This window comes from Thermoflavifilum thermophilum (assembly GCF_900116565.1).
GTDB classification, from domain to species: domain Bacteria; phylum Bacteroidota; class Bacteroidia; order Chitinophagales; family Chitinophagaceae; genus Thermoflavifilum; species Thermoflavifilum thermophilum.
Genome location: NZ_FPCJ01000001.1, coordinates 230,687 through 288,357, shown reverse-complemented (window position 1 = coordinate 288,357; position 57,671 = coordinate 230,687). Strand labels below are relative to the sequence as shown.

The 57,671-nt window shown below is 44.2% G+C and carries 52 protein-coding genes (2 of these 52 running past the window's edge); 30 read left to right on the top strand and 22 right to left on the bottom strand.

The annotated features are described in order from the left end of the window. Positions 1-310: the 3' portion of a TlpA disulfide reductase family protein gene (locus BM367_RS01180; protein ID WP_177224060.1), read on the top strand. It extends 173 nt beyond the left edge of the window; the window shows 310 of its 483 coding nt (coding positions 174-483); its start codon lies beyond the left edge, outside the window; its stop codon occupies positions 308-310. Between the two features lie 2 nt (positions 311-312). On the opposite strand, the gene BM367_RS01175 is transcribed toward BM367_RS01180, so the two are convergent. The 7 genes from BM367_RS01175 to miaB all read right to left on the bottom strand — a co-directional run bounded on the left by BM367_RS01175 (position 313) and on the right by miaB (position 7,003). Then, positions 313-1,272 carry a YihY/virulence factor BrkB family protein gene (locus BM367_RS01175; RefSeq protein WP_092456561.1) on the bottom strand — a complete coding sequence of 320 codons (960 nt, stop codon included), beginning with the start codon at positions 1,270-1,272 and terminating at the stop codon, positions 313-315. Between the two features lie 67 nt (positions 1,273-1,339). Beyond that, entirely contained in the window at positions 1,340-2,407 is a 1,068-nt protein-coding gene (gene mltG / locus BM367_RS01170; RefSeq protein WP_092456558.1) for an endolytic transglycosylase MltG, read from the bottom strand. Between the two features lie 44 nt (positions 2,408-2,451). Further along, positions 2,452-2,814, bottom strand: coding sequence for a preprotein translocase subunit SecG (gene secG, locus BM367_RS01165; protein WP_092460853.1), 363 nt, complete (start codon positions 2,812-2,814; stop codon positions 2,452-2,454). Positions 2,815-2,821: 7 nt separating this feature from the next. Then, positions 2,822-3,679, bottom strand: coding sequence for a hypothetical protein (locus tag BM367_RS01160; protein ID WP_092456555.1), 858 nt, complete (start codon positions 3,677-3,679; stop codon positions 2,822-2,824). A gap of 27 nt (positions 3,680-3,706) precedes the next feature. Continuing rightward, positions 3,707-4,216, bottom strand: a complete 510-nt coding sequence (locus BM367_RS01155) for an LptE family protein (RefSeq protein ID WP_092456552.1) — start codon at positions 4,214-4,216, stop codon at positions 3,707-3,709. Beyond that, positions 4,209-5,477 (bottom strand): sigma-54 interaction domain-containing protein, encoded by a 1,269-nt coding sequence (locus tag BM367_RS01150; protein ID WP_092460852.1) that lies wholly within the window; start codon positions 5,475-5,477, stop codon positions 4,209-4,211. Before BM367_RS01150 ends, BM367_RS01155 begins: the two co-directional genes overlap by 8 nt. A gap of 89 nt (positions 5,478-5,566) precedes the next feature. Then, positions 5,567-7,003 carry a tRNA (N6-isopentenyl adenosine(37)-C2)-methylthiotransferase MiaB gene (gene miaB / locus BM367_RS01145; RefSeq protein WP_092456549.1) on the bottom strand — a complete coding sequence of 479 codons (1,437 nt, stop codon included), beginning with the start codon at positions 7,001-7,003 and terminating at the stop codon, positions 5,567-5,569. Between the two features lie 146 nt (positions 7,004-7,149). Here miaB and BM367_RS01140 point away from each other — a divergent pair, with 146 nt between their 5' ends. Together BM367_RS01140 and BM367_RS01135 are read left to right on the top strand one after the other, a co-directional pair. Then, entirely contained in the window at positions 7,150-8,436 is a 1,287-nt protein-coding gene (locus BM367_RS01140) for an NfeD family protein (RefSeq protein WP_092456547.1), read from the top strand. Positions 8,437-8,447: 11 nt separating this feature from the next. Next, entirely contained in the window at positions 8,448-9,218 is a 771-nt protein-coding gene (locus tag BM367_RS01135; protein ID WP_092456545.1) for a slipin family protein, read from the top strand. A gap of 83 nt (positions 9,219-9,301) precedes the next feature. Here BM367_RS01135 and BM367_RS01130 read toward each other — a convergent pair whose 3' ends face one another. Then, the gene (locus tag BM367_RS01130; protein ID WP_177224059.1) at positions 9,302-10,015 is read right to left on the bottom strand and encodes an outer membrane beta-barrel protein; all 714 of its coding nucleotides are present in this window, start codon (positions 10,013-10,015) and stop codon (positions 9,302-9,304) included. Positions 10,016-10,049: 34 nt separating this feature from the next. After that, positions 10,050-10,706, bottom strand: a complete 657-nt coding sequence (locus BM367_RS01125; protein ID WP_177224058.1) for a DUF4136 domain-containing protein — start codon at positions 10,704-10,706, stop codon at positions 10,050-10,052. A gap of 239 nt (positions 10,707-10,945) precedes the next feature. Here BM367_RS01125 and BM367_RS01120 point away from each other — a divergent pair, with 239 nt between their 5' ends. Then, a complete protein-coding gene (locus BM367_RS01120) occupies positions 10,946-11,344 on the top strand; it encodes a hypothetical protein (RefSeq protein WP_092456537.1) in 399 nt (132 codons plus the stop codon). Positions 11,345-11,348: 4 nt separating this feature from the next. On the opposite strand, the gene BM367_RS01115 is transcribed toward BM367_RS01120, so the two are convergent. The 4 genes from BM367_RS01115 to BM367_RS01100 all read right to left on the bottom strand — a co-directional run bounded on the left by BM367_RS01115 (position 11,349) and on the right by BM367_RS01100 (position 15,468). Next, on the bottom strand, positions 11,349-12,002 hold the full coding sequence (locus tag BM367_RS01115; RefSeq protein ID WP_177224057.1) for a hypothetical protein: 654 nt from the start codon (positions 12,000-12,002) through the stop codon (positions 11,349-11,351). 6 nt (positions 12,003-12,008) lie between these two features. Further along, positions 12,009-13,259 carry an ornithine--oxo-acid transaminase gene (gene rocD, locus BM367_RS01110; RefSeq protein ID WP_092456531.1) on the bottom strand — a complete coding sequence of 417 codons (1,251 nt, stop codon included), beginning with the start codon at positions 13,257-13,259 and terminating at the stop codon, positions 12,009-12,011. A 119-nt stretch (positions 13,260-13,378) separates the two neighbouring features. Beyond that, positions 13,379-14,293 carry an FKBP-type peptidyl-prolyl cis-trans isomerase gene (locus BM367_RS01105; protein WP_177224056.1) on the bottom strand — a complete coding sequence of 305 codons (915 nt, stop codon included), beginning with the start codon at positions 14,291-14,293 and terminating at the stop codon, positions 13,379-13,381. A 152-nt stretch (positions 14,294-14,445) separates the two neighbouring features. Beyond that, positions 14,446-15,468 carry a DHH family phosphoesterase gene (locus tag BM367_RS01100; RefSeq protein ID WP_092456525.1) on the bottom strand — a complete coding sequence of 341 codons (1,023 nt, stop codon included), beginning with the start codon at positions 15,466-15,468 and terminating at the stop codon, positions 14,446-14,448. 100 nt (positions 15,469-15,568) lie between these two features. Here BM367_RS01100 and BM367_RS01095 point away from each other — a divergent pair, with 100 nt between their 5' ends. Further along, entirely contained in the window at positions 15,569-15,985 is a 417-nt protein-coding gene (locus tag BM367_RS01095; RefSeq protein ID WP_092456522.1) for a nucleoside-diphosphate kinase, read from the top strand. Positions 15,986-16,010: 25 nt separating this feature from the next. Here the strand turns inward: BM367_RS01095 and BM367_RS01090 are convergent, their stop codons facing one another. The 3 genes from BM367_RS01090 to folP are packed head-to-tail and all read right to left on the bottom strand — an operon-like array spanning position 16,011 to position 18,171. Beyond that, entirely contained in the window at positions 16,011-16,460 is a 450-nt protein-coding gene (locus tag BM367_RS01090) for a thiol-disulfide oxidoreductase DCC family protein (protein ID WP_092456519.1), read from the bottom strand. A gap of 3 nt (positions 16,461-16,463) precedes the next feature. After that, complete coding sequence (gene cdaA / locus BM367_RS01085; RefSeq protein ID WP_177224055.1) at positions 16,464-17,279, bottom strand: diadenylate cyclase CdaA; 816 nt, start codon at positions 17,277-17,279, stop codon at positions 16,464-16,466. A gap of 34 nt (positions 17,280-17,313) precedes the next feature. Beyond that, positions 17,314-18,171 (bottom strand): dihydropteroate synthase, encoded by an 858-nt coding sequence (folP, locus tag BM367_RS01080; protein WP_092456514.1) that lies wholly within the window; start codon positions 18,169-18,171, stop codon positions 17,314-17,316. A gap of 57 nt (positions 18,172-18,228) precedes the next feature. On the opposite strand from folP, the gene BM367_RS01075 reads away from it, so the two are divergent. Both BM367_RS01075 and BM367_RS01070 read left to right on the top strand, forming a co-directional pair. After that, positions 18,229-18,783, top strand: a complete 555-nt coding sequence (locus BM367_RS01075; protein ID WP_092456511.1) for a DUF1599 domain-containing protein — start codon at positions 18,229-18,231, stop codon at positions 18,781-18,783. Continuing rightward, positions 18,773-19,888, top strand: a complete 1,116-nt coding sequence (locus BM367_RS01070) for a BT_3928 family protein (protein WP_092456508.1) — start codon at positions 18,773-18,775, stop codon at positions 19,886-19,888. Before BM367_RS01075 ends, BM367_RS01070 begins: the two co-directional genes overlap by 11 nt. On the opposite strand, the gene BM367_RS01065 is transcribed toward BM367_RS01070, so the two are convergent. From BM367_RS01065 to recF, 4 genes are all read right to left on the bottom strand, one after another. After that, positions 19,878-20,165, bottom strand: coding sequence for a DciA family protein (locus BM367_RS01065; protein WP_092460851.1), 288 nt, complete (start codon positions 20,163-20,165; stop codon positions 19,878-19,880). The two genes, BM367_RS01070 and BM367_RS01065, sit on opposite strands and share 11 nt — an antisense overlap. Before the next feature lie 91 nt (positions 20,166-20,256). Further along, positions 20,257-22,749, bottom strand: coding sequence for a multicopper oxidase domain-containing protein (locus BM367_RS01060; protein ID WP_092456505.1), 2,493 nt, complete (start codon positions 22,747-22,749; stop codon positions 20,257-20,259). Positions 22,750-22,798: 49 nt separating this feature from the next. Beyond that, positions 22,799-23,008 carry a hypothetical protein gene (locus BM367_RS01055; protein ID WP_092456502.1) on the bottom strand — a complete coding sequence of 70 codons (210 nt, stop codon included), beginning with the start codon at positions 23,006-23,008 and terminating at the stop codon, positions 22,799-22,801. Between the two features lie 594 nt (positions 23,009-23,602). Beyond that, a complete protein-coding gene (gene recF / locus BM367_RS01045; protein WP_092456497.1) occupies positions 23,603-24,724 on the bottom strand; it encodes a DNA replication/repair protein RecF in 1,122 nt (373 codons plus the stop codon). Between the two features lie 116 nt (positions 24,725-24,840). On the opposite strand from recF, the gene pdhA reads away from it, so the two are divergent. The 6 genes from pdhA to BM367_RS01015 all read left to right on the top strand — a co-directional run bounded on the left by pdhA (position 24,841) and on the right by BM367_RS01015 (position 29,143). Then, positions 24,841-25,878, top strand: coding sequence for a pyruvate dehydrogenase (acetyl-transferring) E1 component subunit alpha (gene pdhA, locus BM367_RS01040; protein ID WP_245759862.1), 1,038 nt, complete (start codon positions 24,841-24,843; stop codon positions 25,876-25,878). 136 nt (positions 25,879-26,014) lie between these two features. Then, positions 26,015-26,596, top strand: coding sequence for a tetratricopeptide repeat protein (locus BM367_RS01035; protein WP_177224054.1), 582 nt, complete (start codon positions 26,015-26,017; stop codon positions 26,594-26,596). A 120-nt stretch (positions 26,597-26,716) separates the two neighbouring features. Further along, entirely contained in the window at positions 26,717-27,202 is a 486-nt protein-coding gene (gene ribH / locus BM367_RS01030) for a 6,7-dimethyl-8-ribityllumazine synthase (RefSeq protein ID WP_092456488.1), read from the top strand. A gap of 34 nt (positions 27,203-27,236) precedes the next feature. Then, positions 27,237-27,959 (top strand): (Fe-S)-binding protein, encoded by a 723-nt coding sequence (locus BM367_RS01025; protein WP_092456485.1) that lies wholly within the window; start codon positions 27,237-27,239, stop codon positions 27,957-27,959. A gap of 25 nt (positions 27,960-27,984) precedes the next feature. Further along, the gene (locus BM367_RS01020; RefSeq protein ID WP_245759860.1) at positions 27,985-28,392 is read left to right on the top strand and encodes an EVE domain-containing protein; all 408 of its coding nucleotides are present in this window, start codon (positions 27,985-27,987) and stop codon (positions 28,390-28,392) included. Positions 28,393-28,438: 46 nt separating this feature from the next. Next, positions 28,439-29,143: an SIR2 family NAD-dependent protein deacylase gene (locus tag BM367_RS01015; RefSeq protein WP_092456483.1), complete on the top strand. Its 705-nt coding sequence runs from the start codon at positions 28,439-28,441 to the stop codon at positions 29,141-29,143. On the opposite strand, the gene BM367_RS01010 is transcribed toward BM367_RS01015, so the two are convergent. Beyond that, positions 29,134-30,486: a saccharopine dehydrogenase C-terminal domain-containing protein gene (locus BM367_RS01010; protein ID WP_092456480.1), complete on the bottom strand. Its 1,353-nt coding sequence runs from the start codon at positions 30,484-30,486 to the stop codon at positions 29,134-29,136. The two genes, BM367_RS01015 and BM367_RS01010, sit on opposite strands and share 10 nt — an antisense overlap. A 407-nt stretch (positions 30,487-30,893) precedes the next feature. On the opposite strand from BM367_RS01010, the gene gyrA reads away from it, so the two are divergent. The 13 genes from gyrA to BM367_RS00945 all read left to right on the top strand — a co-directional run bounded on the left by gyrA (position 30,894) and on the right by BM367_RS00945 (position 49,357). Beyond that, a complete protein-coding gene (gene gyrA / locus BM367_RS01005) occupies positions 30,894-33,392 on the top strand; it encodes a DNA gyrase subunit A (protein ID WP_092456478.1) in 2,499 nt (832 codons plus the stop codon). A gap of 76 nt (positions 33,393-33,468) precedes the next feature. After that, positions 33,469-34,728, top strand: coding sequence for a tetratricopeptide repeat protein (locus tag BM367_RS01000; protein WP_092456475.1), 1,260 nt, complete (start codon positions 33,469-33,471; stop codon positions 34,726-34,728). A gap of 183 nt (positions 34,729-34,911) precedes the next feature. Further along, positions 34,912-36,417, top strand: coding sequence for a TolB family protein (locus BM367_RS00995; RefSeq protein WP_092456472.1), 1,506 nt, complete (start codon positions 34,912-34,914; stop codon positions 36,415-36,417). 115 nt (positions 36,418-36,532) lie between these two features. Then, positions 36,533-37,639, top strand: a complete 1,107-nt coding sequence (locus BM367_RS00990) for an SGNH/GDSL hydrolase family protein (RefSeq protein ID WP_092456469.1) — start codon at positions 36,533-36,535, stop codon at positions 37,637-37,639. Positions 37,640-37,829: 190 nt separating this feature from the next. Continuing rightward, entirely contained in the window at positions 37,830-38,243 is a 414-nt protein-coding gene (locus tag BM367_RS00985) for a BrxA/BrxB family bacilliredoxin (RefSeq protein WP_092456466.1), read from the top strand. Positions 38,244-38,376: 133 nt separating this feature from the next. Next, positions 38,377-39,684 carry a prolipoprotein diacylglyceryl transferase gene (locus BM367_RS00980; RefSeq protein ID WP_092456463.1) on the top strand — a complete coding sequence of 436 codons (1,308 nt, stop codon included), beginning with the start codon at positions 38,377-38,379 and terminating at the stop codon, positions 39,682-39,684. A 282-nt stretch (positions 39,685-39,966) separates the two neighbouring features. Continuing rightward, positions 39,967-42,420 carry a TonB-dependent receptor gene (locus BM367_RS00975; protein WP_092456460.1) on the top strand — a complete coding sequence of 818 codons (2,454 nt, stop codon included), beginning with the start codon at positions 39,967-39,969 and terminating at the stop codon, positions 42,418-42,420. Positions 42,421-42,572: 152 nt separating this feature from the next. Beyond that, positions 42,573-43,310: a head GIN domain-containing protein gene (locus BM367_RS00970; protein ID WP_092456457.1), complete on the top strand. Its 738-nt coding sequence runs from the start codon at positions 42,573-42,575 to the stop codon at positions 43,308-43,310. Positions 43,311-43,757: 447 nt separating this feature from the next. Continuing rightward, positions 43,758-44,927 carry a COG1470 family protein gene (locus BM367_RS00965; RefSeq protein WP_092456454.1) on the top strand — a complete coding sequence of 390 codons (1,170 nt, stop codon included), beginning with the start codon at positions 43,758-43,760 and terminating at the stop codon, positions 44,925-44,927. Continuing rightward, the gene (locus BM367_RS00960) at positions 44,924-45,901 is read left to right on the top strand and encodes an ABC transporter ATP-binding protein (RefSeq protein ID WP_092456449.1); all 978 of its coding nucleotides are present in this window, start codon (positions 44,924-44,926) and stop codon (positions 45,899-45,901) included. The genes BM367_RS00965 and BM367_RS00960 overlap by 4 nt, the downstream gene beginning before the upstream one ends. 86 nt (positions 45,902-45,987) lie before the next feature. Next, the gene (locus BM367_RS00955; RefSeq protein ID WP_092456446.1) at positions 45,988-47,025 is read left to right on the top strand and encodes an ABC transporter permease; all 1,038 of its coding nucleotides are present in this window, start codon (positions 45,988-45,990) and stop codon (positions 47,023-47,025) included. Between the two features lie 76 nt (positions 47,026-47,101). Further along, entirely contained in the window at positions 47,102-48,589 is a 1,488-nt protein-coding gene (gene glpK / locus BM367_RS00950; RefSeq protein ID WP_092460850.1) for a glycerol kinase GlpK, read from the top strand. A gap of 57 nt (positions 48,590-48,646) precedes the next feature. Continuing rightward, positions 48,647-49,357, top strand: a complete 711-nt coding sequence (locus BM367_RS00945) for an MIP/aquaporin family protein (protein ID WP_092456443.1) — start codon at positions 48,647-48,649, stop codon at positions 49,355-49,357. 1 nt (position 49,358) lies between these two features. Here BM367_RS00945 and BM367_RS00940 read toward each other — a convergent pair whose 3' ends face one another. Next, entirely contained in the window at positions 49,359-50,123 is a 765-nt protein-coding gene (locus BM367_RS00940) for a DeoR/GlpR family DNA-binding transcription regulator (RefSeq protein ID WP_092456440.1), read from the bottom strand. A 221-nt stretch (positions 50,124-50,344) separates the two neighbouring features. Here BM367_RS00940 and BM367_RS00930 point away from each other — a divergent pair, with 221 nt between their 5' ends. The 4 genes from BM367_RS00930 to BM367_RS00915 all read left to right on the top strand — a co-directional run. Continuing rightward, the gene (locus BM367_RS00930) at positions 50,345-51,952 is read left to right on the top strand and encodes a glycerol-3-phosphate dehydrogenase/oxidase (RefSeq protein WP_092456434.1); all 1,608 of its coding nucleotides are present in this window, start codon (positions 50,345-50,347) and stop codon (positions 51,950-51,952) included. A 79-nt stretch (positions 51,953-52,031) separates the two neighbouring features. Continuing rightward, entirely contained in the window at positions 52,032-52,964 is a 933-nt protein-coding gene (locus BM367_RS00925) for a glycerophosphodiester phosphodiesterase family protein (RefSeq protein ID WP_177224053.1), read from the top strand. A gap of 27 nt (positions 52,965-52,991) precedes the next feature. Then, entirely contained in the window at positions 52,992-56,087 is a 3,096-nt protein-coding gene (locus tag BM367_RS00920; RefSeq protein WP_092456429.1) for a SusC/RagA family TonB-linked outer membrane protein, read from the top strand. Between the two features lie 28 nt (positions 56,088-56,115). Continuing rightward, positions 56,116-57,671, top strand: the 5' portion of a protein-coding gene (locus tag BM367_RS00915; RefSeq protein ID WP_092456426.1) for a RagB/SusD family nutrient uptake outer membrane protein. 34 nt of this gene lie beyond the right edge of the window; 1,556 of the gene's 1,590 nt are visible here — the first part of the coding sequence; its start codon is at positions 56,116-56,118; its stop codon lies off the right edge, out of view.

The following is a 57,671-nucleotide window of genomic DNA, read 5'->3' as shown; positions in this document are numbered from 1 at the left end:
GCCGGATATCGAAAAAATAGCTGCATCATTACGCGATAAGCCTGTGCATGTCATGCTGGTGAGCCTGGATTATGCAGAGGCCTATCCCAGAACCATTCAGCGTTTTGTAACGCAACATCATTTGCAATCACCTGTTTACTGGCTGAATGAAACAAATCCGAATACAATAAACGAAATTTTAGGTGGACAATGGATGGGTGTGGTGCCAACTACTTTGGTTGTAAACGCCAAAACCGGCTACCGTCGCCTATTTCAGGGGAAAATAACTTCTGACGAATTAACGCGAGCCATTTATCAGGCTATGAAATGAACTTATGTTTTTTCATCTTCTTTTTTCTCTTTTTTATCAAACAATCCCGCCAATCGGATACTCGTATTTAACTCAAAACCCAGTAACAAAATAATGGAATTTAAATATACCCAGATCATCAATACCAGCACGGTACCGATAGAACCATAAATGCGGTTGTAATTATTGAAATGATTGACATAATAAGAAAAGCCCAATGTGGTAACAATCGTTAAAACAGTACTCAGCCAGGAGCCAGGTGTGATAAATTTCCATCGTTGTTCTGTATAAGGACCATATTTGTATATCAAGGAATAAATTGTAAAAAACAAAGCAATAATCAGCAACCATCGCATCACGTTTATGGCCAACCGTACGATTTGGCTATGAATACCGATTATTTCAAAAATATAATTAAGCACGGTCCGTTGTGCAAGAATCAGAATCAGGCATATTAATACCATCAGGATCAGGAGCATTGTAATTTTAATTGCCGTAATCCTGCTTTGCAGAAAACTTCTTTTTTTAAATCCCGGATATGCTTTGTCGAACGACCGCATGATACTCAACACGCCTGTGGAAGAGCTGATAACGCTAAACAGGAAGGAAAAAGAAAGCAATCCTGTTCGCGGTGTGTGCAGAAAATCGTAAATCACGTTTTTTACCAGATGAAAAACCCGTTGATTGGGTGCTATATCCCGCAATAGGTTGTAGATGGTATTTTCAAGTCCCTGTAGTGGGATGTAAGGAAGCAAAGTACAAAGAAAAATAAATGCCGGCGGAATGGCCAGAATAAAGAAAAAGGCTACGGCTGCTGCCCGGTCAAATAATTTGTCACGTATGATTTCGCGAAAGAGAAATTTTAAAACAACATACAAGGAAGTATGGTGTTCATCTGCGAAATAAATTTTTTTTGTCAGACGAACAGCAAGAGGAATTCCGGATGCTTCTGCGATGTGTTGCAGCCAGCTTTTATTTTTCATACACAGAATTTAATATCATGGGCCTTTCACAATGAGGATTGAATTTAGGTATAACCAGTTTATAACCTTACTGGATATGCAAACTATCGAGAGCCTCCTGATATTTTCGGGCATTTTTCAGATGTTCTGCATAGGTACTTGCAAATACATGCGATCCGGAAAAATCGGCTTTGGCGCAAAAATACAGGTAATCTGTTTGTGGTGCATTCAACACAGCATCGATGGTTGCGGGCGAGGGCGTGCAGATGGGGCCTGGGGGCAGCCCTTTGTTTAGATAGGTGTTATATGGAGACCTGACAAGGGTGTATTTGCTATAGATACGTCGGATGGAAAAATCACCCAGTGCAAATTTCACAGTTGGATCGGCCGCCAGTCGCATGCCTTTGCGGAGTCGGTTGATATACACACTGGCGATCAGCGGTTTTTCGGGATTGTGATTGGTTTCTTCTTCTACAATGGAAGCCAGAATGATAACCTCTTGAGGCGTGAGCCCAAGTTTTTGCGCTTCCTGGAGCCGGGTACTATCCCAGAACCGGTTGTATTCCTGCATCATGCGTTTGAAAAATCCTTCTGCCGATGTATTCCAGAAGAAAAAATAAGTGTTGGGGATGATGGCACATAAGGCGGTATTGGTATCCAGTCCGTATTGCCGGAGATATACTTCATCGTCAAGCAGGGTAGTCATGCTCAGGGAGTCGGCTTCCAGGTGATGGCTCACGAGCCGTATCAGATCGGCTTTGGTGCGCAGCTTGGTGATTACCAGCCGCACGGGCGCTTGTTTGCCGGAATATAATACATGTACCAGCTGCAGATTGCTCATGCCAGGCTTTATGGCATAACGACCGGGATGCACATGGTGGGGATAATCCAATTTTCTCGCCAGCCAGTCAAAGTCCTTTACATTGCGCACAATATGCTGCTGCTTTAATTCTTTCAGCACATCGGCATAGGTTGATCCTGTTGGTATGTAGAAATAGGTTTTTTCCCGAAAAGGATAGGTGTTGGGCCGGAATATCCGATAGGCAAAATACATCACAAACAGCAGTGCTGCTCCTGTGAGCCACGGCCATATACGGATGGTGCCGTGTTTATTATTTTTTCTCCGGTTGCCTGAGGAGCGTCGGGGACGTGCCATCGAAATGGTTTAAGCCGAACAGGCTATCTGCAAGCTATGCACATTTATTTACCTCCGGGCGTGTTGCCGGATGGGGTGGTGGGTGCAGGAGCTGGTGCAGATGTGGGAGCTGAAGGCGTTACCGGCATGGTCTGGATAGCTTTTTCTACAGCAGAAGGTTGCTGATTGCCGGTAGCCGACGGACGGGGGATGAAAAAGGCCGAGAACAGGCAAAGCAAACCAATGAGAATAGCCAGCGTCCAGGTTGTTTTTTCCATCACATCCGTTGTACGGCCTGCACCAATCACCTGTGTACCGAATCCACCAAAGGTTCCGGATAATCCTCCGCCTTTTGGGTTTTGAATCAAAACCACCAGTCCCAGCAACACACTGATGATCAGGATGAGAACGGTTAAAAAGATAATCATGAAAAATTCAGATTTGGTTTCGAATTGATGCAATACGTTGTGCAAAATAATCGCTTTTTTCGGGATTGAGCAAGCGCAATTGTTCCAGGATTTCAATTGCTTTTTGCGGTTGGCCTTGCTGCAGCCAGATGTTGGCCATGGATTCGGTAATCACCCGAAAAGAAGGTTCCGTATGGCTTTCAGATGCATCATCATCTTCGCTGGCATCAGGATCGGTGCTATGCAGCGGGCGGCGTGTGCTTCGCAGCCATTCGGTAAAACTTTTCATCTGAGCTGAGGTGGGCTTGTGCAGATCGGCTTCTTCCTCTGCCAAACTAATGCCGGCATAGGCAAAGTAATCACGCGTATAGAGAGGAGCGACCCAGGGGGAACTCAGGCCCTCCTCGGCAGGTTCTTGTCCAGAGTCGGCCTTTGAAGGTGCTGCAGGGACTTCGGCAGATTGCAGGGAGATTGGCGTTTCAGACGCCTCCTGGGCCTCTGGGGCAAGACTCTGTGAAGAAGGTTCGATATTGGCAATGAAAGCCTCAGCTGCAGTTGATTCGGATAATTCAGATGAAGCTGATGAGGAAGCTGCCTGTGCTTCAATGGCCGGTGCCTCCCGAATATCGGCCTCCTGCCTGACATCGTCAAAGGGGGTGTGCAGGTATTGCAAAAACAGGAAAGGATTATCGGCAAACAAGCGGGCACGAGGTAGGGTGGATGCATCTGGACGCGATTGATCCTGCCAAAGCTCTTTTTTAGCCAGCCAGTATCTGGGCAAGGCAAAATAAGGATAGCGTGTAATGGTTTCTTCAATCCGATAGATTTCCACATCGGAAAGAGAATTGGCAGCGAACAGATGCGCAATAATTTTTTCTTCGGTCATATCTGATTGTGAAATTAAAGAATCGGGCTACCAGTTTGAAAAAGCTTTGTTGAAAATATCATCGGTGAGCTGATCATTGATTTTCTGGATCAGCTGATCGGCCACCTGGTCAATCGATTGATTGGCATTGAAATCAGCAAAACGGGAAAAGCTCTGGGTAAAGCTTTTTTTGGGATTCAGGTTATCTTTAAACACCACATTTACCGTGATGGTAAGCCGGTCGGTAGCACTTTGCTCCACATTGGTTACGCCGGAAGTGCTGATGGTGTATCCTGTGATGGCTCCGCTGATATCGTAATCCACGCTATCGGAATTCACCTGGGTAAGATGGGTCTGATTCAGGATTTTATTACGAAGCGCTTCGGTAAACTTCTGGGCTAGTGTGGGATTGACAATGGGTGCACGGTTTTCAAAAAAATGCACGTTAATGGTATGGGCATTGGGATCCACACTGGCGCCAGTAAAGCTGTAGATGCCACATCCGCAGAGTGCGGCAGCCATGCACAAGCCAATGGCGTACAGCAATGTTTTATTCATTGATGTGATATTCTTTCAGTTTACGGTATAAGGTGCGTTCTGATATACCCAGGTCCATGGCAGCATCTTTGCGCTTGCCCCGATGTTTCCGCAGCGCCTTGATGATCAGCTCTTTTTCCTTTTCTGTGATGGAAAGGGATTCTTCCACCTCTTCATGTTCATGGAAGCCACCCTGGCCAGTGGGCAGGTGTGTTTGTTCTGCATGTCGGATGATGATGGGTGAAGTATTCAAAGGAGCAGTACTTGGGGTAATCATGCCGGGCTGAGCATGATGATCAGGACCTACGGGCGAGGCTGCCATTGCATAGCCAGCCCGTTGAAACAGGGTTTCCGGATGCTGAAGCAAATCAAAGAACATTTTCTTCAGATCGTTGACATCCTTTTTCAGGTCAAAAAACAATTTGTAAAGAATATCCCGCTCCGAGGAAAAGTCTTCTGTTTTTTCATGGGTATGTGCCAAAACGGGTAGGTTCATGATTTGCTGGTCTGACAGATATTTGCGCAATTCATCGGCGTTTACTATCCGCTCCTGGCTCAGCACGGAGATTTGTTCGGCTACATTTTTTAATTCGCGCACATTGCCTCGCCAGGGATAGTTGATGAGCAGTTCAACAGCATCGTCGGTAAGTTGTACAGGCGTGGTCCGATATCTTTCGGCGAAGTCAACGGCAAACTTTCGGAACAGCAAGGGTATATCTTCCTTGCGTTCGCGCAACGGGGGCACGCGAATGGGCACAGTGTTGAGCCGGTAGTACAGGTCTTCCCGGAACTTATGCAATTGGGTGAGTTCCAGCAAATCCTTATTGGTAGCGGCTATTACACGTACATCCGTTTTCTGTACGCGTGAAGAGCCCACGCGGATAAATTCACCGGTTTCCAGCACACGCAGCAATCGCGCTTGTGTGCCCAGGGGCATTTCACCGATTTCATCCAGGAAAATGGTACCGCCGTTTACGGTTTCGAAATATCCTTTCCGGGAGTCCACCGCGCCCGTGAAGGATCCTTTTTCATGCCCAAACAATTCGGAATCGATGGTGCCTTCGGGAATGGCTCCACAGTTAACGGCAATAAAGGGATTATGTTTGCGTGCGCTAAGACTGTGAATGATCTGGGAAAATACTTCCTTACCCACACCACTTTCGCCCATGATCAGCACGGTGAGATCGGTGGGAGCCACCTGCATGGCTACCCGCAGGGCATAGTTCAGCGCAGGTGAATTGCCAATAATACCAAACCGGTTTTTAATGCTTTGCAATTCCACGTCGATGCCGGGCATAGGCAAATTGTTTTTAAGTGATTCATATTAACCCATCCGTACATAGAGGGCTTATGCAGGAGGGTTGGGATAATTCATGCGACCATTTCGGGTATGGTTTCTTCCACTACTTCGCCCAACAAGGTGGCAGCGGTACAGCCGGTGATCCGCACGTTTACATACTGCCCTTTTCGATAATGCTTTTTCGGGAAAACAACCATTTTATTTTGATCGGTACGACCACAGAAATCCTGATCACTTCGCTTTGATGGCCCTTCAATAAGTACCGTACGCACTTTTCCTACTTCTTTCTGCATATTTTTAAGAGCCAGTGTGCGTTCCTTTTCCACAATTTCCTGGAGCCTTCTTTTCTTCACTTCCAGAGGCACATCGTCTGTATAGCGCCGGGCAGCCAGGGTGCCGGGGCGTTCGGAATACATAAACATGTAAGCCATGTCGTATTCGCAAATATCCATCAGGCTCAGGGTTTCCTGGTGATCGGCTTCGGTTTCGGTACAGAAGCCGGCAATAATATCGGTGGAAAGGCCGCAGTCGGGAAGGATTTCGCGAATACGTTCCACTTTTTTCAGATAGCCTTCACGGGTGTAGGTTCGGTTCATGAGCTGCAGGATGCGGGTACTTCCGCTTTGCACAGGCAGGTGAATATACTTGCAGATGTTTGGATAACGGGCCATGGTGTACAACACTTCATCGGTGATATCTTTGGGATGGGAAGTGCTGAAGCGCACCCGCAGCCACGGATTGATCTGTGCTACCATTTCGAGCAACTGGGCAAAAGTTGTTGCCTGCTGGGTTTGGGGATCAATCCAGTAATATGAATCCACATTTTGTCCCAAAAGGGTTACTTCCCGATATCCCTGTTCAAACAATTCCTCACATTCCCGAAGGATGGATTGCGGTGAACGGCTGCGCTCACGTCCCCGTGTGAAGGGTACTACGCAAAAGGTGCACATATTGTTGCAGCCGCGCATGATCGACACAAAAGCAGTAACGCCGTTGCTGTTGAGGCGAACAGGGCTGATGTCGGCATAGGTTTCTTCCCGGCTAAGCAATACATTCACCGCTTTTTGTCCGCTCTCAGCTTCTGCAATCAGTGCTGGCAGACTTCGATAAGCATCGGGGCCTACTACCAAATCCACGAGTTTTTCTTCTTCCAGCAGGCGATGCCTGAGCCGTTCGGCCATGCATCCCAAAACGCCCACCAGCATGTCAGCTTTGTTTTGTTTGAGGCTTTTGAATTCCTGAAGTCGTTTTCTTACGGTCTGTTCAGCTTTTTCACGAATTGCACAGGTATTGATGAGCACCAGATCGGCCTGTGCCACATCTGTAGTCAGTCCGTATCCCTGTTCTTTCAAAATGGCCGCCACAATTTCACTGTCGTTAAAATTCATCTGGCAGCCATAACTTTCGATATAACATTTCCGGGAAGATGTGGCAGATGGTTCTTCCGGTTGCAGGGCTGTTCCCTGCCGACTCTCGTCTATCCATTTCGTTGCACCCAACTGATTCATGCGGGACTGTGTTGAACATAGCAAAAATAGCAAATCGCCGGCATGCGACATGCCTTTTCCCGGAAAATGCCGTTATAACTCTTTTCCTGAATCCGCATATGGTGTCCAGGAAAAGAATTTGTATCTTTCCTTTAGAACAGTTAACTATGGGCAGGATTTTTTGGGGGATTTTGTGTGTGATGTTTTTTGTGCCGGGATATGGTCAGCGGGTGCTTTCGCTTACCCTGGACGGAGCCATCAATCCAGCCACAGCACAGTATGTGCACCGGGGTATTGAAAAGGCGGTGCAGATGCGTGCAGAAGCCGTGTTGATTCACCTCAATACTCCTGGTGGATTGCTGGAGTCAACCCGTCAGATTGTGGGAGATATGCTGGACGCATCCGTGCCGGTGATAGTGTATGTAGCTCCGGCCGGAGCGCATGCCGGGTCGGCTGGTGTATTTGTAACCTTGGCAGGCCATGTCGCGGCTATGGCTCCGGGAACCAATCTGGGGGCAGCCCATCCCGTGAGCATGGGCGAGCAGGTGGATAGTGTGATGAATGAAAAAATGACCAACGACGCAGCAGCTTTTATCCGCACCATTGCTGAAAAGCGCCACCGCAACTTCACCTGGGCTGAACAGGCTGTTCGGAACAGTGTATCCATCACAGAAACAGAAGCCTTGCGGGAGCATGTCATCGATCTGATAGCCGATCGCGATGCAGATTTATTGCAACAAGCCGACGGGAGGCGGGTGGCTCTTGCAGCCGGCGATACCGTAACCCTGCACACAGCGCATGCAACGCTGGATCCTTTGCCTATGACCACAACCGAAAAAATCCTGGCCCTGATCAGCGATCCTAACGTGGCTTACGTGTTGCTTTTGTTAGGCATGTTCGGAATTTTGTTTGAACTGTACAATCCCGGTGGGGTGTTGCCGGGTATCATCGGCGTCATCTGCCTTATTGTGGCGTTTTATGCCATGAATGCTTTGCCGGTCAATTATGCAGGTGTGGGGCTCATCATTTTTTCGGTCATTCTTTTTTTACTGGAAATCAAAATTGCCAGTCACGGAGCGCTGGCGCTTGGAGGCATGATCTCCCTGCTGCTGGGTTCCATGATGCTGATTAAGCCCGATTCTTCCTTTGATGTAATCCGGTTGTCTGGATCAGTGATTTTATTTTCCGTGCTGCTTACGGCGTTGTTTTTCTTTGTAGTCATCGGCATTGGCCTGAAGGCACAGCAGTTTAAGCCAGTTACGGGCATTCAGGGCATGGTGGGAGAAAAAGGCATAGCCCTTACTTCATTGAATCCTGAGGGCCAGGTCAGGGTGCATGGTGAACGCTGGAATGCCATTGCAGTGGGAGGTTCAATTGCCGCTGGAGAAATGATTGAAGTCGTGCGGGTAGATAATCTTACTTTGCATGTAAAATCTGTAACCTCGTCATCTTAAATCATACGTATATGCAATCGTTATCTGTATTCACGTTTGTTATCATCCTGTTTATTATCCTGATTTTATTCAATGCCATCAAGATATTGAGAGAATATGAGCGCGCCGTTATCTTCCGTTTAGGCCGGTTGCTTCCCGGCGGAGCCAAAGGACCCGGTATCATTTTTTTGATTCCGGTCATTGATAAAATGGTACGTGTGAGTTTGCGAACCGTTGTGATGGATGTGCCCACACAGGACGTGATCACACAGGACAATGTGTCCATAAAGGTAAATGCAGTTGTGTATTTCCGCGTCATTGAACCAGAAAAAGCAATTGTGGAAGTGGAAAATTATTTGTTTGCCACTTCTCAGCTTTCGCAAACTACACTTCGCAGCGTGATGGGACAGTCAGAACTGGATGAAATTCTTTCCCAGCGGGAAAAAATCAATCAGAAACTGCAGCAGATTATTGATGCGCATACGGCACCCTGGGGTATTAAAGTATCAAATGTGGAAGTAAAGCAAATTGATCTACCCCAGGAAATGCAACGTGCCATGGCCCGCCAGGCCGAAGCTGAGCGCGAACGCCGTTCAAAGGTGATTGCAGCTGAAGGCGAGTATCAGGCTTCGCAACGACTGGCCGATGCGGCAAAAATTCTCAATGAACAACCCAGCGCACTTACGCTGCGTTATCTGCAAACCCTTCGCGAAATTGCTACGGAAAACAATTCAACCACTATATTTCCCGTGCCGATTGATTTGCTGAAACCTTTTATTGAAAAATACCATGAAGGGAAATAATCTGTGTGATTACACAAAGGGCAGAAGAAGCATCACTGTACGGTTCTTCTGCCCTTTGCATTTGCATTAAATCAGAAATCAGGTTATCGCAAACTTGCAAATAAGCCTATTCTTCCAAACCAGTTGCTTACGTTATTAATCCCATTTCGGTTGTAGGGACTATATGCATATCCTGCCTGTATATTCAGCCCCACCGATTGTGATTTGGTGAAAGGTACCTCCAAACCAACTGCAGGCGATACAGCGAATTTCCATCGGTTATCACTTTGCTCATATTCGCCCCACCATTGCTGATAATTAATATTGTTCACACCTACTCCGAGAGACACATATGGATGCAGGGAATGATCAGTTGAAAAGCTGTATTGACCGGTAGCCATGATGGGTATGGATTCAATTACATGTGTTTGCACAGCTGAAATATCACTGCCGGGTTGATGATATACCTGTCTCGGAATTTTCTGATAATAATCCTGGTAACCTCCACTCAAGCCCACGGCCCAGTTGGCATTGATAGGGTATAGTAGGGATGCATACCAACCTCGCGGGCTTACGTTGCCAACAAAATCATGTGCACTGCCAAGTGTGCCTGCCACGTTGTAATTCAAGCTAAACAAAAGCGGATGGCTGTTTGATGTATTCCGATAAGCATATTGATCATTATCATGATAGGGATGATAAGCATGATAATCTCTTGGCGGATAGGGTGGATAAGGTGGATAAAAAACTTGTGCAAATGAACTGATATTGATGACCGCCATCAACAATATGAATCCTATGAATCGTATGTTTTTCATGGTTATTTCTTTTTTCATGGGTTAAACAATAAGTTTAGCTTGCTTTTAAATAGGGTGACTGATCAAAAACAGCCTGTATCTCAGTATCCACTGCCGAAGGATCATCCACGGCTTCACCTCTGATCTGTGCATTCCAGATTACTTTGATCTGATTATTATTATTCGCCGCGTTTTTCAGATCCAGCATATCAATGGTGTAATAGGTCTGGCTAACCTGATAAAAGGTGTAAGTGGGCGGGAAATAATAACTGTATCCATAATAACCCCAGTAAAATGGATCCCAATAACCATACAAAGGATTATCCCAATAACCGGGATAAACAGAAACACCTGTGTATAAATTGCTGACTTTGGTTACGTTGATAGCCAGATCAGGATTCTGGCTTTTATCTACCAGCGTATATCCCCTTGCCTCCATCAGTGAAATGATTTTTTGAATCAGTTCCTGATCGGCAGGCGTAAGTTCCCGGTTATAGCCCTGCGTATTGCTTACCAATGCAACTGAATCAACTATGCTAAATGTTTTGTAGGATGAAAACTGAGCTGTGGTATCATAGTTGGTGATATACAGCCGGGTTTCGTCAATCGAAAGATTATTCATCGGGTCTTTCTGACATCCTGTCCAAATGCCCGTCAGGCTTGCAAAAGCCAGTACGATTAAACCAGGCATTTTCAATCTTTGGCGTATCATATGCATTTGATTTTAGGTGAAAAAAATTCATATTAGCCTTATCAAATTTTATACTTGTGTATGAGCCGTTTTCAATTTATTAAATCAAAATTGTGTTAAATATATATTTGCTCTTTGCATATTTTTATTACATTTCTTTTTTCATTAAAAGTCAGTCCATGTGTAGATTTGTGCGCCCGTTATCAGACGTTCAGAGAAGCATAAATGTTGCAAATGATTTAAAATATTTATAAACATTTATGAAAAACAATCCTTACATCGGTATATTTTTTTCCTTGCTGGTCATTATCTCTGTATTCATGCCATGGGTGTATGTAGCTTCTGCAGGAGGGATGCTGACAGCGATGGACACCGGCACAAGTAATTTGGGCAAGCCAGGAATCTTGTTTCTCTTTTTTGCTTTGTGGATCATCATCAATATGGTTATTAACCGGTTATGGAGCAAACGTGTGAACCTGGTGCTGGGTGCTTTGCTTATAGCATGGATGGTGAGGAATTATATTTTATTCACCCATTGCGAAGATGGCATTTGTCCGGATAAGCGATGGGGGCTTTATCTGAATATAGTGGCCTGCATAGGCTGCTTTTTGTCAATTTTATTTCCGCCTGAAGATTCGCATGTGGCCAGGGGGCATTGACTATTCAAACTACGCTGTGAAAGATATGGCCTGCCAGTGAAGCAGCACCCGATACGAAAAGCAACAGCAGGCTCCATCTCAGTACAAGATCGGTAGATGCACGCATTTGCAGGATGAAACATAGCAAAAAAGATAAGGTTACTGACAACCAGGCAGCATGGGAGGGTGGGGCAATCCAGTAACAACCGACAACCAGTGCACTTCCCGCCAGGCACGCACATAGGGTATAAAGGGCTTCTTTAAGCGCAAGTTGGTGCAATAGCTTGTTGTCAAATATGGCAGGTGCATGTTGAAAAAATTCTTTTTCTTCTTCCCATTGTTGTTTCACCATATCCTGGCTGAGACGTTCGGGCAAGCCCAGATCTGTCAGATATTGGATGGCCTGCTGTAATTCTGATTCGTTGAGCGGAGGCTGAGGACGATACCATTGGACAAAACTGCTGTAACTGCTGATAGCCATCAAAACGGCAAAACACACACCTTCTGTCAGGCCGGCTATCCGGATTCTAAATGAAGGTTGTTGAGCAGCCGCCAGTAAAATCAGAAAAGCAACTGTCAGGCACATGGCTTCAAAAAAAGCCATCTTCGCATGTGAGTGAGAAAAATCTCCCTGCAAATGGGCTGACACCAATCGGGCTGACAACCGTTTCATTTGCATGGAAATCTAATTCAAAGAAATCTGTTCAAATGCTTTCAGGCTGTCTTCCATGATAGCCAGGCATTCGTCTATTTGTTCCCGGGTGATTACAAGCGGAGGTGCCAGTCTGATGCGGTCGCCATGGGTGGGTTTGGCCAACAGGCCGCGGTCGCGCATGAGCAGGCACAATTGCCAGGCTGCATCCGGATGGGGATGCTGGATTACAATGGCATTTAGAAGGCCTTTGCCCCGGATGGTTTGAATGTGCGGAGAGGAAAAAGCCTGCAATCTATCCCGAAAGTAGGCGCCTAATTCAGCAGCCCGTTGGGGAAGATTTTCATCCAGGATAATTTGGATGGCTTCCCTGGCAATGCGGCTGGCCAATGGATTTCCTCCGAATGTGGACCCATGTTCCCCGGGACGGATGGTGAGCATCACCTCGTCGTCGGCCAGCACGGCAGAGATGGGCATCATACCACCCGACAAGGCTTTGCCCAGAATCAATATATCAGGCTTTACCTGTTCGTAATCGCAACACAACAGCTTCCCGGTACGGCCGAGACCCGTTTGTATTTCATCGGCAATGAACAATACCTGATGGGCTTCGCAAAGGGCTTTTGTCCCGGATAAATAACCCGGATCGGGCACAATCACGCCGGCCTCACCCTGGATAGGCTCCACCAGAAAAGCTGCTACATGCGGATCTTCGAGTGCTTTTTCGAGAGCGGCCAGATCGTTGTAGGGAATTATCACATAACCGGGTATGTAGGGGCCAAATCCGTGTTTGGCCTGGGGATCGGTGCTGAATGAAATCACATTTAGGGTGCGACCGTGAAAATTATTTTCACACACCACGATTTTGGCTTTGCCATCGGGGATGCCTTTCACTTCATAGGCCCATCTGCGCGCCAGCTTCAAAGCTGTTTCTACGGCTTCCACCCCTGTATTCATCGGCAATACCTTATCATAGCCAAAAAGCTGTGACAGGAACTGCTCAAATACGCCAAGCTGATCATTGTAAAATGCTCTGGATGTAAGGGTGAGTTTCTGAGCCTGATCTATGAGTACATTTACCAAGCGTGGATGGCAATGACCCTGATTCAGGGCGGAATAGCCGGAGAGAAAATCATAGTATCTTTTGCCATCCACATCCCACACATACACGCCCTGACCGCGCGCGAGCACTACAGGCAACGGATGATAATTATGTGCCCCGTATTGTTCTTCCAGTTCAATGAAATAATCTGCCAGCTGGCTGGTGGAATGAACATCAATCATAATCAACAAAAATACGGATTTTCTGCGGTGCCTGTATGAAGAAGCCTATCCCCATCTACAAAAAAGCCCTGCATGTAGCTGCAGGGCTTGCGCATCACCATGCTGAAATTGTTTTATTTTTATTTGGCCTTTGAAGCGGGTTTTACCTTCAACAGATCGATATCAAAGGATAGGATTTCATTGGGCTCGATTACCGGGGGTTGCCCTGTGGGTCCGTATGCAAGTCCGGAAGGAATGTAAATCGTGGCTTTGGTGCCTTCTTTCATTTGCATGATGGCTTCATCCATGCCCTTTAGCACCTGTCCCTGTCCGATGGTGAAGATAAAAGGTTCCAGCGGATGATGGACAATCTGGAAGGAAGTATCCACATTGGAGTCAAAGGGTTTGCCGTCCAGGCTACGGCCTGTGTAGTTGATTTGCACCTGGTCGCCGGCCTGCGGGACTGGCCCCTTGCCTTCCTGATGCACCACAATATACACACCACCTGGAGTCTTGGAAGCCGTGAGATGATTTTTATTCAGATAATCTTCGATGATTTTTTCATCTTTTTCCAGCTGAGCGGCATGTTCTTTCTGCAGATCTTCCTGCATTTGCTGGAAGTTTTGCACTGCCAGCAGCTTCACGGCTATCTTCAGGTTATCACCTTTTTTGATGTAGGGAAAACGGCTGATGTCGGGTATTACTGAGTCGGCAGGAATTAAAAATATAGCGCTGTCGCCCGCAGAAAGCAGGGCCAGGGCTTCCATGATATCAAAATGTCCTTGTGGTTTTTGCAGCTGAACGCGTGTAGGTCCACCCATCTTGTGCGTATCCATCAGCACGGTATCGCCAACGGAGGTGGTGATCTGCAGTTTCAGATAATCGCCCACCTGCGGTTTCGGACCGTTGTGTTTTTCAATGATCTTATAGGAAATACCACCGGGTGTTTTTTGATAGCCGGCCGATTGGCAGGCGGCAAGGCCTGTTCCGAGCACCAGGCAAACAATACCTATCCGCATGGATGGCAACAATGGCAAATGTGTGAATTTGTGCATTTTATTGTTTAGCATAAACATAAATATTTCTGTATATCAGGTATTTGAATGCTGCCACATCTGCAAATATCCGGCATTGCACATGCGGCCTTACAGAGGTGGTTTTAAAATGAAGCGTGCAAGTTAGAGGTTTTTTTGAGGTTTCAAAACAATCACGGATTTTTTAACGGTTTTTCCAGTAGGGCCTTGTTTTCCTCCAATGCTTTTTTAAATCGCGCAACCGTGGCTTCGAGGCTATCTGTGGAGCGGCCTCCGGCTGCATTCAGATGCCCGCCCCCATTGAAATATTTTCTGGCAAATTCGTTTACATCAAAATCACCTTTGGAACGCAGAGATATCCGGATTTCCTGATGATTTTCCACCATCAGTGCCGAAAGTTTGATGCCCTGGATGGATAATGGATAATTGACCAGCCCTTCCGTATCACCGCTACTCAGGTTGAACTTACGCACATCACTTGCTGGCACAGCGATCAAAGCCGCATTGTACTCGTAAAATATTTCCATGCGGTTTGAAAGCACATATCCCAGAAAACGCAGCCGGTTTTCCAGAAAATTATCATAGATCGCCTGGTGAATGGGTTCATGCCTCAAACCCTGGTCCATGAGATCGGCCACCATCCGGTGCACCCGGGCAGAAGTGGCTGCAAACCGGAATGATCCGGTATCGGTCATCGTACCGGCATAAATGCATTGGGCAATTTCATTATTAATTAACGACTTGTCGCCCCAGCCAATGATCACTTCATAGACCAGCTCTGCTGTTGAACTGGCCTGCACATCACTGAGTCCGTATTCAAATACGGGTTCGGGTTGCAGATGATGATCAATCATTACCTTGATGCCGGCAGATTGGGCCAATGCTTCGTCAGCCGGCCTTGCCCGATGAAAGGCATTGAAATCCATGCAAAAAATGATTTCCGCATTTTGCAGGGCTTGTGTAGCCTTTTCGGGATGCGATTCATAAACGATCACTTCTTTGGCTCCCGGCATCCATTTCAGGAAATCAGGATACGATGTGGGGGAAACCACGGCTACCTGATGATGTTTGAGCTGAAAATAATGAAACAATGCCAGCGAGGATCCCATGGCGTCTGCATCAGGTTTCTGATGCATGATAATTGCAATTTGTCGTGGCCGGGAGAGTAGCGGCAATAATTCCAGAATCGGTTTCATCTTCGTTCCAGGCAAGGTGCGAAGTTCACCATAAATTACGGAAAAGCAAAATTTCTGCTAAGCCAAAAACTGCCTTAGCTTTGCGCTCCAAAACGAAGATATGGGCAAGCAGACATTTACCATGATTAAACCCGATGCTTTTGCAAAAGGCTATACGGGGGCTATTCTGGCAAAGATTCAGGAAGCAGGATTCCGGATTGTGGCATTAAAGCTTACCCGCCTGACGGCTGAAAAAGCGGCTGCATTCTATGCTGTTCATCGGGAACGTCCGTTTTATCAGAGCCTGGTTGAGTTTATGAGCAGCGGGCCGGTTGTAGCTGCTATTCTGGAAAAAGACAATGCAGTAGAGGATTTTCGCAAGCTTATCGGTGCCACAGATCCTGCCAAAGCAGAAGAAGGCACTATCCGAAAACTATATGCCGAATCGGTGGAACGCAATGCCATTCATGGTTCCGACTCCGATGAAAATGCCCGCATCGAAAGTGATTTCTTTTTTTCTGCCCTGGAAAGAGTGTAAATAAAAGACGGAAGATAAACGGAAATCAAAGCCCGGCTCTACTTTCCAGATATTTCTCATCAATCAGCAGCTTGGTTTTCCATCTGGCATCAGGTAGCTGGCAGGTGTTGTATTGGCCAAACCACCTGTATCTGTGTCGGCTGATGAAGCGGTATATGGCATCACGTATCCGGCGGGGAATCAGAAATGCGATGCTAAGCAATGGCCAACCCTTGCAAAGATGCCTGCAGATATGCAGAATAGCCGAACTATACACATACCATTTGCCTGCGGCCCAGAGCAGAATGGAGGGCTCTGTATCATCGGGTAGCGGATGCAAAGCAATAAAACGTGCAGCAAATGCCGATTGCAGCGGGCTGATCCGAAACCTGTCCCTGCAATCGGCTTTCAGTACTATTTGTATGGCATGCGAACAAAGCACACATATGCCGTCATAAAAAATAATAAAGTGGCCTGTAGGAGGCGGTGATTTCATTGTTCATTGCTTTTCCACAATTTTCAGATAGAGTTGTTCGCGCAGCTCTTCGAGGGTTACATTCTGATACAGTTTACCTGCTTTTGCATAGGAAATTGTTCCGCGTTCTTCTGATACCACAATGGCCAGTGCATCGCTGTGTTCTGTAGCACCTACAGCCGAACGGTGGCGCAGCCCGATGCGTGGAGGCAAGTCAGGATTTTCGGATACAGGCAATACTACTTTTGCTGCTACAATGCGATTATTGGCAATGATTACAGCTCCATCGTGCAACGGACTGCCTTTTTTGAAAATGCTTTCCAGCAAGCGTGCCGACACATGTCCATCAATAGGCACGCCGGTAGTAGTATCAAAACGCAGTTTGTACGTATTGGTAATCACAATCAAAGCTCCCGTATAGGAATGGGCCATGTTTTCTACAGCCGTGAGAATGTATTGAATGACATGTTCTTCTTCATCCGTTTCTTTTAATCTTCTAAAAAATTGCCAGGGGAATTTCTTTAAAAATCCATCCTGTGCAAAAGGCGTGTTTTTGCCAATCATCAGCAAAAACCGTCTGATTTCAGGTTGGAAAATGATGATCAATGCAATCACACCCACACTCAACAAGCTCTGGAAAATATCGGTGAGCAAGGGCATCTGGAGATATCTTACCAGAAGGAAGGAGAGATAAACTACGATCAGTCCCAACAAAATATAGAATGCGAGACTGCCCCTGAGCAAGCGATACAATTCATACACGAGAAAAATCACAATGAGTACGTCCAGGATGTTTAGAATCCTTAGTTGTTCTCCAAACAGGTGGATAGACCAGTTCATCAACCCCTTTATTTGCGAATGTAGGAAATTCTGCTCAGCATTCGTGATAATAGCTCCAGAGGCGGATAACCTCATTGGCTTCGCGCACATCGTGTACTCGCAATATGTGAGCACCCTGTTCCAAAGCCAGCATGTGCAAAGCCGTTGTGCCATTCAGGGCCTGTTCGGATGTGGTTCCCAGCAACCGGTAAATCATCGATTTTCTGGAAATACCTACCAGCAGGGGCAGGTCCATCACATGAAACACATGCAAATGGCGCAGCAGGGTATAATTATGCTGCAGATTCTTTCCAAAACCAAAACCCGGATCAACAATGAGATCGTGAATACCCACCTGTCGGCAAATAGCCACTTTTTCAATAAAAAATGCCGTGATTTCTTTCACCACGTCCTCATAATGGGGGTTTAATTGCATCGTAGCCGGTGTGCCCTGCATGTGCATGATCACATAGGGTACTCTCAGTGTAGCAACAGTTGCAATCATATCTTGATCCATGTTGCCTGCACTGATATCGTTTATGATTTCTGCGCCGGCATCAACGGCTCTGCGCGCTACAGATGCATAATAGGTGTCCACAGAAAGATAAGCCTCCGGAAAATGTTTTTTCAAGGCAGCGATGGCGGGTTGCAGGCGTTGCCATTCTTCATCGGCTGATATGGGTTGTGCACCCGGGCGGGTGCTTTGCGCGCCCAGGTCAAGAATAGCAGCGCCTTGCTGAAGCATGGTTTCAGCGGTACGCAGTATATCATCTGTTTGCATATGGCGGCTTCCGGCATAAAATGAATCCTCCGTGATATTGATGATACCCATTATCAATGGCTGATCGATAACCAATAGTCTTCCCGCGCAGTTTAACGTCCATATATTTCGGAAAGCTTTATTTTTGGGCATATAAGTGTGTGGCTAATTTTGCGCAAGTTTAACTTTTTCATTCGTTATTGAATTGTCATGTTTGAACAAATGCATACGTCCAGGCAATATGATCAGGTTATTGCCGAATGCCGAAAGGTGTATCTTGATAAAATCCAGCAGTATGGAACTTCCTGGCGTGTATTGCGTACCATTTCCATTGCCGATCAGATTTACATCAAAGCTTATCGCATTCGCACCATTCAGGAAAAACAGCAGCAACTGATACCAGAGAGTCTTCTGCAAGAGTGGATAGCAATGGTTAATTATGGCATTATAGCCTTGATTCAGTTTAAACTGAAAAACGATGAACGCATAGACCTTTCAACAGAAGAAGCATTGGCATACTACGATGCTGCAGTAAGTGAAACAAAAGATTTGATGTTGAAAAAAAACCATGATTACGGTGAAGCCTGGCGGGAAATGAGCCTAGAAGCACTGGTGGACTTGATTCTTACCAAATTGCTGCGCATCAGGCAGATGGTCAGAAGCCAGCAATCGGATGCAGAACCAGAAATCTATTCTAATTTTCAGGACATCATTAATTACGCCGTATTTGCTTTGATTAAACAAAGGGAAGAACATGAAACATAAACTTTTGTGGATAGCCCGTTTTTTGGTGGGTATCACTTTTATATTTTCCGGGTTGGTAAAGGCCAATGACCCGCTGGGCTTATCTTACAAGATGCAGGAGTTTTTCGTGGCTTTGCATATGCCCTTTCTGAATCCCCTGGCTACAGGGTTGAGCATCCTGTTGATTCTGGTGGAAACGGTTTCGGGTGTGGCCATTTTATTGGGGTATCAGGCGCGTATTTTTGCACTTATATTGTTGCTGTTTATTGTATTGTTTACGTTCTTAACAGGATTTGCCTGGTTTACCGGTAAGGTGCAGGAGTGCGGATGTTTTGGCGATTGCATTCCCATCAGCGATGCAGCCACATTCTGGAAAGATGTGGTATTGTTGGGCCTCATTGTTTTTTTGTACCTCCATCGCAAAGAAATCCATCCTCTTTGGAAGCAGGTAAGCGGGCCGTTGACGTGGTTTGCCGCATTGTCGGTGATTGCCTTGCAGGCTTATGTGTTGCGGCATTTGCCGATAGTGGATTGTTTGCCTTATGCCGTAGGGAAAAATATCTGGCAGGAAATGCAACCACCGCCGGGATCTGTGCCCGATCAATATGAGACTACCTTGGTTTATGAAAAAAATGGGGTGGAGAAAAAATTTACCGAGAACGATTTTCCCTGGCAAGATACCAGCTGGCATTTTGTGCGTAGAGAAACGCGCCTGGTGAAAAAAGGCAATGCTATTCCCTTGATTCAGGATTTTTCTTTAAAAACTTTGCAAGGTGAAGATGTTACGCAACAGGTTTTACGGGATTCTACTCCTGTGTTTTTGTTTGTCGTCAATCATCCATCAAAAGCACACACCGGATGGGATTCGGCTATTCACAACCTGCAAACATTTACTCAGCATCATCGGGTTTTGTTATTCGGAGTAACCTCCTCTTCACATATCAACGATTTTCTAAGCCAGCATCACTTAAATTTTCCTTTTTTGATAGCCGATGTGACGGTGCTAAAGACCATGGCTCGTACTGATCCCTGTCTGGTTTTGCTCAAACAGGGCTTGGTGATGGGAAAGTGGTCATATCTGGATATTCCTGACACGGCAGTTGTATCCCGGACGCTTAGTGAATAATAACTTCTTCAATAAGGGGTTCCTGAAGAGCTTCATTGAATAACTGTTTGATGCGATCACGTGCGTAGATAAGTTCCTGTTTCAACGGAGCTACGTGTGTGGTGATGATCAGTTTGCCCTGTCTCCACTCCACTCGTTCGGTGTATTTTGAAACTGTTTTTCCCATCAGCTCTTCCCAGAGTTGTTGGATGCACATTTCGTGGAGGCGATGCTTCATGGGACTTTTGTCCAGAAAGGCTTTCAGGGCTTCGGCCAGGGAAACTTCATTCTGATGCATATCTCGAAAATACGGATTCTTTTCGGTAGTCTTGTTGTTTAATTCGGACAAATAGGGTTTTCATAAGCGAGCAAAGAATGACAAGTGCAACCTAAAACCTCACCAGCAAGCCTCCTCCCCAGAGATAATCGGAGTTATATCCGGCAGTTACAGAAACATACTGATTGAGCATGCCTTCCAGATGCACGTCCCATTCTTTATCGGTATTCACACTATAATTCAGCCATAATCTGGGGAACAGCCAGGTTTCTCCGCTCAGGGTGAATCTGGCATGAGCCCGGGTATCTATTCGCAGGTCGGCATTCAGAAAGAGGGGCAGCAGGTAACGGACTCCCACGATGCCACGAGTGTCCTGAATAGGTTCGGGTTTGTTATGGTCTTTGAAGTAATTCAAATATTCTTCTTTATTGCTGCTTACTATGCCTACATAAGGGCGCAAATAGCGGGTAACAAAACGTTCGTATGTTCCCTGCCATTCGTATAGTTGATGATTCCATCCATAATCGCCATTTACTTGTATCCAGTTTTTGCGATTGGAATAGGATAGATAGCCTTCTCCAAAATTTGAGGCGAGCAAAGCATCACCCCAGAAGAACCAGTGATTATCGTCGTGAAGCAAATGTTTGATGGGAAAATATTGCATTGTATCTGGCTGCAAGTAATCTGTATATTGAAATGTGCGTGCCATGCCTGCCATCATGTGGTAAAGAATGTGGCAATGAAAAAACCAATCACCGGGTTCATTGGCTGCAAATTCAATGGTTATGCTTCGCATGGGTGGAACGATAACGGTGTGCTTTAAAGGTGAAAGAGTGCCATTGGCATTTACCACGCGGAAGAAATGTCCATGCAAATGCATGGGATGATACATCATGGTTTGATTGTTCAGGGTGATACGCAAGATTTCTCCTTGTTTTACCTGGATTGAATCATCTTCAGATAACGTTTTCCCGTTGATGCTCCAGATATAGCGCCACATGCTGCCGGTAAGATTAAAGGTCAGGTGACGAACCGGATGTTGCAGGGTATCAAATGCTGTGGAATGCAAAGCCTGTAGCAAATCATAGTTGAAAATAATCGAATCGGATGATGTGGGTGAATGAGATGCAGAAGCAACTATATTTTGCTGATTGCTATCAGACATCTGCATGTGATCCATGTGCATATGATGCATCATAGAAGCAGGAGGCATGGTGTCGGCATGTTCATGTGCCGGCATAGATAAACTGTCTGTTTCCCGGCTGTGTGTCATTCCAGCAGCATCCATATCCATATCATGCATGTTCATATCATGCATATTCATGTTGTGCATGTTCATGTTGTGCATATCTGAATCATGCATATCCATGTCGTGCATATTCATATCATGCATGTTCATGTCGTGCATATCCATGCCAGGCATTTGCATAGAAAGAGAGCCACCGATTTGCAAATCTTCCCGATCCAGGTAGGCTTTTTGAATATAAGGCATTTCACGATCCATGGTTTTCTGGCTCACATACATGTTCATGTGATCCATTTTCATTTTCATGCCGGCCATGCCTTCCATCATCAGGCCTTCCATATGAAAAATATCGGGTTTGGGTAGGGTAGGTGCGGGATGCAGCGTGCCTTTTCCAAAATACAACGATGTATATCCCGATCCGTCTTGAGCTGTAGCGCGAAGTTCATACATGCCGCTGTCGGGAATGGTGATGATAACATCGTAGGTTTCTGCTATGCCTATTAACATGCGGGTTACTTCCACAGGCTTCACATCCTGTCCGTCGGCGGCGATAATTTGCATATTCCCGCCGGAGTATTGCAAATGGAAGAAAGTAGATGACGAGCCGTCAATAATGCGCAAACGGATGCGTTCGCCGGGATATACATCCGGGAAATGGATGGATTTTTGTCCATTGGCCAGGAAAGCATCGTAATACACATCCGACACGTCCATGGGAGGCATCCGTTGCCAGGCCATTTGAATACGTTCGGCCAACCCATGATGCGCTATCACGCGATTCAGGCTTTGAGCCTGTCCTTTTTGAATTGCATACCATTCCATGCCTCTTTTCAAGTTGTTCATGATATGATGTGGATTTTCATTCGTCCAGTCGGACAATACAATGGTTTTTTCCGCATCATATTTTCGGGTTTCTTTTCGGGGATAAATGACAAAGGCACCGTAGAGGCCCCTTTGTTCCTGCATCATGCTATGGGAATGATACCAATAGGTTCCGTTCTGGCGGATGACGAATCGAACGGTAAATGTTTTGCCGGGGCCAATGGGAGGAGTACTTAGATAGGGTACGCCATCATAATAATTGGGAATCAGGATACCATGCCAGTGTATGGATGAGGCTTGATCCATTGCATTGTGAATATGAATCACAGCGGAATCGCCCTCGGTAAAATACAAGGTAGGTGCAGGAATGGAATCATTTACCGTAATGGCTTTCACCCATTTGCCTGATTTATTTACTTTTTCTTCACGAATGGTTAGCCAATATTCTTTCACAGGATGCGATTGCGAAAATCCCTGCAAGGAAAGGCTGATGGTCAGGATAGTTAGCATCCCTAAGCATTTGATTTTTTCTTTCATATGAATTCATTTTATTTGAATAAATTTTGGTTTTGAAATACTCATCACATCATGATTGATCTTCAGAAGGTAACATGCGTCCCTGAACGCCTATGGCATCAATATGTACCAGCCGGGCGCCCGTGTTATGTATGGCCGGATAATGGCTGGAAATGGTAGTGCTTAGGCTATCGCCATCCCCATGAGCAAAAGCCGGCATGACCGGAAGCAGACACAAGGCCATCATTGCTGGCAACTTGAGTTTAAACAATATTTGCATGATTATTCAGGTTTATTCATGAAAGGATAATGGGCAATTGATTTATATGCATGCAAGTTTGCCCGGATGTGCATGCCAGGTAAAGAGAGCTTACATTGACCTGGTTCAAATCAGGAAAACTCCGTAAGCGGATAACCGGTCGTCTATTCGTTTTCGATAAAGATGTGGAGGATAATTGTTGTATGATGCCAAGCGATTAGAAACATTCCCGAAGTAAGCATGGAAAAGGGATCCAGAAATCCATGGCTGTTCCGGAAGATAAATTTTCAGCGTCCAAAGACCAGTTGCATATTGATCTGTACTTAATTTCAACTGAATAACAGGATGCTTGCAACAATCCTGGTTATGATGGGTAGATGCATGTTTATGAAGCAGGACTTGGCAATCCACATCGGTCATCCACTTGCCTTCGCAGAAATGCAAACGGAGTGTGGTAGCGGCTGTCGCCGTTATGTAAAGAAAAAGCCCTATAATTGCCCACCTCCTTTTCAGCATTCTGCATGCATTGAATCTGAAACCATAGCTGATGTACGCAAAATTAAATCTTGCTTTTGTTTCATGCTTTACAAAATTTTCAGATTCGATTACAGAGTTTTATGCTTGTGGTTTATCTACAGGATCAATCAGTTCAATCCAGTTTGGTGAATATGGATAGCCGGGCAGATGTGCCTTGAGGCGGTCGGGGTCGGCATCGGTAATCAATACCTGGCCGAAGGAATCCATGCTGATAATCGATAGCAGCAACTGAATCCGGCGGGGATCTAATTTTTCAAATATGTCGTCGAGCATTAGTATCGGTGTAAGGGCTTTTTGTTTGCTTATCAATTGATACTGCGCCAATTTCAATGCCAGCAGAAAGCTCTTGCGCTGTCCCTGTGAACCGTGTATTTTCACCGGATAGCCATTCAGCAAAAATTGTAAATCATCTTTATGAATGCCCGCCGTTGAACGCCTGGCCTGAAGATCTTCTTTTCTGACATCTTTCAACCAGGTGGTCATGGATTTTTCATGCAATTGCGACTGATATTGCAATTGAATATGTTCTCTATGGCCCGATAAAAAGGTGTAGAATTGCGAGGTCAGGGGTATCAGTTGCGCACAAATTTGTGTTCTGTATTCAAAAATGGCTTCTGCATGAGGCGTCCATTGCTGATCATACGCATCGAGGAGGTCATGTATCGCAGGTGATGGCTGTTCAGCCCACTGGCGCAGAAGCTGATTGCGTTGAGAGAGAATTTTCTGATAGGCCAGCAAATGCATCAGATAATCGCTCGATAGTTGGCTGATCAGGGCGTCCAACCATTTTCTTCTTTCCTCGCTTCCACCTGTAATCATTTGAATATCATCGGGAGCGATCATAACCACGGGGAAACGCCCAATATGCTCGGCCAGACGAGTATAAGAAATATCGTTCACACGAAATTCTTTTTTGGCTCCCTCTTTTGTTACACAAGTCAGGTGATATTCGGTATCATGCAAGAGCCATTTTCCTTCCAGCCTGAAACCATTCTTGCCATATTGGGTCAGGGGTTGATCTGCAGCGTGGAAATAACTTTTGGTCATCGACAGGTAATGCACGGCATCCAGCAGGGTGGTTTTACCACAGCCATTGGGTCCGGTAATGAAATTCATTTCCGGGGAAAACGAAAAGTTTGCATGTGAGAAATTTTTAAACTGAGTCAGTTCAACTGTCGCAACATAAGATGTGGTGTGCATAGGTGCGGTAAAGATACGATCTGTAAAGCATGACAACAGCCTGGCAGGTATTTCCTTCGGGTTTGTTGGTCTATTGGGCAAAAACTTGTAGGTTTGCAGGCAAATTTGGTTTACACGTGCAAACGAAAGAAAGCAAGCCTCAGGTGAAGTCGGCGAAATCCAATCACCAGCGTTTTGGCAAAGAAACCTATCTGTACTGGTATGAGCTGATGCTGCTGATTCGCCGTTTTGAAGAAAAGGCGGGTCAGCTATATGGCATGCAGAAGATCAGAGGGTTCTGCCATCTGTATCTCGGTCAGGAAGCTGTAGCTGCCGGAGCCATGACGGCAACCCGCCCTGATGATAAATTTATTACCGCCTATCGCGACCATGGTTTGGCAATTGCCAAAGGCATTTCTCCCAAAGCCTGCATGGCTGAGCTCTACGGCAAGATCACCGGATGTTCGAAAGGCAAGGGTGGCAGCATGCATTTTTTCTCGCGTGAACATAATTTTTTTGGTGGACATGGTATTGTGGGCGGACAGATTGGCGTAGGGGCTGGAATTGCCTTTGCTGAAAAATACAAGGGTACGGATCATGTTGTGCTTTGCTTTTTTGGTGATGGCGCAGCCCGTCAGGGCATATTGCATGAAACCCTGAATCTGGCTGCATTGTGGGATTTACCCGTGGTGTTTATTTGCGAAAACAACCAATATGCCATGGGTACTTCTGTACAACGCAGTTCCAAGACATTGGATATTTACAAATATGCCGATTCGTATGCCATTCCGGGTGAAGCCGTAGATGGAATGAATCCGGAAACAGTGCATCTGGGTATAGAAAAAGCCGTTCAGCGGGCTCGTGAAGGGAAAGGGCCTACTTTACTGGAAATCAAAACCTATCGCTACCGCGGTCATTCCATGAGTGATCCGGCCAAATATCGCAGCAAGGAAGAAGTGGAAGAATACAAAAAGCGTGATCCCATCACACAGGTACTCCAGGTGATTCAGCAAAACAAATGGGCTACTGAAGAAGAGATCGAAGCGATTGAAGAAAAAGTGAAACACGAAATTGAAGAAGCTGTACAATTTGCTGAAGAATCGCCCTGGCCCGATGAAAGCGAATTGTACCGCGATGTATATGTGCAACCCGATTATCCTTTTATTGTTGATTGACTTGCAGATTTAACCTATGGCAGATAAATCCAGAACATCATTTACGTCTTCTTCACAGCATGCTCATCATACTCCGCAGTCTTTTTTCGAGCGATTGGAAATATTTTATCTGCAGCAAGCAAGAATCATAAATATTGTGGGCGTTGTCATTATCTTGCTGATAGGAGGCTATTTCGGCTATAAATATTTGTACCTGGCTCCCCGTAACAAGCGTGCTGCCAGCATGATTTTTAAAGCCCAGCAATATTTTGGGATGGATTCCCTGCAAAAAGCCCTGAATGGCGACGGCAACAACTATGGATTTCTGCAGGTAATCAAACGGTACGGAGATACGAAAGTTGGCCATCTGGCCAAATATTATGCAGGTGTCTGTTACTTGCGAATGGGTAAGTATCAGGAAGCTATTCCCTATCTGAAAAGTTTTCATCCAAAAGACAAGGTAGTTCAGGCTGAAGATTATGGCTTGCTTGGCGATGCATACATGGAATTAGGCAAAACGGACGAGGGTATTGCTTACTATAAAAAAGCAGCTTATTATAATCCCAATGATCTCTTTACCCCCTTTTATTTGAAACGCGCTGCACTGGCCTGTGAAAAAGCAGGTCGTGTACAGGAAGCCATTTCTCTGTATCAGGAAATCAAAACCAAATATCCGCTCAGTGCAGAAGGCAGGGATATTGACAAATATCTCGCGCGTTTGGGTGTGGTGCAGGATTGAAAAACGGCTAAAAGTCTGGTTCAGGAATCTGTGGTCAGAGCAATGCGGCGAATGAATCATGAAATTTGCATTAGAAATTGGCTTCTATATTCTGAATCTTTGCAAAGCTAATTGCCTGGCATGTCGGCACACAATGAACGTTTTCTGGATCCCGCTTCCATTCCTATTATCGAAAATGGTACCGTAGCTATTGTGCATACCGAGTGGAATGCATTTATTGTAGATGAACTGGTAAAAGGCTGCGAGCGCGTGCTGATACAACACGGCGTTATCGACATTGAAAAGCTGGTGGTGCCCGGAGCTTTTGAAATTCCCTTTGGATGCCGGCAGGTGTTTGACCGATATCAGCCCGAAGCCATCATTGCATTGGGTTGCGTGATCAGGGGAGAAACACCTCATTTTGATTATGTTTGCCAGGCTGTTACCCAGGGCATCGGAGCCTTGAACATTGTGCTGCCATCGCCGGTGATTTTTGGGGTGCTTACGGTGAATAATGTCGAACAAGCCTATGAACGCGCTGGTGGGAAACATGGACACAAGGGAGAAGAAGCCGCTATTGCCGCCCTGAAACTGATGCATCAGAAAAGGCTCTGGCAGCAGGGATAATTTATTTTTGGACTAATGCATATCAGGTAAAAGCATGACCAGGGTTCATCTGTTTATTCCATGTTTCGTTGATCAACTATATCCCGAAACGGGATTCAACATGGTTAAAGTCCTCGAAAAAGCCGGTTGTGAAGTACATTATAATCCTGAGCAAACCTGTTGCGGACAACCTGCATTCAACGCTGGGTATTGGGATGAAGCCAGAGCAGTAGCGCATAAATTTATTCGAGATTTTCGTACAACCGACTATATCGTGGCTCCCAGTGCCTCTTGCACGGGCTTTGTGCGGAATTATTATCCTAAAATGTTCGACAATTCAGCTCAGCATAACGATGTAAAACTGCTTCGCAGAAACCTGTTTGAGTTTACCGAATTCTTAACCGATGTATTGCGTGTAACCGATTTTGGCGCGGAACTACAGGGGATAGCCACCTATCATGATTCCTGCGCAGCTTTGCGGGAATGTCATATCAAAGAAGCACCCCGCAAGTTGTTAGCAAATGTTAGGGGGCTAAAGCTCATTGAAATGGAAGACAATGAAACCTGCTGTGGTTTTGGTGGCACGTTTGCCGTGAAATTTGCACCCATTTCTGTGGGCATGGGTGAACAAAAAATTGATCATGCAGTGGCTACCGGAGCACAATATTTGATATCAACGGATTTGTCGTGCTTGATGCATCTGGATGGCATAATCCGGCACAAACAGCTTCCTTTGCAGGTGATGCATATTGCCGATGTATTGGCTTCAGGCTGGTAAATGCATAATCATGATGCGCAAATGATTGGTAAAATCGGAACCTTTTGTTTATTCCTGGGATCAGTTTGTAAAAGATGGAAAGACATGCTGGGATGGTGTGCGCAATTATCAAGCACGCAACTATCTGCAGGCCATGCGGAAGGGCGACGAAGTGTTTTTTTACCACAGCAACGAGGGATTGGCAATCGTTGGCATTGCCCGGGTGGTTCGCGAAGCCTATCCGGATCCTACAACCGATGATCCTCGCTGGGTGGCAGTGGATCTGGCTCCTGTGCAGGCATTGCCAAAGCCTGTGACCCTTGCTCAGATGAAGGCCGATCCGCGTTTGAAAGACATGGCATTGATTCGTCAGAGCAGACTTTCCGTAAGCCCGGTACAGGAAGCAGAGTGGAAGGCAATTCTGGAACTGGCTGGAATAACAAAGACGCATTAAAGCAGATTTCTGTTTTTGCTTGCGTTTCTAAAATCAACCCAGATTTATGCAAAAAGTACTGGTAGTGTTAACAGGTGCAGGCATCAGTGCTGAAAGCGGACTGAAAACTTTTCGTGATGCAGGCGGGTTGTGGGAAGGTTATCGGATTGATGAAGTAGCTACTCCGGAGGCATGGCAGCGGAATCCACAGCTGGTGCTGGATTTCTACAACATGCGCCGCCGGGAAGTGAAAAAGGCTCAACCCAACGCCGCTCATCTCAAACTGGCTGAGCTTGAACAGTATGTTGACGTGCGCATCATTACCCAAAATATTGATGATCTTCATGAAAGAGCTGGATCATCAAAAGTTTTGCATCTGCATGGCGAAATATTCAAAATGCGCAGCAGCTTGCATCCGGAAATGATTTATCCGATTGAAGGAGATATCCATCCGGGCGATTGTGCGGAAGATGGTGCTCAGCTTCGGCCGCACGTAGTGTGGTTTGGGGAGCCTGTACCGGCTATGGCAGATGCCATGAAGTGGGTTGAAGAAGCGGATGTATTTGCCGTCATTGGTACTTCGCTGCAGGTTTATCCGGCAGCGGGATTATTGTTTCATCTCGTGCAATTCAGGCCTGAGGTACCGGTTTATATCATCGACCAAAAAATTCCCGATGTGCCGCTTCAGCCCGGCTGGCATTTGATTGAACAACCAGCCACCAGGGGAGTGGCTGTGATGGCCGATCAGCTCCTTGCTTCCCTTCAATCGTAAGTCTCTTCGAACCGGATTCCGTATTCTTCCAGTTCTTTCAACACAGGTTGGTAGATTTCCGGTAGAATCGGAATGTGCAATCCCTTCAGGTTTATCTTACCATTCAAAATCAACCTTGTAGCAATACCCAGAGGCAGGCCCACTGTTTTTGCCATGGCTGTATGCATGGCATCCTCTCCTTCCAGCACCATAAAGCTTTTTATCCGGGTTTTAAGATGTTTTCGTTCAAAGATTACATCGTGCATCATCACCACCAGATCCTTATCGGTCTGTTTTAATGCCAGTTTTTCTTCCAGCATGGCCTGAAGCAATTGCACAGGTGTAAGATGGCCTTTGTTGATAGGGATATCATCAAACCACCCCAGATAGCGTAATTGCCGCATCACACGGGAATGAGGTCGCACACCTAACCGCTCGGCCAATTTTTCTTCAAGGGATGCATCGGATGGTATTCCCAGATAGCGGGATAACCATTGGCGATAGGTGATCCCATCAGTCGAGGTGAAGGGTGATTCAGCTGTGAGACCTAATTTTACCAATGCATGCCAGCCCTCACAAAAAGCCGGATGGCGGAGTGTAGCCCGTTTGAAATCCGGCGTATCCTGCAGTCCGTACAACGTTAGATAGCGCAATGAATCACGGTTGGGATAAAATGCCAGTTTACCTACTCCTGGCACATATACCTCATGCCGGCTGCACCAGTCAAACAGCTCTTCGTAGGCCATTTCCCTGACCTGGCCGTTTTCCTTGAATGCAGCCCCTTCTTTTCCTGCCCGAACGATATTGCCCGGGTTCCAGGAAATTTTGTAAGACCAGGGGTTATCGTCGCTGGCAGGGGATACCAGCCCACCACAATAAGAGCAAAACTGCAGGATGTCGCCACCCTTTCTTTGAATGGAATGAATGAGCTTCATAGCCGTCATGTGATCAATACCGGGATCCAGCCCCATCTCATAGAGAAACAACACGCCTGCGCGTTCAATTGCGGGTGCCAGTTGTTTTACCTGGGGATCCACATACGAGGCGGTGAGCAGATTTTTTTTGAAACGCACACATTGTTCTGCAATAATTTGGTGCAACGCAGGAGGCAACAATGAAATCACCAGGTCTGCCTTGCTCAGATACATTTCCAGCGCATCAGTAGCTACTTTTACATCAAACGCATCGGCAGTTGCATAAAACGAGCGGCCGATTTTCTCACGTGCAGCCATGATATCATAATCCACTACGGTCAAATGCCATTTTTCTTTAGGTGCATGGTTGAGCAGATATTCGATTAAATAAGTAGATGATTTACCTGCACCAAATAGCAAGATTTGCTTGGTTGTGGATGCTACGGGCATAGTTTACATGATTTAGGTTTAAAATACATATCATCCTGGTCGGGGTTGTTAGCTTTTTCCCAGCCCCCGTTTTACGACTTCGAAAAATGGCGGTGGGACTTTGTAGGTGGAATTACGTAGCTGTTATCGGCAGGGCCCGGCTGATGATTTGCAAATTTCAGCATTTACTGGCAGTTTTTATATGCCTATTCTCAGTTTTGAATGATTCGTCACACTCAATGAAGTTAAAAATCATACCTGTATCTATCGTAAACAAGAATCATGCAAAACAAATCCTATGCAAACAATTTTTTATATGCAATAATTACGTAATACCAGTTTCAATGGATTTTCAGTTGCATTTTTCCTTTTTCCGGGCGGGTGAGAAACGCTAAATTTGCGTGTTTTCAATACAAAATCTATCAAACATGGCAGAAGAGACGGAAGGCCAGCAAGGCCGGATTATTCGGGTAAATATTGAAGAACAGATGAAAACGGCTTACATCGACTATTCGATGTCGGTCATTGTAAGCCGCGCCCTTCCCGATGCCCGTGATGGATTGAAACCCGTGCAACGCCGGATTCTGTATGGGATGAATGAACTGGGCAATAACAGCAACCGCCCCTATAAAAAGTCAGCCCGTATTGTAGGTGAGGTGATGGGTAAATATCATCCGCATGGTGATAGTGCGATTTATGATGCTATTGTGCGGATGGCGCAAGACTGGACCATGCGTTATCCCCTGATTGACGGGCATGGTAATTTTGGTTCACTGGATGGGGATGCACCGGCAGCCATGCGCTACACTGAAATCCGGCTCCAGCGCATTGCCGAAGCGATGCTGGAAGACATCGAGAAAGAAACCGTTGATTTTACCAACAATTTTGATGATACCCTCAAAGAGCCCACTGTATTGCCCACGCGCATTCCGCAACTACTCATGAACGGAGCCTCGGGAATAGCAGTAGGTATGGCTACCAATATTCTGCCGCATAATCTCAGCGAAATTGTGGATGCCTGCTTAGCTTACATTGATGATCCCCAGATCACCATCGATGGCCTGATGCAATACATCAAAGCACCTGATTTCCCCACGGGTGGCATTATTTACGGGTATGAGGGTGTAAAGCAGGCATTTCATACTGGTCGTGGCAAAATAGTTGTCAGAGGTAAGGTGCGGGTGGAAACAAGCCATAGTGGAAAAGATCAGATTATCATTTACGAATTGCCCTATCAGGTCAACAAAGCTGCGCTGCATGAAAAAATTGCCCAGCTGGTGAACAACAAGGTCATCGAAGGCATCAGTGATGTACGCGATGAATCCGGCAGGGAAGGGGTAAGGCTGGTTATTGACCTGAAGCGCGATGCCATTCCACAGGTTATCATCAATCAGCTATACAAGCATACCGAACTGCAAACTTCCTACGGAGTCAACAATGTAGCACTGATTCACGGCCGTCCGCAGCTGATGAACATCAAAGAGCTGATAGCAGCTTTTGTGGATTTTCGTCATGAGATCGTGGTGCGCCGCAGCCAGTTTGATTTGCGAGAAGCTGAAAAAAGAGCCCATATCCTGGAAGGATATCTGATAGCACTCGATCATCTGGATGCAGTCATCGCCTTAATTCGATCATCAGCCGATCCGGAATCAGCCAGAACAGGCCTCATGAATACATTCAACCTTACCGAAATACAGGCTAAAGCTATCCTGGATCTGCGCCTGCAACGACTCACGGGTCTGGAACGGGATAAAATCAGGCAGGAACATGAAGAAGTTTCGAAACAAATTGCTTATCTGAAAGAAGTTCTTGCCAATCAATCCTTGCGCATGAACATCATTAAGGACGAGCTTAAAGATGTGAAAGAACGTTTTGGTGATGCACGCAAAACAGAAATCCAGCACACGACTACGGAAATCCGCGCAGAAGATGTGATTGCCAATGAGGCCATGGCCATTACCATTTCACATTTGGGATATATCAAACGCACATCCCTTTCCGATTATCGCCAGCAACGAAGAGGTGGAAAGGGCATTACCGGAGGCAAAACACGTGAGGAGGATTTTATTGAACATCTGTTTATTGCCTCCAATCACGATACCATGCTGTTTTTCACTGAAAAAGGAAAATGTTACTGGTTAAAAGTATTCGAAATTCCAGAAGGAGAACGGCATGCCAAAGGCAGAGCCATACAGAATCTCATCAGCCTTTCAGGTGATGATCGGGTAAGAGCTGTAATAGCCGTGAAGGATCTGGAGGACGAGGCATACGTGCAAAAACATTATATCCTGTTCTGCACCCGTAGGGGCATGATTAAAAAATCGCCATTGGCCGATTTTTCCAGAGTCAGACAAAATGGTATCATCGCTATTACCATTACGGAAGGTGATCAGCTGCTCGATGCCAGGCTTACCGATGGTAATTGTGATGTAATGATGGCTGTAAAAAGCGGGCGGGCGATTCGTTTCCCGGAATCGGCCGTGCGGGAAACGGGGCGCGGAGCCATTGGTGTGCGGGGCATCACACTGGATCATGATCAGGATGAAGTTATTGGCATGGTCTGTGTGCATAAAGATGATCCAGACAAAACCATTCTGGTAGTTTCTGAAAAGGGATTCGGCAAACGAACCACTATCAGCGAATACCGGATTACCAACAGGGGTGGTAAAGGTGTGAAAACCATTCAGATCACTCCCAAAACAGGTGCATTGGTAGGCATTCTGGATGTGTCTAAGAAAGATGATCTGATGATTATCTGCAAATCGGGCCTTACCATACGCACACCTGTTGCAGATATTCGGGAAGCAGGCAGAGCTACGCAGGGTGTAAGACTCATTCGCCTGGAAGAACAGGATGAAATTGCATCTATTGCCCGGGTAGAGGAAAATCATACAAACAACATGGAAGAGGAAGAAGATCAGGCATAATTCGGTCCCATTGCATTTTTGTAAATCATCTTGTATTTTGCAAAAGAATTGTTCAACCTAAAATACATCTGTTATCATGAAAAAAACCTTGCTTATTGTGTTTCTGGCTGGCCTCTGCAGCTGGTCTTACGCCCAGAATAAAATGGTCAGAAAAGCTGAGGATGCACTGAAAAACAAAAACTATGATGAAGCCTTGGCAGATATTCAACAAGCGCTGCAAGACGATAAGACTGGCAAAGAAGGGAAAACCTGGTATCTGAGCGGAGAAATTCATGGAGCCATTGCTACTGAGAAAAAAGATCCCCAGGAAGCATGGAAAGCTTTTCAGGATTATCAGAAAGCGGTGGAATTAAGTCCAAAAGATCCGGAAATTTTACTCACGCTTTCTAAAAACCTCAGCGATATTTATGTGGTGATGGGAAATGCTGCTTACGGCGATCTGAATCAACAGAAATTTGATTCTGCATACGATAAATTTATGCGCACCTATGCTATTGCCCGTTTTTTGAATGACAAAGGTGTAGGCTCATTCCCCACAGATACTTCCATGATTTTCTATACAGGTTATGTAGCTCACCAAAGTCACCATGAGGATACGGCATTTGCCTATTTTCAGAAGGCATCCGAACTTGGTTTTGATAAGGAACCCTATCTGTATTTTACACTGGCTAATATGTACATGGACAGGAATCAGTTTGACAGTGCAATAGCAACCGTGGAAAAAGGTAAAAAATTATTTCCGACCAACGATAATTTCAACAATCTGGAAATTCAACTTTATGAAAAAGCAGGAAAAACAGATGAGCTGATCAGCAAACTTGAAAATGAAGTAAATCAACATCCTGACAATTATAATCTTATTCTAAACCTGGCCATCTTGTATGATAACCTGGCCCATCCTACCGATGAACAGGGCAATGATACCACAGCCCCAGCAAATGCCCAGCAACTGGAGCAAAAAGCAATAGATATGTACAAAAAAGCTATTGCCCTGAAACCGGATGATTACCCGGCAAACTTCAATCTGGGTTTATTGTATTACAATAAGGCAGCCAAATATGGACGTGAACTGGGTCAGCTGGGATCTTCAGCTCAGGAACAGCAACGTGCACAACAAATAGCACACCTGCAGGACAGCCTGCTTAACCTGGCTCTTCCTTATCTGGATAAAACCTATCATTTGCTTGATGCCAAAAGTAAACTCGATTCCAATGAATTATTGGCTTATAAAAATGCCTTGTCTGGATTGAAAGCCATATATGCTCGTAAAAACGAAACCGATAAATACAACGAAGTAAAACAGAAATACGACCAGGCCGATAGCAAGGCTCAGTAATGTGTATTCAAAAGTAATTATCACACCCGGGTCCTCACATTTGTGAGGACCTTTTTATTTTCATGTCCGACTTTAAACTGATTCTCCAAACACCATCGGTAATCCGAAAGCTTGTGTTATGATATGTGCTTGCATTTGTTTTCCGGAAAAGTTTTTTCTATTTTGTCACTTCAACCAGGTGATATGAAGAAAATATTTACTCCCCTGATTGGTATTGGGCTGATATGGATATTGCCTTTATCGGGTATGGCTCAGACAAGCAGCATAGGCCAATTCAGCGATCAGGCCGATGTGGGCACAGTGGCCATTGCAGGCGAAGCAGCGTATAATCCAGTATCACAAACATACTGGATAAGAGGTTCAGGCAGCAATATCTGGGATCGTACGGATGCCTTTCACTATCTCTACACGCGGCTGTCGGGCGATTTCATTTTGCAAGCTGAGTTATATTGGCCGGAAAAAAGTATAGAACCACATCGCAAGGCAGGCTGGATGATACGTAGCAGCCTGGATGCCCATGCCATGCATGTAAGTGCAGTAGCGCATGGCAACGGATTGATTTCCCTGCAATACCGTGCTCATGCCAATGGCATAACAGAGGAAAAACAATTGCCTGTGGATAGTGCATGGGTACTACAACTGGAAAGACAGGGGAACCGGTATATTGTTTCAGCTGCCCGCTTTGGTGATACCTTGCAACAAGTGGAAGTGGATACCGTTGATTTGCCGGATACGATTTATGCAGGATTATTTGTATGCGCACATCAGCCAGATCGTTCAGAAACTGTGATTTTCCGCAATGTTCGCATCATTCGTCCGGCTCCGCCTTCTTTGGTACCTTACCGTGATTATCTGGGAAGCCATATTGAAATACTGGATGTACACAATGGACATCGGTGGATGATTTATACAGATAAAGGTTCTGTTCAGGCACCCAACTGGACGCGTGATGGTCAATCACTCATCTTTAATAAAGATGGCAAGCTTTATCGCTTTTCTCTTATTACACATCAGATATCCCTGATTCCAACCGAACATGCTACACAAAACAACAATGATCATGTGATTTCATTTGATGGCAAATGGCTGGGCATCAGCAATACACCGGACAGCAGCACATCTTCACATGTGTATATTGTTCCCATACAGGGCGGTGAACCCAGGTTAATTACGCCAATAGGTCCTTCCTATTTGCATGGCTGGTCGCCTGATGGCCGCTATCTGGTATTTACTGCACAACGAAACGGCGAGTTTGATATTTATCGGATTTCTGTGCAGGGTGGCGAAGAACAAAGACTTACTTTTTCTCCGGGATTGGATGATGGTCCGGAATATAGTCCGGATGGCAAATTTATTTATTTCAATTCTGTGCGTTCTGGACATATGCAGGTCTGGCGCATGAAGCCCGATGGTTCATCAGCAGAACAACTTACGCATGATGATTTTCAGAACTGGTTTCCGCATATTTCACCTGATGGAAAATGGATGGTATTTCTTTCTTATCTGCCGGATGTGCGGCCCGACGATCATCCGTTCTATAAAAAAGTGTATATCCGCACGATGCCCGCTGATGGCGGCCAACCCAAAGTATTGGCTTATGTGTATGGCGGACAGGGAACTATCAATACACCGTCCTGGTCGCCCGACAGCCGTTTTATAGCTTTTGTAAGCAATTCGGGTATGTGGTAAAAACACAAAATCAAATACTGAAGATGCAAAAGCTAAACGAAGTATGTTTCATTTTGAAAGCATGATGGATTTTCATAATCACATTGGTTTTTTTGCTGATTAAAAACATGAACAAATGAAAAAAATCATTCGAAACAAGATATTCGTAGGCATGAACACATCGAAAGGGATTTATGTACTCCTTTTTTTATTCTTTTTCTGCGCTTCAAATGCACAAACACGGTTTTATGCAGGAGATGATTCACGCATCTTGTATGTAGGTCGCATTGATTATTCACAACCCCATCAGCCCCGTCTGTGGTTACCAGGAAGCTATTTTTATTTTCATACCCACGACCATCAGATACAACTGATTGTAGAAGATGAACAACTGTATGGTCAGCATCAGAATTATATCGAAATTGTAATTGATGATACATGTTTACAAAGAATTCATCTCACCAGGAAGATTGATACTATTCTCATTCAGATGCCAGCAAGTCATGATGCATCTGTTCATCGCATATTGGTATGTAAAGACACAGAATCTGGCAATGGATATATTGCGTGCAGGGGTATCATTTGTCAGACATTATTACCTCCGGATCCACTACCTACCAGAAAAATTGAATGTTTTGGAAATTCAATCACATGCGGTTTTGGTGCAGATACATCGCAAATTCCATGTGGAAAAGGAGCCTGGTATGATCAACACAATGCGTATATGAGTTATGGTGCCGTAGCAGCACGTTTGCTGCATGCACAATGGCATCTCAGTGCGGTTTCAGGTATCGGATTAATTCACAGTTGTTGTCAGATGCGGATTACCATGCCGCAGGTTTATGATAAAATAAATATGCGTGAAGATGGCCTGCTATGGAATTTTACGGATTATCAACCTGATGTTGTTACTATTTGTTTGGGACAGAATGATGGCATTCAGGATTCAGCTGCATTTTGCAATGCTTATGTGCAATTTATCCACACTTTACGCAGGGTTTATCCGAAAGCTTATTTCATCTGTTTAAACAGTCCGATGGCCGATGAAAAGTTGAACGCAGTGTTAAAGAAATATATACAATCGGTTTGTGACGCCATAAAGAAAGAAGGAGATCCACAAATCAGTTATTTTTTCTTTACCCAACGCTATCACCAGGGTTGTGGAGAGCATCCTGATGTACAGGAACAACAGGAGATGGGTAGATTACTTGCAGCTTATATCCGTACACGCATGCATTGGTAATTTTTCACTGTCAATAAATTGTCAATTTACCCGGATATATAAAATCTATTTTACATCATCATTCTTGTTTACGTATAACATCACGCTATTTCACATAGATGATGTTAATGTTTTTTATGATACATCGGTAATTCGGATTTGTTTTCTTATACGTAGAATTTATTATCTTTGTGCCTGAAAAATAACAAATATGTATCCAGCTGAACTGGTATTGCCGATGAAGGCTGAACTCACGGAAAATGGTTTCGAAGAATTGCTTACCCGTGAAGAAGTAGAGCAAGCACTTGCACGCAAAGGTACCACGCTTGTGGTCATCAATTCGGTATGTGGTTGTTCCGCTGGTACAGCGCGGCCTGGAGTATTGATGGCTTTAGCCCGTGCCAACAAAAAACCCGATTACTTAGTTACAAGTTTTGCAGGCTTTGATTTCGAGGCAGTAGAACAGATTCGTAAACATTTGCTTCCTTATCCGCCTTCATCTCCATCCATTGCATTGTTTAAGGATGGCAAATTAGTACTGATGATAGAAAGGCATATGATTGAAGGAAGACCTGCGCAGGTAATTGCCCAAAGCCTGATCGCTGCATTTGATCAGTATTGTTAGGGAAAAATAAAAATTTCAAACTGCAATGGATGCTGTTGGCAGTTTGGAATTTAACTTATAATTTGGTGGTTTGAGGCACTGTGAAATTCGGCTTTGTTCATAGTGTGCTTTCAGATCACCAAATTTTTTTTGCATGTATCCTTCGTTATCTGATTTGCTCCAGGATGTTTTTGGTATTCATGTTCGCCTTCCCATTCAGACATTTGGTTTTTTTGTAGCCATTGCTTTTCTGGCAGCAGCCTATGTATTAACCCTTGAATTGAAGCGAAGGGAAAGATTGGGATGGATAAAAGGTACGCAAGAAAAATACTGGGTGGGCAAGCCGCCCTCTTTTTCAGATATTGTATTTCATGCATTGATAGGTTTTCTGCTGGGGTTTAAGTTAGTGGGTGCTTTGCTTCAATGGGATGCATTTGTAGATCAGCCTCAGGCCTATATCCTTTCCGGTGCAGGAAACCTGCCTGCAGGCATTGTCCTGGCACTGGTGATGGCATATCAACGCTATCGCAGTCGTAAAAAGCAACAACTGGCAAAGCCGGTCTTACGCGAAGAATTAGTCATGCCTCATCAGCGGGTTGGCGATTTTACCATCATAGCAGCTGTTGGTGGGCTGATAGGAGCGAAAATTTTTGATAGCCTTGAAAACTGGCACAGCTATATGCAGGACCCGCTGCACAGCTTTTTGTCGTTCAGTGGACTTACTTTTTATGGAGGGTTGATTGTAGCTGGCGTGGGAATTGCCTGGTATGCTCGCAAAAAAAACATTGATTTATGGCATCTGGCCGATGCTTTTGCACCCGCTATGATGTTGGCTTATGGATTGGGCAGGATCGGCTGCCACATGGCCGGAGATGGCGACTGGGGCATTTACAACAGTGCGTATTTGAATGACGGTCATGGAGGGGTTGTACCTGCTCCTCCGGGGGGATTTCAGCAGGCCCTGCATCAGTATCAAGATTTCTTTCTTGCGACTTATGGCAGTTTTTCACATGTGCCGCATGCTTATTTTCTAAAGCCTCACTGGTTATCGTTTTTGCCTGACTGGTTGTTTGCATTTACCTATCCGCACAACATCAACAATGAAGGCGTACCCATACCCGGATGTGCAGGCCTGCATTGTGCCATGCTTCCTGTGCCAGTATTTCCCACACCTCTGTATGAAATCACAACCTGCCTGCTGTTGTTTGCAGCTCTGTGGTATCTCAGGAAACGCATCTTCAGGCCGGGTTTGCTAACGGCTATCTATCTCATCATGAATGGGACCGAGCGCTTCCTGGTTGAACTCATCCGTGTAAATACGAAATATAATATTTTCGGTATTCATCCCACACAGGCTGAATTGATTTCCATGTTGCTAATCATGGTAGGCGTGGTTTTGATTGTTTATGTGCACCGCAAACACCCTCTTTTGCAACCCCTACGGCCTGTAACAAGGTCTTAATTGTCCGGAGTTGATTTTGTTTATCATCCAGGCTGCAAACTTGCTTCCGGCAAGCCAGCTATATTTCCCGATAGTGCTTTGTAGAAATGCTTCCCAGCCGGGAGCTCTGGCGATTCTATTTAAAGGGAAGATGTAACCTTTTTTCAGCCCCTTCGTTTTACAGGTGATAGTTGTTGCCATTCATCCTGACATAAAACCGTTTATGTATTATTATGTACTATGTTTAGCATAGTACATACTTTTGTAAAGTATCTATAATTGATAACTACTAAAAATAACCAAATGAAAAATTTTCACCACGTTATTCTTGCTGGGATGATCCTCTTCATCGGATCAGGAATGCCTGTATTTGCCCAATCGGTTTATCAGGTAAAGGGAAGGGTCATGGAAGACAGTGCCCTGGCTGCGGGTTTTGCCACAGTTCGTGTATTTCATTTACCCGATTCTGCTTTAGCTGGTGGAGCCATCACAGACTCTGCCGGAAGGTTTCATCTGCAACTTCCGGCAGCAGGTACGTATCTGCTAAAGGTAAGTTTGCTTGGCAGGCAATCGGTTACGCTACCATTCGAGCTGAAGCATGGCCAATATCAGGTACAATTGCCTTCGGTTCAGCTGCAAACGGGAAGTCATGCATTGCAGGCCGTTCAGATTGTAGCTACGAGACCATTCATTGAACAGCAGCCAGGTAAGACAGTTCTTCATGTGGAAGGCAGTCCGACAGCCGCCGGCAGTGATGTATTGGATATTTTACAAAAAGCACCGGGTGTAACGGTAGATCAGGATGGAAACATTACCCTGAAAGGAAAATCGGGCGTAATCGTGATGATTGATGGCAGGCCCACGTATTTATCCCAACAGCAGCTTACCAATTTTTTGAAAACCATCCGATCGGAATCGGTAGCTTCTATTGATGTGATCACCAATCCCTCTGCCAAATATGATGCTGCAGGCAGTGCAGGTATTATTGATATTCATCTGAAGAAAAATAATCAGGAAGGTTATAATGGTTCTGTGCAAGCACAATTTCAGCAGGGTCGCTATCCAGCCACCAGCGGCAGCTGGGAGTTGCATTATGCCCATCGTGCTATTCATGCTTATGTAAACGGAGGATTTTATACAGGACAATCATTTAACGATTTGCATCTTATCAGAAATTTTTATACACCTGATAAATCCTTGCAGGCAACCATGATACAAACCTCCCACATGCGGTTTCCGGAAACCAATTACCAACTTAGAGTAGGAGCTGATTTCGATATTAGTGCTCGTCAAAGTATTGGTTTCTTTGTAGATGCCAATCATAGCCAGGAACATGATAAAAGCCAGGGACCTATATCATTTTATGATTCTGCCTACCAACTTGATTCAACCGCATCACCCAGTAGCAAGAATGATGGACAATGGAGAAACACAACTTATAATCTGCATTATCATCTGCAGCTGGATACAGCAGGGCAGGAGCTGAGTGCAGAACTCAACGCAGCACCCTTTAAAAGCAATGCAAACAGTGATGATGTCACCCAATATTTCCTGGCTGATGGCAATCCACTCCGCGATCCATCTCACAAACAAGGTGAGCTGAGTTCCGATATTCAGATTCTATCCGGTAAAATGGATTATTCTCTTCCTCTGAAGAACAAGCGAAAACTGGAAGCAGGTATAAAAGCCAGCCATGTAAAAACTGACAATCAGGTGCAGTATCAAAACTGGGATCAGGGCAAACAAATCTGGATACTGGATACGGGTTTAACCAATCATTTTATTTATCAGGAAGATATTTATGCTGCTTATGCCAGTATGAATCAGGATTTTGAGAAGGGATGGCATATACAGGTGGGATTGCGTGGCGAACAAACTGTAACCCGCGCTCATCAGCTGGTTCATGACTCCTTGGTAAGACGTTCATATCTGAATTTGTTTCCCAATCTCATGATCAAAAAAGATTTCTCACAGAATCACAGTGTAAGCTTTGCATTCAACAGACGTATCGACCGGCCTAGTTATCAGGATCTGAATCCATTCAGGTATTATATTGATCAATATACCTATCAGGTGGGTAATCCTTTTCTGCAACCCCAACTTACTTATGCAACAGAGTTTAGTTACACTTACATGAATCAATATACACTCACATTGGATTATAGTTATACCACCAATGTGATTACCGAATATGTACGCCAGGATGAAATAACCCGTATCGGATATCAGACCAATGAAAATCTGAGTTCTTTCACCAATCTGGGCGCAACATGGAGCATTCCCGTTAAGCTTGCACATTGGTGGAATACACAAAATTTTCTCAGCATATTCTACAATGATTACAAAGGGAATATAGATCAGATTCAACTCATGAATCAACATGTAGCATGGCGATTTAATTCGATACAGGAATTTCAGTTACCTGCACATATCAAAGCTGAGCTTTCCGGTTTCTATCGCTCATCCATGCCATACGGTGCCTTTGCTTTAAAATCCATGTACAGGATTGATATAGGCTTGCAGAAATCTCTTTTTCATGATAAAGGCACACTTAAGTTGTTTGCAAATGATATATTCGGAACACAACAAGGCCGGGTGAGCCTGCATTATTTAAATACAGATCTGCAGATTCAGAATACATGGAATAGCAGGAAAGTGGGCATCAGTTTCACATATCGTTTCGGAAATCAGCAATTGAAAGTGAGAACCATAAATCAGTCAGGCATTGAGGAAGAGCAAAGTCGTATTAAAAAATGAAATTAAAACATGTTTACAGTGGTTTAATTTTGGTTGACACGGAAGAGGAGTCCTCCTCTTCCTTTTTTTGATGCTTTGTTATTGATTAATGTTAAAATAAGTTTTAACTTTCCGGACTAAAGCCAATTATTCACCCTTAAAATACATTTCATATGCACACAACCATCTTTTCTTGCCTGCACAAGCCATCCCTTACTTTGATGATGCTTATCCTAACATCCTGTACAGGATTCTCACAAAACATCCGGGGTAACGGAAATATTACAACCACCTCACGTGAGGTAAACTCATTTCATGAGATCCGTGTAAGCGGTGCTGTTCATTTGTTTATTAAACAGGATTCTCCTATCAGCGTAAAGGTGCAGACCGATGAGAATATCCAATCCTATGTGATAACGGAAAACAGAGGCGATGCACTGGTAATCCGGGAAAAGGAACACTTTAATATTAACCCTACGGACCATATTCAGGTTTATGTTTCCGTGCCTGATTTACGAAGCATTAAGATCAGCGGTGCATGCGTGCTGACCAGTGAAAACAATTTGCAGGTGCCTTCTTTTAAACTGGAAGCAAGTGGAGCTTCGAAGTTAAATTTAATACTCACGACCGATGCGTTTTATGCAGCATGTTCAGGTGCAATCGAAGGCATGATACAAGGAAGCGCCAAGACTGCAGAAATCGAAATATCGGGTGCGGGTAATCTTCAGGCGAGAAATTTTCATGTGGAGCAACTTAAACTGGATGTTTCCGGAGCAGCAAAAGCAGAGGTATATGCCGAAAAGTTACTGGATGTGGATGTATCCGGTGCAGGAATAGTAACTTATAGTGGACATCCACAGGTGAATGAATCTGTTTCAGGCGCAGGAAAAATAAAGAGTGTGAATCCCTGAAGGCAGATTTAAATGATTTTTAACCTGCTCATTCACTCAGCGCTTGGGTGATGCTATGGCCAGATATTTCTGATATCTGGCCATAATTTTAACTAATTTCTAACAACATGAACTTTTTCCGCTTTATATGTTTGTAGTCAGTTCATCGTAAACTCTCTGCTCGTTTGTAATGTGTTGAGATAAACCTGTACAAATGAACATGAGATGAAAAACTCTACTTACCGGCAGCTCCATATCCACTATCTGTTTGTCTGTTTTTCTTTCATATTATTTCTCCTTCTGAAGGATATCTTATTCTCTCTCTCCATATCTGCATACGGAAATGCAGGGTACATTGATTTACAATTTGCGTTGTTGCTTGCAGGTATTTGTTTGCTGGATGCATTTTCGTATCACCTTATTTGTTTGAATGCAGAAAATATTCATCAACACTTAAATTGATTTCGCATGCTGGCTTATGTATTTTACCCCATCGGTATTTTATGGATGATGATGAGTGGTTTAAAGGCCGATACAGTTGCTAAAGCTACGGATACGATTCATACAAGGGCCACCATCAGGTTATATACTCCCTACACAAAAATCAGTGTTCATCCCGGGCAAAGCATCACTTATAATGTGGATGTTACGAACAACAGCAAGGTTACGCAGAATGTGGATTTATGGGTAACCGGATTATCTCCTGCATGGAATTACAGCCTGAAATCGGGAAGCTGGGATATCAGGCAGATAGCTGTGCTGCCCGGGCAAAAAGAATCTGTTACCTTGCAGGTTACAGTGCCACTCAGGATTAATAAAGGTGCATATCGTTTTTATTTGCATGCAGGCAATGGTACAACCCTTCCGCTTACGGTAATTGTAGCTGAACGTGGAATTTATAAAACAGCTTTTACAACTGATCAGCCGAATCTGGAAGGAGCAGCCAACTCCACCTTTACATTTAATACTACGCTGCAAAATGCAACAGCTGATACTCAGCTTTATGCACTCAATGCAGAAGTCCCACCCGGATGGGATCTCGCATTCAAGGCAAATGGATATAAACAGGTAGCATCCATTCTGGTAAATCCGAATTCAACACAAAATCTCACAATTGAAGTACATCCACCTGATCAGGTACCGGCAGGTAAATACAGAATTCCAGTGATAGCCTCATCGGGAAGTACGGGAGCTGAACTTGACCTGGAAGTGGTGATCACCGGCAATTATGGCATGAGTCTGAGTACGCCCAGTGGCTTGCTGAGTACAGATGTAACTGCGGGGAGTGAAAAATCATTGAAGCTTACTGTGACCAATACCGGGTCAGCCAGTTTGAAAAAAATTCAATTCAGTGCAACAACTCCTACCAACTGGGATGTAACTTTTGATCCTAAAACCATTGATGAATTACCTGCAGGGAAAACAGCAGAAGTAAAAGCACTTATCAAATCCGATAAACACGCTATTGCGGGTGATTATTTGGTTACAATCCGTGCAAATACTACAGAAACATCCGCCAAAGCTGATTTCCGGGTCACGGTTAAAACACCCGTGCTGTGGGGATGGTTGGGTATTCTTATCATTTTGGTTGCGCTTGGTAGTATCTATTATTTGTTCCGTAAATATGGAAGAAGGTGAATGAACCCATTATCATATTAGATGGTCTCACCAAACAATATGATCAGCTTGTTGCAGTTGATCATTTGCATTTAACTATTTATCGCGGTGAAATATTTGGATTGTTAGGGCCCAATGGTGCCGGTAAATCTACTACAATATTGATGTTGCTGGGGCTTACTGAACCCACGTCGGGCAAGGTGCGCGTTTGTGGCATTGATCCGGTCACCCATCCCGTGGAAGTAAAACGAAAAGTGGGTTATTTACCGGATAATGTGCGGTTTTATGATGATTTAACTGGATTGGAAAATTTAATTTATACCGGCCAGCTGAACCGGATGACGAAAAAACAAGCCCGTGAAAAGGCTTTGGGTTTGCTTTCCCGTGTAGGTTTGTCGGGTGCAGCACATCAAAAGGCTGGTACCTATTCACGCGGTATGATTCAACGACTGGGACTGGCTGATGTACTGATGAAAGATCCTGAGGTGATAATCATGGATGAACCCACAGTTGGCGTTGATCCAAAGGGGGCAAAAGAGTTTCTGGAATTGATTCTGAAATTAAGCAAGGAAGATTCCATTACCGTTTTGCTTTCTTCCCATTATCTGCTTCAGGTACAGGAAATATGCGATCGGATCGGATTATTTGTAAGAGGCAAATTAATAGCTGTGGGAGATATTTCTTCTTTGTCCCGTGAATTATTTGCTAATGAACCTTTTATTATTGAAGCAACTGTACAACATCCTTTATCTGCATATTCAGATTCCAATCGAATAGTTGATTTGCAGCAATTGCTTGCAAAGATTGAAGGTGTAAAACAGGTTGTGGTGGAGCATGAACGAGTAAAGATTTTTGCTGCCAAAGATATTGCACCGCAGGTGGCACGTACTATTGTGCATGCCGGATTGGATCTGATATCACTTTCCAGACGTGAGCATGGTTTGGAAGATATTTATCAGCGATATTTTGAAAAGGAAACGGAGATTGCAGTATAAATATTTGCATGATTTCATGAATGAAAATAAGGTGTAAATAAAATGATGCATGAAAATCATTGTATGAATTTAAATATGCTTTTCTCATGAGCGCTTTAGGTGAAAAGATCAACCAATGGTGGCAGCTGCTGGTTGCATTCAGGGAAAAACAAATCAGGAAACGGGAAGAGCAGATTTATCATCCTTTTTGGGTAATGGTATATAAAGAGATTGCAGACCATGTGCGGAGTTGGCGGTTTCTGATTATGGGCGCATTGATTTTGCTGACCTGCATGGGATCGTTGTATACAGCTGTGCAGGCTATGACCAGTCAGTCTGATCAGGCCGCTTCAGCCACTTCACCGGGGTTTTTCTTTCTGCAATTGTTTACTTCATCTAACGGAACGCTTCCACCCTTTCATGCTTTTGTAGCTTTCCTGGGTCCTTTGCTGGGAATCAGCCTGGGTTTTGATGCTATCAATTCTGAGCAACATGGCCGTACATTAGCCCGGCTCATGGCACAACCCATTCACCGGGATGATATAATCAATGCCAAATTTGTGGCTGCTTTGGTAGTAATCAGTGTGATGTTTTTTGCGTTGACTTTTCTGGTGATGGGAACAGGTTTGCTAGTCATTGGCATTCCGCCCACGCCGGGTGAATTTCTCCGGGTTATGTGTTATTTTCTTATCACGGTTATTTATGTGGCATTCTGGCTAAATCTGTCCATTTTATTTTCTGTTTTGTTCAGGCAGGCTGCTACTTCAGCGCTGACGAGCATTGCCGTATGGTTATTTTTCACCGTGTTTTTTCAGATCATCCTTAACCTTATTTCCAGCGCCATTGTACCTTCTCCGGATATGGCACCTGCTGATCAGGTCATCCGCGCTCAGCATCTGGTCATGAATCTTTCGAGATTATCACCCGGACAATTGTTTTCTGATATCACCACAGTTCTCCTGCGCCCCACCATTCGTACGTTTAGACCGCTTACTCTTTCTCAGGTAGTGGGAGCCATTCCCAATCCCTTGCCCCTTGGCCAAAGCCTGCTGATTGTATGGCCGCAGATTACAGGACTGGTTGCAGTAACTACGGTATGCTTTGCGCTATCGTATGTTTCGTTTATGCGCAGGGAAATTCGCTGAATGCTGAAGATTTTTTTCACCCCACTTGCATAGTTTCTTTTTTTTTCGTTTTATTGCGCAAGCATTTCTTTTTGATATGAAAGCATTTATCCTTGCGCTGGATCAGGGAACAACCAGTTCGCGCGCAATTTTATTTGATCAGTCCGGACAAATCCGGGCTGTTGCACAAAAGGAGTTTACCCAGCATTATCCTCAGCCAGGATGGGTAGAACATGATCCGATGGAAATCTGGTCAACCCAGGCCGGGGTGGCTGCTGAGGTGCTTTCCCGGGCCGGCATCAGCAGCCAGCAGATAGCAGCCATCGGAATCACTAACCAGCGGGAAACCACCATTGTCTGGGAGCGTAATACCGGTAAGCCTATCTATCCAGCCATCGTGTGGCAGGACAGGCGAACGGCTGATTGGTGTGATCAGTTGCGCGTAGAAGCGGGAGAACTGATTCGGCAAAAAACGGGTTTGCTGCCCGATGCCTATTTTTCAGCCACCAAAATCCGCTGGATATTGGATCATGTGCCCGATGCCCGGAAAAAAGCTGAAAATGGCGAACTGGCCTTTGGTACCATCGATAGCTGGCTGATCTGGAATTTTACCCGGGGACGGGTTCATGCCACAGATGTGACCAACGCTTCCCGCACCATGCTGTTCAATATCCATACCGGGCAATGGGATCCAGAATTACTTGCTTTGCTCGACATACCCCAAAGCCTCCTGCCTGAAGTAGTTGCTTCCAGCGGGGTAGTGGCTGAAACGTCTGGTGATGTACTTACCTACCCCATTCCCATTGCAGGCATAGCTGGCGATCAGCAGGCAGCTCTGTTTGGACAGATGTGTACCGAACCAGGTATGGTGAAAAACACTTATGGCACGGGTTGCTTTGTGGTGATGCAAACGGGCTCCAAACCCGTACAATCGCAAAACCGGCTGCTCACCACCATCGCCTGGGAAATCAATGGGCAGCTGAACTATGCTTTGGAAGGAAGTATTTTCATCGGAGGAGCGGTTGTGCAGTGGTTACGTGATGGGCTGCAGATGATTCGTTCTTCATCGGAAATTGAAACACTTGCCCGCCAGGTACCAGATACCGGGGGCGTATATGTAGTGCCCGCTTTTACGGGGTTGGGTGCCCCACACTGGAATCAGCAGGCCAGGGGAATGATTGTTGGCCTTACTCGTGGTTCCACCCACGCGCATATTGCCAGAGCAGCCCTGGAAAGCATAGCTTACCAGACCTACGATGTAGTCAGGGCTATGGAAGCCGACACCGGCTTGTCCATTTCGGAAATGCGGGTGGATGGCGGCGCTGCCGTCAACGACCTGCTTATGCAATTTCAGGCCAATATCCTGAATACCCAGGTCGTAAGGCCAGCCATTGTGGAAACCACTGCACAGGGGGCTGCTTATCTGGCAGGATTGGCTGTAGGCTTTTGGAAAGATATCGAAACCATTCGTGCACAATGGAAAGAGTCAAAACGTTTTATCCCACAAATGTCAGAACCAGTCAGAACAACCAATTTGCAGGGATGGGCACGGGCTTTAAAAGCCGTGCGCTGCTGGGCTGAATAGGCCGTATATGCGATCTCCGAAAAAATAAACCTGCGAAACTTTTAAACATTCATTCCTATGCATCCTTTTCTGGCAGAATTACTTGGAACCGCTCTTCTGATTTTACTGGGTGATGGCGTCGTTGCCAATGTATTACTCAGGCATACCAAAGGCCACCAGAGCGGGTGGATAGTCATAACCTTTGGATGGGCTATGGCCGTGTATGTAGCAGTTTTTTGTGTATCTTTTTACAGCGGTGCACATATCAATCCGGCCGTAACCCTGGCATTGGCTCTTGTCGGTAAGTTTTCCTGGAGCCTGGTTATCCCTTACGTGATTGCGCAGCTTATAGGCGCTATGTTGGGTGCCGTTTTGGTATGGCTTACCTATAAAAAACATTATGATGAACAAAATAGTCCCGACCTGATACTGATGACATTCTGTACGCAGCCTGCCATCAGGCATAGGTTTTTTAACTTACTAACAGAAACCATTGCCAGTTGGGTACTCATTTTAGGTGTGCTGTATATGGCCAAACCCGATATAGGTTTAGGGGCTATTGATGCATTGCCCATTTCCTTGCTGGTACTGGCAATAGGCCTATCACTTGGCGGGCACACCGGCTACGCTATTAATCCCGCTCGTGACCTGGGGCCTCGCATCATCCATGCTTTGCTGCCTATTCCCAACAAGCGGGATAGCGACTGGAGCTACGCCTGGGTGCCTATCATCGGCCCTATGCTTGGGGCGGTGCTGGCTGCGGCTACATTTGTCCTGGTTGGACATTAGGCTAAGCTTTTACCACTTCCACCCCCTTTTCATCGAGCGCCTTCAACATGGCATCCGACACTTCCCGGTCGGTGATGATTTGATCTATTTCATCGATATCGCAAATTTTCCCAAAACCTCGTTTCCCGAATTTGGTAGAATCGGCCAATACAATAGTTTTTTGAGCAGCAGCCATCATGTAGCGGTTCAAAGAAGCTTCCAGCATACTGGTTGTCGTGCAGCCAAACTCCGGATCAATGCCATCGACGCCCAAAAACAACTTGCTACAGGAAAACTGTTTGAGCATCTGTTCCGCAAAAGGGCCAATCACGGAGGAAGAGGTTTTGCGCAGTTGGCCGGGTAATTGGATGACTTCGGTTTCCGGATAGCGGTTCAGCTCGAGTGCTACAGCCAGTGAGGCGGTGATCACGGTAAGGTGATGACGGGGGCGGATGCTCCGGGCAAAAGCCAGCACGGTGGTACCGGAGGCAATGATGATGGCATCATCCGGTTCAATGAGTCGTGCAGCGGCCTCGCCAATCCGCATTTTTTCTTCCATCCGGATTTTCTCTTTTTCATTGACCGGAAGCTCATTGATATACGGATTATGCAACGAGGCTCCACCGTGGGAGCGGAAAAGCAGACCTTTTTGCTCCAGTAGCTTAAGATCCTTTCGAATGGTTACGGCTGAAACCTGCAACTGCCGGCATAAATCGGTTACATTCACATAACCCTTTTCCTGAAGCTGCTCCAGAATTTTCTGATGCCTGTGGGTGAGTGGAGCCATACATACTCATTGATTAACAAAAACCAACACTGCCTGTACTTTTCTTTGCCTTTTCTGGCTTTGTCAAAAGTAAAAAAATCTGTTTTTTCAGAACAACCAATCCCAAAGAAAAAGGTTGGAAAAAATTTTGTTTTTTATTTCGAATTATTATTTTTGTATTCGAATCTGCAAATAAAATTTAAGATTCGAAATCATTAGAAATCAGATGAATTGATTTTTTGATGAATCGGAATCAGGCATTGGCACAAATCAGAACAGAAAAATGCTGGGACTTTGTGGTGATTGGCGGTGGGGCAACTGGCCTGGGAGTAGCGGTGGATGCGGCTTCGAGGGGGTATAAAGTATTGCTCGTGGAGCAGGCCGATTTTGCGAAGGGTACATCAAGCAGAAGTACCAAGTTGATTCATGGGGGTGTGAGGTACCTGGCGCAGGGTCACGTAGGACTGGTGCGGGAGGGACTGAGGGAAAGGGGGTTTTTGCTGCAAAACGCACCTCATCTGGTGAAACCCTTACCTTTTGTGATTCCAATTTATTCCTGGAAAGATGCGGCTATGCTGTGGTCGGGCATGAAAATATATGATATGCTGGCTGGCCAATGGCGAATTGGACAATCGGCCTGGCTAAGCCGGGCAAAAGTGTTGGAAATGATGCCAGGCGTGCAGCCATCCGGGCTAAAAGGAGGAGTCTTGTATTACGACGCGCAGTTTGATGATGCCAGGCTGGCTGTTCATCTGGCGCAGACCTGTGTGGATCAGGGTGGGGTGGTGGTCAACTACATGCAGGCAGAGCGTTTTCGGGCTGGTTCGGCTGATCATACACATCTCGTGAGCCTCAGGGATCAAGAAACCAATGAGCTCTTTGAAGTTTCGGCCAGAGTGGTGATTAATGCAACCGGGGTATTTGTGGATGAACTGATTCAGCTACTGACAGGCGATGCAAGTCGAAGACCCACGGTCAGGCCCAGTCAGGGGGTGCATGTGGTATTGCCTATTCATTTTACCGGATCTGCCCGTCAGGCCATGCTGATTCCCCGTACTGCCGACGGCAGGGTTATTTTCCTGGTACCCTGGCATAACCGGCTTCTGGCTGGCACCACTGATACAGCCGTAGATGCTCCCACACTGGATCCCCGGCCATTTCCGGAAGAGGTGGATTTTATCTTGCAACAGGCAGCAGCTTATCTTTCGCATCCTCCTCACCGAAAGGATGTGCTCAGCGTCTTTGCCGGACTCAGGCCATTGGCTTTGCCTTCCCATGGAGGAAGAGCCACAAAGGATATTTCTCGCAAGCATCATCTGCGGGTCGATGCACCCGGTCTGATTACCATTACGGGTGGCAAATGGACGACTTATCGCAAAATGGCCGAAGATACGGTGAATCTGGCTACCCGCGTTGCCGGCTTGCCGCCAAGAAAATGTGTAACCCAATCCCTTCGGATTCATGGCTGGATGCAGGTTGAACATACTTCCCCAGATGAATATGGAAGCGATCGTACTCGTATTCAGGAAATGATCCGGCAACATCCTGAAACCGGTCAATGCTTGGATCAAGAATGGCCTTATACCGTAGCAGAAGTTATCTGGGCTGTGCAGGCAGAAATGGCCAGGACCGTTGAGGATATACTGGCCAGAAGATTTCGGGTATTATTCCTCGATGCACATGCCGCCATTCGCATGGCACCGAAGGTGGCCCAAATCATGCGTGATATCCTGCAGGAAACAAAAGAATGGGAATTATCTCAAACTCAAAGCTTTATTGGACTTGCGGAAAAATACCTGATAACCAATGGTGAAAAGAGAATGTCCTTTAAAAAAGTGAATTCAACATGAGATGAGAAAAAGATAATGGTTAATTAACATACAATTTATGATATCAAATTTTTTTCGCTCCTTATTAAATGCTACCATTATGAAATTGAAATTTAAAAATTATTATAAAGAAAATTTATGCCTGTTGTATTTTATTATCATATTAACTCTTTTATTAGGGTTTAAATCTCTTTATTTTCAGAAAATAAAGTTTTACAAAGTTGGTCATAGGGGAGCTAGAGGATTGATTCCAGAAAATACAATTCCGTCCTTTAAAAAAGCTATTGAGGTTGGCGCGAATACAATTGAATTTGATGTTCATATTACAAAAGATGGGAAGGTGATTATTTATCATGATGCTTCATTTAACCCTGATTATACTTTAAAACCAGATAGCACTGAAATAAAACAAGATGAAAGAAAAACATATACATTTTATCAAATGAATTATAATGAAATAAGAAGATTTATTATAGGAGTTAAGAAGTATAAGGATTTTCCATATCAAGAATTAACAAAAACATATGTCCCTTTGCTCACCGAGATGATTGATTCAATTGAGATTTTTACTAAAAAATATAAATATCCGAAGGTAACATATTTGCTTGAGATCAAGTCTGATGCTAATACAGATGGATTTGAGCAACCCCCGCCAGAAAGGTATGTAGAAATTCTTATGAGTCAATTAAGACCTTATTTAACAAAATTAAAAGATAGATTATTTATTCAATCATTTGACATTAGACCTTTAAAAATTTTGCATAAAAGGTTTCCTGATATTCGGATTGGATATTTAACTAGTGACAAATTAAAAAAATTTGATCAAAATATTTCTGAGCTTGGTTTTAAGCCTGATTTGTATAATCCGAATTTTCGATTAGTAAATATGGAATTAGTCGAAAAGTGTCACAGTAATAATATAAAAATATTTCCCTGGACCGTAAATGATTCTTTTGAAATAAATAGGTTAATAAACATGCATGTAGATGGAATTATTACGGACTATCCGAATTTTTTTAATGATAAAAAGTAATTTTATTAATATCTAAATTTTGATTTTATGAAAAAGAAAATAAATTTATTATTCGTGAAGCTTTGTCTCTTATTTTTTTGTTTTTCTATTGTTACAATTGTTTTTCCTGCTTTCAGCCAGCAAATATCTATATCAGGAAAAGTGATTTCCTCACAGGAAAATACCCCATTACCTGGAGTAAGTGTACGTATTGAAGGGGCTCAGATTGGAACAATCACAGATCAAAATGGAGAATTTAATCTTCATGCAAATGTAGGAAGTATATTGATTATCTCCTATTTAGGTTACATCCCCCAGAAAGTTAAAATTACATCAGATCAGCAACAGCATCTATTAATACAACTGAATCAGGATATTACTAGCTTAAATCCTGTTGTTGTGGTTGGGTATTCTACAGAGAAAAAAGAGAATCTTACTGGATCGGTTTCAGTTCTTGATATGTCTACTAAAGAGAATCAACCTATCACAAATGTAAGTAATGCGCTACACGGTATGCCAGGTTTGTTCGTTAATCTTAGCAATAGCATGCCTGGTGTTGATAGAGCCACCATTAGGATAAGGGGCATTGGTACACTAAACGACAATGATCCACTTGTTCTTGTTGATGGCATAGAATATTCTATGGATGAATTGAATCCAAATGATATTGAATCAATTACTGTCTTAAAGGATGCTTCGGCTGCAATTTATGGCTCAAGAGCTGCCAATGGTGTTATCCTTGTCACCACAAAATCGGGTCGGGGGAAATCTCATGTAAATTATAATTATTACTATGGAATTCAAAAGCCCACATACCTTCCTGATGCCATATGGGACCCAATTGAATATATGAAACTTATGAATCAGGCGGCAATTAATGAAGGGAAAGGGACACCATATTTTACTGACGAAGAAATTCAACAGTATCTACAGGGCATGAAAACTGATCCTTTTGATTATCCTGCTAATAATTGGTTTGATATTGCTCTTAGAAATGGAATTATTAGAAAACATGATCTTAGTTTCTCTGCTAATTCTGATAAATTTCAATATAGATTGTCTTTGGGATATTTAAACAGACATGGAATTATTTTTGGCCCATGTAATGATGAAAGAAAATACTCACTTGGGTTAAACTCCTCAGTTCATATAACCCCCAGGCTTGAGGTAGGTTTAACTCTTGATGGATACTATAGATATTATACTGAACCTTCATATACTACTGATAATTTTTGGAATTACCTTATGAGAACATTACCTATTATGCCTGATACTTTAAAAGATGGAAGTTATGGTTATCCATGGTTAAGAGTACCTGGTAGAAATAACTGGGAACATCCGAGAATGATTGCTTATGAAGGTTATTATCGTAAATATGTTCAACGTTTCTTATCTACTTTTTTTTCAAATTATCAATTACCATGGAATATTACCTATCATTTAAAATTTGGTATTGATAAATACGATGGTCTTTTAAAGATTTTCATTCCTCAAATGATAAAGAAGCAGGCTTTAACAGGTGTGGTCATGAATTGGAATAGCCCATCTACTGCTCCCAGGTCTGAAAATGATGACTATAATACCTTGAATGTTCATTTTTATAATACACTTGATTGGCAACACACATTTGGAAATCATTATTTGAGTGCCTTGTTAGGATCTAGTTTTGATAGTTATGATGATGAATCATTCATGGCTCAGATGACAGGCTATTTGGATAATACGCTTGATGCCTTAATTGCTGGTACTACTTTTTTGAATATTTCTGGTGATAAGACCCGTGATGTATTGGCATCCTATTTTGGAAGAGTAAATTATAACTATAGTGGGAAATATTTATTTGAAGTTATATTTAGATATGACGGATCATCGAGGTTTGCTCCCGGACATAGATGGGGTTTTTTCCCTGGTATTTCTGCTGGTTGGAGAATTGATAAAGAAAATTTCTTCTCATCACTCTCCCAAACCATAAACTTACTGAAAATTCGTTCTTCATTTGGCGTACTAGGCAACCAAGCTGTTCCTCTTTACAGCTATTTAAATACTGTCACTCTAGGACACGACTATAGTTTCGGTGGCCCAAATGGTGTACTTGCTTCTGGGGCTGCAGTAACCACATATTCTGATCCAAATATTTCTTGGGAAACAACAAGGGATTATGATTTTGGAGTTGATATAGATTTATTACAGAATAGAATTGGTTTCACAATTGATTTTTATAAAAAACGTACGACTGGAATTCTCAGGCAAGTTATTTTACCCGATCAAGTAGGGAATCTAACTGGTCCGCAAGAGAATATTGGATCAATGGATAACACAGGCTATGAAATTACGGCAATTCACAGAAACAATTTTGGGGGCTTTCATTATGAATTAAATGGAAATATCTCTTATAATAAGAATAAGGTAATTGATTTAAATGGTCAAATTCTTTATAATTATAACACTAATCTATCAACAATTACTATGGCAGGGCATCCTATTGATGCTTTTTATCTTTTAGATGCAATTGGTATTTTCCAATCAGACGATGAAGTTTCCAAGAGTGCATATCAGAGTGCCGATACTAAGGCAGGCTATATAAAATATAGAGATGTAAATGGTGATGGAATTATTAATGGAGATGATAGAATTATAATCGATGAATCTTCCGTTATTCCAAAATATACTTATGCTTTTGGCTTTAATTTAGGATATAATGGATTTGAACTTAGCGCATATTTTCAAGGAGTTGCTGGAATTAAGGTATATCCCACTGCAAATTTAGCTTTCCCACTAAATAATGGTGCAAATGCTACCTGGGAATGGGTTACTGATTCATGGTCACCCGATCGTCCTAATGCCAAATTGCCTATAATAACAGAATCTAATTACGGAAGCAAAATAAATTTCCAACCATCTACATTTTGGTTAAGGGATGGATCATATCTTAGACTAAAAAATATTCAATTGAGTTATGCCCTGCCATCAAAACTAATTTCTCGCATAAATATCAGTAAATTTATTTTATTCTTAAATGCTGAGAATTGGTTTACAATTTCCCGATTTAAGGAATTTGATCCGGAGACAACCGTAAATGTTAGTACCTTATATCATTATCCTATGTTAAAAACTTTTACAGGTGGTTTTAATATTACTTTTTAATTTTTTAATTCTTAAAAACATTTTTGTTATGCTCAGACGTTATATTTTTCTAGTTATTTCATTTTTCTCGTTACTATTATATGGGTGTGATAACAGTCTTTTAAATGTTAATCCCCACGATAGATATACGCAAAATAATTTTTGGAATTCGGCACAAGCAGCCAATTCAGCTTTGACTGGCTGTTATGCTGTTTTACGATATGCTGGTGTATATGGTGGTACTGCCACTCCTTTGTGGGAAGAAACTGCATCCCCCAATGCGTATAGTTATAATAATAGCGATGGATGGAATTCTATTGCTGAGGGTTTACAATCAGCAACTACAGGAGGTATTATCTCTTCTAGATGGGCTGACTGTTATAGCGGTATAGGAAGATGTAATTACTTTCTTTCAAATATTGATAGGGTATCCGATCTGGATAGTGCTACTAGAATAAGAATGAAAGGTGAAGCACATTTTCTCAGAGCGCTATATTATTTTATTCTTGAGAATTATTGGGGAAGTGTTCCGTTGATATTGGATCCCCCTGATCCTAATTCCCAGGCGAATCTTCCTCGTACTCCGAGAGAACAGGTGGTGCAACAGATTTTACAAGATTTAGATTCTGCTGCATTAGTTTTACCATTAAAATACGGATCTGCTGACTTAGGTAGGGCAACAAGAGGAGCTGCATTAGCATTAAAGGCGAAAGTACTTTTATTTGAAGCAAGTCCTTTATTTAATATAAATAATGATAAAAATAAATGGAAACTGGCTGCAGATGCAGCAAAACTTGTTATGGATATTGCTCCTTCTGCTGGATATGGACTTTATCCTGATTATAGATCTCTTTTTTTGCCTGAAAATGAAAATAATAAGGAGGTTATTTTCGACGTCCAATTTATTTATCCTCAGGAAGGAAATTCGTTTGATTTAATATGTGGGCAGTATAATTCTAATGCCCCCTTACAGGATCTTATTGATGCTTACGAAATGAAGAATGGATTACCTATTACCAATCCTTTGTCGGGGTATAGACCAGATTCACCTTACATAAATAGAGATCCAAGATTTTATGCAACAATTGTATATCCAGGTGAAGTGTGGATGAATGGATCAACAAAGGTAACTGTGACTTCCAGCTGGTTCCCCATTACAGGTTATGCTATGCAAAAACTTAGTGTATATAATTCCGCAACTAAACCACCCGTAAGGTCATCGGATATCAAAGACGGGCAATCTTACATAAACTACATTGTAATTAGATATGCTGATATATTATTAATGTATGCCGAGGCACAGAATGAATTTTCTGGACCAGATGCTTCCGTTTATTCAGCAATCAATCAGGTTAGGGCTAGAGTAGGTATGCCAAACATACCACTTGGATTATCTCAGGATTCTATGCGAACAATTATTCGTCATGAAAGACGTGTCGAATTTGCGGGTGAAGGTTTATATTATAATGATATCAGAAGATGGAAAATTGCTGATCAGGTTATGAATGCTCCAATTTATACTTGGAAACACACTTTAATTGAAACTCGCAGATTCAACCCAAACAGGGATTATTGGTGGCCAATTCCCCAAACCCAACTTGATCT

Bases quoted from the DNA above. Each gene is read 5' to 3' on its own strand.
- BM367_RS01155 (WP_092456552.1), bottom strand. From the start codon at position 4,216: ATGAATAAAACATTGCTGTACGCCATTGGCTTGTGCATGGCTGCCGCA.
- glpK (WP_092460850.1), top strand. From the start codon at position 47,102: ATGAAAGCATTTATCCTTGCGCTGGATCAGGGAACAACCAGTTCGCGC.
- BM367_RS01105 (WP_177224056.1), bottom strand. From the start codon at position 14,293: ATGCACAAATTCACACATTTGCCATTGTTGCCATCCATGCGGATAGGT.
- BM367_RS01095 (WP_092456522.1), top strand. From the start codon at position 15,569: ATGGGCAAGCAGACATTTACCATGATTAAACCCGATGCTTTTGCAAAA.
- BM367_RS01100 (WP_092456525.1), bottom strand. From the start codon at position 15,468: ATGAAACCGATTCTGGAATTATTGCCGCTACTCTCCCGGCCACGACAA.
- BM367_RS00920 (WP_092456429.1), top strand. From the start codon at position 52,992: ATGAAAAAGAAAATAAATTTATTATTCGTGAAGCTTTGTCTCTTATTT.
- BM367_RS01015 (WP_092456483.1), top strand. From the start codon at position 28,439: ATGCAAAAAGTACTGGTAGTGTTAACAGGTGCAGGCATCAGTGCTGAA.
- gyrA (WP_092456478.1), top strand. From the start codon at position 30,894: ATGGCAGAAGAGACGGAAGGCCAGCAAGGCCGGATTATTCGGGTAAAT.
- BM367_RS00970 (WP_092456457.1), top strand. From the start codon at position 42,573: ATGCACACAACCATCTTTTCTTGCCTGCACAAGCCATCCCTTACTTTG.
- BM367_RS01060 (WP_092456505.1), bottom strand. From the start codon at position 22,749: ATGAAAGAAAAAATCAAATGCTTAGGGATGCTAACTATCCTGACCATC.
- BM367_RS00940 (WP_092456440.1), bottom strand. From the start codon at position 50,123: ATGGCTCCACTCACCCACAGGCATCAGAAAATTCTGGAGCAGCTTCAG.
- BM367_RS01000 (WP_092456475.1), top strand. From the start codon at position 33,469: ATGAAAAAAACCTTGCTTATTGTGTTTCTGGCTGGCCTCTGCAGCTGG.
- BM367_RS00955 (WP_092456446.1), top strand. From the start codon at position 45,988: ATGAGCGCTTTAGGTGAAAAGATCAACCAATGGTGGCAGCTGCTGGTT.
- BM367_RS00985 (WP_092456466.1), top strand. From the start codon at position 37,830: ATGTATCCAGCTGAACTGGTATTGCCGATGAAGGCTGAACTCACGGAA.
- BM367_RS00925 (WP_177224053.1), top strand. From the start codon at position 52,032: ATGAAATTGAAATTTAAAAATTATTATAAAGAAAATTTATGCCTGTTG.
- rocD (WP_092456531.1), bottom strand. From the start codon at position 13,259: ATGATTGATGTTCATTCCACCAGCCAGCTGGCAGATTATTTCATTGAA.
- BM367_RS01130 (WP_177224059.1), bottom strand. From the start codon at position 10,015: ATGAAAAACATACGATTCATAGGATTCATATTGTTGATGGCGGTCATC.
- BM367_RS01070 (WP_092456508.1), top strand. From the start codon at position 18,773: ATGAAACATAAACTTTTGTGGATAGCCCGTTTTTTGGTGGGTATCACT.
- secG (WP_092460853.1), bottom strand. From the start codon at position 2,814: ATGATTATCTTTTTAACCGTTCTCATCCTGATCATCAGTGTGTTGCTG.
- BM367_RS01120 (WP_092456537.1), top strand. From the start codon at position 10,946: ATGAAAAACAATCCTTACATCGGTATATTTTTTTCCTTGCTGGTCATT.
- folP (WP_092456514.1), bottom strand. From the start codon at position 18,171: ATGCCCAAAAATAAAGCTTTCCGAAATATATGGACGTTAAACTGCGCG.
- BM367_RS00930 (WP_092456434.1), top strand. From the start codon at position 50,345: ATGAATCGGAATCAGGCATTGGCACAAATCAGAACAGAAAAATGCTGG.
- BM367_RS01075 (WP_092456511.1), top strand. From the start codon at position 18,229: ATGTTTGAACAAATGCATACGTCCAGGCAATATGATCAGGTTATTGCC.
- BM367_RS01125 (WP_177224058.1), bottom strand. From the start codon at position 10,706: ATGATACGCCAAAGATTGAAAATGCCTGGTTTAATCGTACTGGCTTTT.
- ribH (WP_092456488.1), top strand. From the start codon at position 26,717: ATGTCGGCACACAATGAACGTTTTCTGGATCCCGCTTCCATTCCTATT.
- BM367_RS01175 (WP_092456561.1), bottom strand. From the start codon at position 1,272: ATGAAAAATAAAAGCTGGCTGCAACACATCGCAGAAGCATCCGGAATT.
- BM367_RS01055 (WP_092456502.1), bottom strand. From the start codon at position 23,008: ATGCAAATATTGTTTAAACTCAAGTTGCCAGCAATGATGGCCTTGTGT.
- BM367_RS01160 (WP_092456555.1), bottom strand. From the start codon at position 3,679: ATGACCGAAGAAAAAATTATTGCGCATCTGTTCGCTGCCAATTCTCTT.
- BM367_RS00990 (WP_092456469.1), top strand. From the start codon at position 36,533: ATGAAAAAAATCATTCGAAACAAGATATTCGTAGGCATGAACACATCG.
- BM367_RS01025 (WP_092456485.1), top strand. From the start codon at position 27,237: ATGACCAGGGTTCATCTGTTTATTCCATGTTTCGTTGATCAACTATAT.
- BM367_RS00975 (WP_092456460.1), top strand. From the start codon at position 39,967: ATGAAAAATTTTCACCACGTTATTCTTGCTGGGATGATCCTCTTCATC.
- BM367_RS01090 (WP_092456519.1), bottom strand. From the start codon at position 16,460: ATGAAATCACCGCCTCCTACAGGCCACTTTATTATTTTTTATGACGGC.
- BM367_RS01140 (WP_092456547.1), top strand. From the start codon at position 7,150: ATGGGCAGGATTTTTTGGGGGATTTTGTGTGTGATGTTTTTTGTGCCG.
- BM367_RS01010 (WP_092456480.1), bottom strand. From the start codon at position 30,486: ATGCCCGTAGCATCCACAACCAAGCAAATCTTGCTATTTGGTGCAGGT.
- BM367_RS01135 (WP_092456545.1), top strand. From the start codon at position 8,448: ATGCAATCGTTATCTGTATTCACGTTTGTTATCATCCTGTTTATTATC.
- cdaA (WP_177224055.1), bottom strand. From the start codon at position 17,279: ATGAACTGGTCTATCCACCTGTTTGGAGAACAACTAAGGATTCTAAAC.
- BM367_RS00945 (WP_092456443.1), top strand. From the start codon at position 48,647: ATGCATCCTTTTCTGGCAGAATTACTTGGAACCGCTCTTCTGATTTTA.
- BM367_RS00965 (WP_092456454.1), top strand. From the start codon at position 43,758: ATGCTGGCTTATGTATTTTACCCCATCGGTATTTTATGGATGATGATG.
- BM367_RS00995 (WP_092456472.1), top strand. From the start codon at position 34,912: ATGAAGAAAATATTTACTCCCCTGATTGGTATTGGGCTGATATGGATA.
- BM367_RS00980 (WP_092456463.1), top strand. From the start codon at position 38,377: ATGTATCCTTCGTTATCTGATTTGCTCCAGGATGTTTTTGGTATTCAT.
- mltG (WP_092456558.1), bottom strand. From the start codon at position 2,407: ATGGCACGTCCCCGACGCTCCTCAGGCAACCGGAGAAAAAATAATAAA.
- miaB (WP_092456549.1), bottom strand. From the start codon at position 7,003: ATGAATCAGTTGGGTGCAACGAAATGGATAGACGAGAGTCGGCAGGGA.
- BM367_RS01065 (WP_092460851.1), bottom strand. From the start codon at position 20,165: ATGCATCAGAATGAAGTTTCCCTGGCCGAAGCCCTGAAAGCCTTTCTG.
- BM367_RS01115 (WP_177224057.1), bottom strand. From the start codon at position 12,002: ATGCAAATGAAACGGTTGTCAGCCCGATTGGTGTCAGCCCATTTGCAG.
- recF (WP_092456497.1), bottom strand. From the start codon at position 24,724: ATGCACACCACATCTTATGTTGCGACAGTTGAACTGACTCAGTTTAAA.